Raw genomic sequence first — 56,933 nt, forward strand, 5'->3', positions numbered from 1 at the left:
CCACCGGCACCACCTCCACCGGGGAGCATCACCGGTCGCGGGCGCGCGATCAACTCGACCAGTTACCGAGGCAACCTTCCTGGACGAGGCACTAGGCGTACGTCCGCCTTCGCTCCGGCCGTGCGCGAGCTGATGAACGCTGTCGCGGCTGCGTCCATTAGGCTCGTCGCGATCCGAGCGGGGCGGGTTCCAGCCCGCCGTCCGCCGTAGAGCGCCGGGTACCCGGCGGGAGGGGAAACACAGCATGGACGACCTGAACAACGCCGCAACGGAGCTCTCGCGCTGGGCGGAGGATCTGGAACAGAAGGCGCAGCGCTACCAGGAGCTGCACGCCAAGATGACCGCGGTGAGCGTCACCGATACCTCGGCCGACGGCCGGATCAGCGTCACCGTGGACGCCAACGGCTCGACCACCGCCATCACCCTTGCCGCGGCGGTCCGCGGCATGGATCCCACCGCCGTGGCGACCGAGCTCATGGCCTGCACACACCGAGCCCAGGCGCGCTTGCGCGACCAGGTCACCGGCTTGGTCCATGACACGGTCGGCACCGACGAAGCCGGGGAGGCCATCGTCGGCCAGTACAGCGACCGGTTCCCCGATCTCGACCCGACGTCGTCGGCGCCCGTTCCGCCATCGGCGCCGCCGGCCGCCCCTGCCGCGCCGTGGCCGTCCGAGCCCGACGCTCCCGCGACCCGCAAACCCGACCGCAACCGGGTTGTCGCACCCGAGGAGCCGTCCGACGAGGACATGTTCTACCAGCGCAAATCCTGGTTGCAGTAGCCACCGCAACAACTCGGCACACATTCGATGGAACCGAATGGGGTCGGGGCGCGTCCAATTAGATCGAGAGCTGCGGACTCGACCGAGTTCGCCGGAGGAGGGATTTGCGCGTGACCAGTCTGGTGAATGTGAATCTGGATGCGATCAGGTCGCAGGCCTGCTCGGTGGACGTCGTGTCCGGCGGGGTCGCCGAGGCGCTCGAGGCGGCGAACTATCTCGCCCACGCCGACGACGGCTACGGCCTGCTCGTGAAGCCGTACGCGGTGAGCACCCTGAACACGCTCCACGACGAGATCACCGAGACACTGGCTCAGCTCGACACCCTGACCGCGGAGATGCCGGGCAAACTGCGCACCGCCGCCGACACCTTCGAAACGTGTGACACCACCCGGGCGGGCGATCTCGCAGGCAAGACCGCCGAGATCGAAAGGAACGTCTGACCATGGCCGACGGACCCAACGCAGCGGGCACGTTCCTCAACGAGAACACGATCCTGCCCGGCACGGTGAGCACCTTCGACGACGGCGAAGCACCGCAGAACGACCTGCTCGTAGAAGGCGTCGACTACCGGGACACCTATTACCAGGAAAGCAATTTCCTGTTCAACAATGTGGGCACCCCCGAGGGCGGGGAGGAGCCCGACGCGGGCATCATGAAAGGCACGCTCCTGGGTGACACCTGGGAGAACGGACTCGGCGCCTACCAGGCGGTGACCGGCGACGGATCGATCACGGACAAGGTCGGCGCCATCTCCGCGGCGGCGGGTACCGCGGGTGATCTGGCGTCCGCGGCGTCGATGTTCGGCAAGGCGATCAAGGGCACCTCCACGCTGGCGAAGTTCGATCCGTTCAACTTCCTCGGCGCGCAGCTGATGAGCTGGATGCTCGAACACGTCGAACCGGTGCGCAAATCACTGGAATCGATCACCGGCAGCCCGGATATGGTCAAGGCGTATTCGGATTCGTGGAAAGCGATTGCCGAGAGTCTGACAACGACCGCAGAGGAATGGGCAACCGCACTCGACAGCGGAATCGGTGAATGGGCGGGCGAAGCCGCCGAAGCCTACCGGGCCACCGCGACAGATCTGACGGGCAAGATCGCCGAGAAGGCGGCTGTCGCCGGGGTGCTGTCGGAGTGCAATGCGGCGATGAAGGGCATCGTCGAGACAGTGCGTGAGATCGTGGTCGGGATTCTGAGCAATCTCGCCGGCATGCTCGCCGAGGCGACCGCGATACTGATCGCGTCCGCGGGTACGGCGACCCCCGCCCTGATCGCCCGGGCGCTGTTCGACATCTCGCTGGCCACAACGACGGTCGCACAGCAGCTGGTGGCACTGTCGCAGGCATTGATCGACACGAAGACGCTGGCCGAGAGCGCCGTGAAGATCATCCAGGGCGTCACCGAAGTCGAGACCGCGAAGTAGCGACCGCGCTCGACGCGGAAGCCGGTGCCGACCCGCTCGCGGTGGCAGACTGCGACTATGACGACCAACGATTGGGCCGATGTCGACAGCTATCTCGTCACCACCCTCGTGGGCGAGGAAGGCGTGCCCGCACTCAACGCCAACGCCGACGCGGGCCTGCCCGCCATCGACGTCTCCCCACCCCAGGGCAAACTGCTGAACCTGTTGGCTCGCACCGCGAAAGCGCGCCGGGTACTCGAGATCGGCACCCTCGGCGGGTACAGCACCGAGTGGCTGGCGCGCGCGGTCGGTGACGGCGGCCTCGTCGTCACTCTCGAATTCGAACCACGCCACGCCAAGGTCGCCCGGGAGAACCTGGACCGCGCCGGGGTGGGCGATCGCGTCGAGATCCTGGTCGGCGCGGCCCTGGACACCTTGCCCGGCGTCGCCGAGGACCTGACCGAACCATTCGACCTGGTCTTCATCGACGCCGACAAGGTCAACAACTCCAACTACGTGCAGTGGGCGCTGCGCCTGACCCATCCGGGTTCGGTGATCATCGTCGACAACGTGGTGCGCGCGGGCACGGTCGCCGACGAACAGACCGAGGACCCGAACGCCAGGGCGAGCCGCGACCTGATCGAATTGCTCGCCGCCGAACCGAGTGTCGATGCGACCGTCATCCAGACTGTCGGCTCGAAAGGTTGGGACGGATTCGCCTACGCCGTAGTGAACGGTCCGAATTCCTGACCTTTCACCGTGTTGGGACGGATTCGCCTACGCCGTAGTGAACGGTCCGAATTCCTGACCTTTCACCGTGTTGGGACGGATTCGCCTACGCCGTGGTCAACGGTCCGAATTCCTGACCTTCACCGCCCGGCAACGCGGATGGTCACTGCCGGGCGGGCGGAGTTCATCGCGGGGTTGTTCGCTGCCGCTAGCGTGGGAGTGTTCGATAGAGGAGCCGCCGTCATGGAATTCCGCCATCTCGTCTCGTTCATCGCGCTCGCCGAGGAATTGCATTTCGGGCGTGCGGCGCAACGTCTGCATCTGACCCAGCCGAGCCTGAGCGCCCAGTTGCAGAAACTGGAGAAATCCCTGGAAGTGCGGCTGGTCGCACGCAACTCGCACGAGGTGCGGCTGACACCGGCGGGCCGGGAGTTCGAGCTGCAGGCCCGCCAGATCGTGGCCCAGCTCGACCGGGATCTGCGTGGTGCTCGTGGACTCGGTGGAGCCGGTGGTGCCGAGGCCGCAGCCGGTGAGGGCGAGGGCGGTGGTGAGCGCCACGCCCAGCGCGGGAAGTGTGCGTTTCATGGTGGGTCTATCCTTCTCATCGGGGTCTTGCCGAAATCAGTGAACGGCGACAGCGGCCGCGTCGACGGCCGGTATCGAATTGGGCTGTGGTGCTTGCCAAGTCAGGCGCAGGCCGGTGTCGGGATCGAACAGGTGGATGTCGGCGGGGTCGATGCGGCAGGCGATGTCCTCGCCCACCCGGACACCGGCCGGACGCGCCGCGCGCACGCAGAGCCCGGATTCGAGGTGCACGAGTTCTTCGCTGCCGAGGTTCTCGACCATTCGCACCCGGCCTCGGACATCGGTCGAGGTGTCGTCGATCCGCAGGCGTTCCGGCCGGATTCCGGCGACGACGGTGGTGGCGTCGCCGGAACCCTCGGCGATGTCCAGCCCGGCGTCGATACCGTCGGCCCTCACCTTCATATGGCCGTCGCTCGCGGCGTTTCGCGTCGAGGTTCGACAGCGGCTCGTCCATCAGGAACGCACCGGGATCGCGAACCATGGCCCGCGCCAACGCGACTCGCTGCCGCTGTCCGCCCGACAGCGCGACCGGGCGTCGCTCCAGCAGCGCCGAGATCTCCAGCGTCGCCGACACCTCGGCGACCCGCTGCGGGATCTCCGCCCGCGGCCTGCGCCGGGCCCGCAACGGAAACCCGATATTGCGGGCCACCGAGAGATGCGGATACAGCGCGTAGCTCTGGAACACCATCGCCAGATCCCGCCGCTGCGGCGCCGCGTCCGTGACATCGGTGCCGCCAACCAGAATTCGCCCCGCGGTCGGCTCCGCCAACCCCGCGATCATCCGCAACAGGGTGGATTTGCCACAGCCACTCGGCCCCAGCAACACCATGAACTCACCATCGGCGATATCGAGACTCACCTCGCGCACCGCGTACTCGGCATCGAACTTCTTCGACACCGCTTCGATCTGCAGTCGTGCCATGCGCCCAGTGTCGAGCCCGCTACGGTCCGCGCGCCGGTGCGATAGTGAACGTCGATCGGTCCAATCGTCTCGGCCCTACCGGACGCGGACTGCACCGGTGTTCGCTCAGCCAGCGGGTGAATCCGCGGCGAGGATGGATTCGAGAATCGCGCGCTGCCTGGCGTCCAGTAGGCCTCGGATGAGAGTGCTGGTCTGCCAGTGGAGGTCGGCGGTGGGGGTGTCGAGGGCGGGAAGCGGGCGGGGTCGGGCTTGCTGTGCAGGATCGCGTCGATCCGGACGACGTCCGTGCGCTGTGGCGGGCATGCGGGGGCGCCGGCGTCACACCGCCCGGTCGAGGGTTCAGCGAGGTCCGGCGTGCAGGACGACTTTGCCGTTGCGGCCGGGAGTCTCGGACACCACGGCGGCCTCGGCGGCCTGATCGAGCGGGAAATCGGCCTGTACGTCGAGACGCAGGGTGCCGTCGGCGGCGAGCGTGACGAGTTCGGTGATCAACCGTAGGTAATCGGCGCGATCGATGTCGGAACTGCGCTGCTGGCCCCAGAAACCTTTCACCACAGCCTGTTTGAAGATGACGGCGCCGGTGTCGATGATCAGCGGTTTGCCCGACAGCGCGCCGAAGGAGATCAGTTCACCCCTCGGGGCGAGCAGCGCCATCAGGTCGCCCGCGGCGGGGCCGCTGACCTGGTCGACGGCGCGCACAATCGGTTCGCCGCCGGTGATGCCGGCCCCCGTGGCGAGCCAGCCCACCGATTCGGTGTCGAGCACCGGACCGTAGCCGAGCTGTTCCAGTGCCTGCACCGAGGACTGGCCGCGCACCAGGCTCAGCACCCGCACACCGCGTTCCTTCGCGAACAAGTTGAGCAGGCGACCGACCGCGCCGTTGGCGGCATTCACCACGATCCACTGACCCGACGTCACCCGCAGGTCATCGAGCAACATGAGAGCACTCAGTGGCATGGCGAGCAGTTGGCAGGCGGTCTCGTCGGCCACGGAATCCGGCATCGGCACCGCTTGTCCGGCGCGGGCGACGAAGGATTCCGCCCACGCCTGACGTACGCCGGCGATCGCGACCCGCTGCCCGACCTGGAGTGTGTCGACACCGGGCCCGACCGCCTCGACAACACCGGCGGCCTCGGTTCCGGGGATCGCGGGCAGCGTGGGCCGGTAGCCGTACACGCCGCGGATGATCGCCAGATCGTGGTTGTGGATCGGCGAGAGCGACATCGCGATCCGCACCTCACCCTCCCCGGGCTCGGGGGTCGGCACCTGCTGTGCGGTGAGCACGTCCTTCGGTTCACCGAATTCGTCGATGACAACTGCCTGCATGTCCGCCTCCGTGGTGGTTGCGAGTCCCTGCCGAGCGTGATCGTGCTCCATTGTGGCACCGTGGCCGTCGTGGGTCGCTCAGGTGGCCGGTTGCCGCCGGGAGCGCCCGGCGCATGGTGGGACGCGGCTGTCAATACGCCGCAGGGCTGACCGCGGGTCGCTCTCCGGTACGGCGTGAAGATAGCTCGCACGGTGGACGAATGTGACCGGTCGGCGTGCGTACGCTCGGTGTATGGCAGACGCACTCGGAACACGTTCGCCCGCAGTGCGATCCGGCTCGCGCATCGCCGAGCTCGATATCCTGCGTGGGTTCGCCCTGTTCGGGATTCTGATCACCAACGTGGTCGTGGCAACCACGTTGTGGTCGGTGGTAGGCACTCGCGAGGACCCGGTACTGGGCTTCGGGGGCACCGTCGATCTGCTGGTGCGCGCCACTGTCGATGCACTGTTCGCCGGGCGGTTCTATCTGCTGTTCGCGTTCCTGTTCGGATATTCGTTCACCCTGCAGATCGCGGCGGCCCAGCGTGCGGGGGTTTCGCCGGTGCGCCGGTTGCTCCGACGGTGTGCCGCGCTGATGGTGATCGGGCTCGTGCACGTCTACCTGCTGTGGATCGGCGACATCCTCACGCTGTACGCGTTCCTGTGCCTGACGCTGATCGCGCTGCGCAACATGCGGCCGCGGACCGCGGTGATCACCGGGATAGTGCTGTACGTGACCTGGTCGGCGTGGACCTTTCTGCCGGGCAGCACCGGGGTTCTCGCGTTCGGTGAGTTCGTCGACCTGCCCGCGATATCCGCCGACTACACCGCGGACTTCGCGTCGACGCTCTCCGCGCAGACCGCCCTCGCGCCGGTCTTCCTGCTGCTGATCTGGTTCAGTCAGGGCGTGCCGAGCTTGGCGATGTTCCTGATCGGCATGGCGGCGGGCAAACGAAACCTGTTCGGGAACCCGGAACTGCTGCGCCGCTGGTCCTTTCGCGCACTCGTGCTCGGCTTCGGCCTCGGCCTGCCGATCTCGGCGATGACCTTCGCCGAGTCGATGACCTGGTGGGACGCTCCCACCGCGCTCCACGGCCTCCAATTTCTGGTGAATCCGGCCATGACGTTCGCCTATGTCGCCGCGATCCTGCTGGCAGCACAGTCCGCACGGCTGGGCCGCTGCACGGCCCTGCTCGCCCCCGCCGGGCGCATGGCCGCCACCAACTACATCGGCCAGTCGATCGTGCTGATGCTCGTCTACACCGGCTACGGCCTCGCCCTCGCCGACACCATCGCGCCCCTGGCTGTCATCGCGATCGCGCTGCTCACCTTCGCCGCGCAACTCGCGTTCAGCGCCTGGTGGTTGCGCGGTCATCGTTACGGCCCGGTGGAGTGGTTACTCCGCGCCGCGACCTACCTGACCATCCCGCCATGGCAACGTCGTTCCGAACAGCAGGCTCCGCCCGCCGCATAAGGTGCCGCTTCGGCGCTCTACCGTTTACCGGTGCTCGACGTATCGGATCCGCCCGCAACGAAATCCGTACGCCGGATCACCGAGCTCGACATCCTGCGCGGGTTCGCGCTGTTCGGGATTCTGATCTGCAACGCGGTCGTCGCTGTACGCCGCCCTCGGCCTGATCCTGATCGCGGTTCGCCCGCTCGGTCCGCGGACGGCAGCCCTCGCGGGTGCGACGCTCTTGCTGATCTGGGCGATCGGCAGCGTCCTGCCCGGCCTGACGCCCGGCGCCGGACTTCGGATGCCCGAGGTGGGGGCGGCCTATACCGGCACTGCCGCCGAAACCCTTTCCGCCCAGCTCGCCGTCGCGCCCACCGCGCTGCTACTGGTGTGGTCCGCCGGGGCGGTGCCGAGCCTGGCGATGTTCCTGCTGGGCATGGCCGCGGGCAAGCTGAACGTGCTCGGGCAGTCGAACATGACGCGTACCTGGGCTTTACGGGCTCTCGTAGTGGGACTGTGCGCGGGAATGCCCGTTTCAGCGCTCACTGTCGCGGCGTCGATGGGGTGGTGGACACCGCCGCCATTGCTGATCGGGATCCAGGCGCTGGTGAATCCGCTGATGACCTTCGCTTACCTCGCCGCTGTGGTGCTGGCGGCACGGTCGGTACGGCTGGGTCGCCACTGCGCTGTGTTGGCACACGCGGGAAAGATGGCGGCCTCGAACTACATCGGGCAATCGATCGTGCTGATGGTCGTCTACACCGGCTACGGTTTCGCCTTCGCCGACGATGTGTCGCTGGGCGTCGTGATCGCGGTCGGCCTGGCGACCTTCGCCGCCCAACTCGGGCTCAGCGCCCGGTGGCTGAGCCGCCACCCGTATGGGCCGGTGGAATGGGTCCTACGTGCTGCGACCTACTGGACCGTCCCTGCCTGGCGTAAGCCGTCAGTCGGCGTTTTGTGAAAGGCGGTGGAATTCGGCCCGCCAGCGGTTCAGGCCCGAGGCGTCGTGGCGAGGGACGGATTCCACGCGGACCTGGGCCAGGTCGGGGGCGGTGAACGAGTCGATGTCGCCGCGGGTGAGGGGCCATGGTGGGCCGACGGTGGCGGGGGTCTTGCTGATGTCGGCGATGACGAGCAGGGTCGCGCCCGGCGCGAGCAGGTCTCGGATGCTGGTGATGGCGGGGGTGCGGACGTCCGGCGGCAGGGATTGGACCGTGATCGACTCGATGACCAGGTCGAAGGCGTGGCGCCAGGCCGGCGGTGGGTTGAGTAGGTCGGCGACCTTGTAGGTGACGGGGGAATGCGGGAAGCGGGCCCGCGCGCCGCGGATCGCGGTGGGGGAGACGTCGAAGGCGGTGGTTCGGATGCCTTGGGAGGCAACGAATTCGGCGTCGGTGCCGTAGCCGCAGCCGATCACCAGGCCCCGCGTTCCCTGCGGTAGCGAGGCAGTGCGGAGCCAGTCGACCAGCAGTGGATTGGGTACGTCTCGATCCCACGGAACCACCGAGGTCCCCGCTGCGGCCTCGGCATAGAGCGGTTCGAACCATCCGGTCGGATCGTTCGCGGCCAGAGCCTGCGCGGCGAGGCGACGATCGGCGGACGGCTGCGCGTCGGTCATAGGTCCAGTCTTCACCACCGGCGACCGCCGTGTCGCCCGATATTCGGCGACTCGCCCAACGGCCGGTGATGCTGAATGGTGCTCGAGGTCAAGCCCGACGGGCAGCGCGCGCGGCGAAACCGTCGCAGAGCGCTTCGAGGCCGAGAAACAGGAGGTCCTCGGAGGTGAGGTCGCTCACCCCCGCGCCCTCGAGGTCGGCCAGCGCAGGCGGCACGGGGAAGGAGGGTTTGCCCTCGAGGAGATCGCGCAGCCCGTTGGTGTCGTCGGTGACGGTGCGCTTCTCGGCCAGTAGCGCGCCGCCGACCACCGGCAAGCTGGCACCGGAGATGTAGTTCCAGACCGAAAACCCCATCGTGGTGGCCTCGCGGGCCGTCACGTCGAGTTCACGCAGGCCCTCGACCAACCACGCCAGGCTCGTCAGGCCCTGCGGGCCGAAGCTGTAGCGGGGGACCGCGAAGGTGAGCAGCACCCAGGGATGCTGCTGGTAGAGCTCCCAATCGATCTCCGCGGCGATGCGCACCCGGTCGCGCCACGTCCACCCGCGACCGACCGGATCGGGGTAGGGGTGGCGGGCGGCGATCTCGTCGGTCATGGCCGCGATGAGTTCGTCCTTGTTCGCCACGTGCCGATACAGCGACATGGTGCCCACATCGAGGCGGTCGGCGATGCGGCGCATCGACACCGCGTCGAGTCCGTCGGCGTCGGCGAGGGTGATCGCGGCATCGACGATCGCGGTGCGGGTGAGCTTCGCCTCAGTCATCCCATGACTCGCTTTCGTAATACAACCTTCATGCGTACACTGTACCCAGCTCCCGCGTACGGTGTACGCACACCGTGGAAGGATATTCGGAGAATGACGAAGCTGGAACCGGCGGTGCCCACCGCAGTCGCCGGTGGACGCCGCGCATGGCTCGGCTTAGGCGTGCTGCTGCTGCCGGTGCTGTTGGTGTCGATGGATATCTCGGTGCTCTTCCTTGCCATGCCGACCCTCACGGCCGACCTGGACCCCACCGCGTCGCAACAACTCTGGATCCTCGACATCTACGGGTTCATGCTGGCGGGTCTGCTCATCACGATGGGCAACCTCGGCGACCGCATCGGCCGACGCAATATCCTGCTCGTCGGCGCCGCCATCTTCGGTGTCGCGTCGGTGCTGGCCGCGTTCGCGCCCACCGCGCCGATCCTCATCGCGGCCCGCGTCTTGATGGGCATCGGCGGTGCGACGCTGCTGCCGTCGAGCCTGGCGCTGATCTCCACGCTGTTCCCCAACGCACGGGAACGGGCCACCGCGATCGGCATCTGGACCGCGTTCTTCGCCGGTGGTTCGGCGGTCGGCCCGATCATCGGCGGGGTGCTGCTGCACCACTTCTGGTGGGGCTCGGTGTTCCTGATCAACATTCCGGTGCTGGCGATTCTGCTGATCTTCGGGCCGATCCTGCTGCCCGAACATCGTTCCGCGGCCCTCGGCCCGATCGATCTGCCCAGCGTCGCGCTGTCGATCGGCGGGATCCTGCCGTTGATCTACGGGATCAAACACATCGCCGCCGAAGGACTGGACGCGGTGTCGCTGGTGATCGCGGTGATCGGCGTCGGACTGCTGGTGCTGTTCGTGCGCAGGCAGCGTCATCTCGCGGAACCGCTGCTCGACCTGTCGTTGTTCACGCGGCCGCTGTTCCGGGTGGCGATCGGGGCGAGCATGGCCGGCATGATGTCGCTCGCCGCGATGAGCTACCTGACCAGCATCTATCTGCAGTCGGTCACCGGTCGTGACCCGTTGGCCGCCGCACTGCTCGGCATTCCGATGGCGATCGCGGTGTTCGTGTGCTCGATGAGCGGCGCGCGGCTCGGGCTGCGGCTGGGCGTGCGGGCGACGTTCACACTCGCGCTGATGCTGTCGGCGATCGGCAACCTGATGCTGCTCGGCGTCGGTGTCGACGGCGGTCTCGGTTGGTATGTGGCGGGCTCGGTGATCGCCGGTATCGGCTATGGCTTCTCGTTCACGCTGGTGTCGGATGTCGCGGTGTCGGCGGTGCCCGCCGAGCGGGCGGGGTCGGCGGTGGGGATCTCCGAGACGAGTTTCGAACTCGGCAATGCGCTCGGTCTCGCGCTGCTCGGCTCGGTGGCCGCGTTGGTGTTCCGCTCCGGTGGCGACTTCGGCGAGACCCTGGGCGACACCCTGCTGCAGTCATCCGGTGACGACGGGCTGATCCACGCGGCTCGCGAATCCTTCGTCAGCGGAATGCACCTCGCGACCGCGGGCGGCGCACTTCTGCTGATCGCGATGGCTGTGCTGGCCTGGCGCTCGGCCCGCACCAGCCACTGAGTGACATCCGCCAGGTGTGCGCTACGACACCTGGCGGTCGACTCGGTCCTGACCGCGGATCGACGCCGACTGCCGCTGATCGAGAGCGACCCGTCGCGGGCGGCCATTCGGCGGATCGTGGATCGTCCGGCCGGGTGCGACCGTCCGGCGGCGTGATGGCCGCCACGGTGTGCGGTGGTGGTCGCCCTCACCGGGCGGACGTCCAGGTCGGTTGCATAGGATCGTCGGATGCGAAACGAGGGTGCGACGGGACTGGCGACATTGCTCGCCCTGGCCGATTCGCGCCTGCCCATCGGTGGGCACGTGCATTCCGGTGGTGTCGAGGAAGCCGTGTCGTCGGGGTTGCTGCGCGACAACGCGAGCGTCGAGTTGTACCTGCGGCGCCGGGTCGCCACCTCGGGACTGGTGACTGCGTCCCTCGCCGCCGCGGTGTGTGGCGCGACGCTGACTCCCGAACGCGCCGAGCTCGAAGCCGACGCACGCACACCGTCACCCGCCGCGCGAACGGCTTCGCGCGCGCAAGGCCGCGGTCTGCTGCGCCTGGCCAAACAGCTGTGGCCGCACCATGATTGGACCGCGGTGGGGCCGCGTCCTCACCTGTCGACGGTGTTCGGCATGGTCGGTGCCGCCTGTGGCGTGAGCACCGAACAGCTGGCGGGTGTCGTCGTCTATACGACACTCACCGGCGCTGCCACCGCCGCGCAACGCCTGCTCGCCCTCGATCCCGCCGCCATCGCCGCGAGCACCATGCGCCTGGCACCGCTGTGCGACCGGATCGCCACCGAGGCGGCCACCGGGCTCGCCGCGTTGTCCGATCCGCTGCAGGACGCGCTCGCCGAACGTCACCTCCATCGCGACATGCCGTTGTTCGCGTCCTGACCACTGAATCCGATAAGAAGGAGCCCCCATGCCTCCCCATCTGATCGATGGCGAACCGCACAATCACAGCCACGACCGGCCCAAGCGCGACCGCGCCGCCGGTGAGGCCCTGCGCATCGGCATCGGCGGCCCGGTCGGTTCCGGTAAGACCGCGCTGGTCGCCGCCCTGTGCAGGCAACTGCGCGACGAACTGTCCCTGGCGGTGCTGACCAACGACATCTACACCACCGAGGACGCCGACTTCCTGCGCCGCCACGCCGTGCTGCCCGACGAGCGGATCACCGCCGTGCAGACCGGTGGCTGCCCGCACACCGCCATCCGCGACGACATCACCGCCAACCTCGACGCCATCGACGACCTCGTCGCGGCCAACCCGCCGCTGGACCTGATCCTGGTGGAATCCGGCGGCGACAACCTCACGGCCACTTTCTCTTCCGGCCTGATCGACGTGCAGATCTTCGTCGTCGACGTGGCCGGTGGCGACAAGGTGCCGCGCAAGGGCGGCCCCGGCGTCACGTTCTCCGACCTGCTCGTGGTGAACAAGACCGACCTCGCCCCGCTGGTCGGCGCCGACCTGGGCGTGATGGAGCGCGACGCCGCCAAGGTCCGCGACGGCCGCCCCACCGCCCTGGTCTCCCTGACCGACGACCCGGCCGCCACCCCCGTGCTGGCCTGGGTGCGAGAGCAGCTGCGGGTCGCCGCCGAACAGGACGCGGCCACCGGCGTTGCGCACTGAACTGAGCATCGTCGCCGTACCGGGCAGACTGCCCCGCATCGACGCGGTCGGCGGTCTGGCCGGGCGGCACACCGGCATCGACACCGTGCACCTGATCGGTACCGCGGCCACCCCGCTGGGTGGGGACGAACTCGACATCACCATCGTGGTGCGCCCCGGTGCGCGGCTGGTGGTTCGTTCGGTGGCGGCGACGATCGCCCTCCCTGGTGCGGCCACCGTGTTGTCGAACGCGCACTGGCGCTTCGAAGTCGGCGAAGGCGCCGAACTCGACTTCGATCCGGAACCGACGATCGTGGCCGGTGGCGCACACCATCACACGGTGACCACGGTGCGGGTGGCACCCGATGCGCGGTTGCGGCTGCGTGAACGGGTGCAAGTGGGCCGCAGCGGCGAGGACGGCGGCGGGTGGCGCGGTGATCTGCTGGCCGATGTCGGCGAGGTGCCGTTGCTGCGGCACCGGCTCGAACTCGGCGCGGGTGCGTCGACCGATGATCGGCTCACCGCACCGCGTGCGCTCGACAGCGAACTGGTCTATCCGGATGACCGTCCGGCCTGGTCGGGCAGTGTGGATGAGGTTCGGCTCCCGCTGGCCGCGGGCGGTTCACTCGCCACCCGAACAACCAGCCGACTGCGCGCGATCGCGATCGCCAACGCCTAGGCGCGGAAATGGCGGTGGGAGCCGAGCCGATGGCCCGACTCCCACCGCTGGGAATTCGATCAAGCGTTGACGAGCTCGGCTTCCGTATCGACGGTCTCGGGGGTCCCCGCACGCGGTGGTGCGAGGAAACCGCTTGCCGCACCAACCGCCGCACCGATGCCGGCGCCGACAACTGTGATGGGGATCGACACGGCCATGTACGCGGCCATGCCACCCAGGATCGGGCCCGCGACCAACCCGACCGGAAACAACGGGATTCCGGCGACGAGCCCGGCCAACGCACCGCCCGTGCTGGCCATCATCGCGAACGGGATCGCCACGGTGGAACCGACCGCCGCGCCCCTGGCCGCCGAACCGAGCGTCTCGGCGGCGATCCGGTCGGAGCGGCTGCGCTCCAGCCCCACCGAATCGAGGAAGGTCGCCAGATTGGCCTCGGTATTGGCCGCGGTGTCGTTGATCTGGATCGAGGTGTCGACCGGCACGAAGTCCGGCACCGGAACCTGCTGGTCACCGAAGCGGAACTGCCCCGGCGGTGGCAGGATCGGCGGCACCGGCGCGACCGCGGTCGGTGCGTGCAGCGGACCCACCGGAGACAGGTAATCCATTTCCGGCCCCGTCCGCGACCACTGCAGCGAGCTGCGTGTATTCGCGGGCATCGGCTGGCCCACATAGGGGGTGGCGTTGGGTGCCACCGCGTCGAACTCAGGTCCGGCCTGATGCTCGGGCTGGGTCACCGCCGCCTGCGCGGGCTCGGCATTCGCGGTGCCCGTGCCGATCAGGGCCATGACCAGGGGTACCGCTCCGGCTGCGACGACCGAACCTACCTTCTGTCGCTGCAAGTTCGGCGCCCTGTGTTTCCCCGTCGCCATAGATCACCTTTCATCCTGGGGATTGGTCACACATATGACCTCCGACATTCGCCACCGGTGCTCGACTCGGATGGGTACGAAACGTCGGCAACCCGCAATGTCGGTATGCCGAAAGGTAACTGGAACGACGAAGGCCGGGTGGTTCGATGGAACCACCCGGCCAGTGCGCGAGCTGGGTCAGCCGATCTTGCGCTGTCCTTCGGTGAGCGGTTCGGCGGTCGCCGGCGGCGCACCCATGTCGGCCGCGAGTTCATTGGCCTCCGCCTGATCGGCGTTGACCTCCTCGATCGCGAGCCGTGCGAAGATCCACTGTTCGGTCGCCGCCATCTGACCGCGGTTGCGGCCGAGGAACGACACGAACCAGCCGATCACGGTGACGATCCGGCTGCGGTAACCGACCAGGTAGTAGAGGTGCAGCGCCAGCCAGGCGAGCCAGGCCAGGAACCCGCTGAACTCGAGCTTGCCGATCTGGCAGACCGCGTCGAACCGCGAGATCGTGGCCATCGAGCCCTTGTTGAAGTACTTGAACGGCGCGCGCTCCTCGGGGGTCTGACCCTTGAGCCCGGCCTTGATGGCCTTGGCCGCGTAGGTCGAACCCTGGATGGCGCCCTGCGCCTGCCCCGGCACGCCGGGCACCGACATGAGGTCGCCGACCACGAACACGTTCGGATGACCCTTGACGGTGAGGTCGGGCTCCACGATCACGCGCCCCGCCCGGTCAACCTCGGTGCCCTCGGAGCGTTCGGCGATCATCTTGCCCAGCGGGCTGGCCTGCACGCCCGCCGACCACACCTTGCAGACGGCCTCGATCCGGCGGGTGGTGCCGTCGGCGTCCTTGACGATGACGCCGTGCGCGTCGACATCGGTCACCATGGCGTTGAGCTGGATCTCCACGCCCATCTTCTCGAGCCGCTTGGCCGCCTTGGCACCCAGCTTGGGCCCCATCGGGCCGAGCACCGCGCCTGCGCCTTCGAGCAGGATGACGCGCGCGTCGCGGGGATCGATGGTGCGGAAGGTGCCGTCGAGGGTGCGGTCGGCGAGTTCGGCGATCTGCCCGGCCAGCTCCACCCCGGTCGGGCCCGCGCCGACGACGATGAACGTCATCAGCCGGTCGCGCTCTTCCTGGGTGGTCGCCAGCTCCGCCTGTTCGAACGAGCCGAGAATGCGTGCGCGCAACTCGAGCGCGTCGTCGATGGTCTTCATGCCGGGCGCGTACGTGGCGAAGTGATCGTTGCCGAAGTACGACTGCTGGGCACCGGTGGCGACGATCAGGCTGTCGTAGCCGGTCACGGTGTCGCGGTTGAGTAGTCGCGACGTGACCTTCTTGTTCGCCAGGTCCACGTCGATGACGTCACCGAGCAGCACCTGCGCGTTCTTCTGCTTGCGCAGCACCAGCCGCGTGGCCGGGGCGATCTCGCCGGTCGAGAGGATGCCGGTGGCCACCTGGTAGAGCAGCGGCTGGAACAGGTGGGTCGACGTCTTGGAGATGAGCGTGACGTCGACATCGGCTTTGCGCAGATGCCGGGTACCGAACAAACCGCCGAACCCGGAACCGATCACCACTACGTGGTGCCGCTTCCCGACAGACTCAGTGCTCATCGTCGCGCTCCTCGACAGACTGGGGTGGGCCCCGCGGTGGTAATGACAGGGTTAACCGTAGTCGGCTCCGGTTGTGACGTCGCAACAAGAACCCGATCGCGGCGTGTGCTGCGTCGTCTCATCGAACGACAAGATCGACAATACGGGCTGCGCCGAATCAGCGACCTGCGAGAAGCAGCTCGGCCACCCGGGTGTCGGTCTCGGCGCCGTCGGTGTAGCCGCCTGCCCCGCCGAGCGCGTTCATGATCGACAGCGTGTACCGCTCGTCGGTGCCCGCGACACCGACGGAGTTCACCACCCAGCCGTCGGCCTCGGCCGACCAGCCGTTCTTCAGGCCCGGCCGCATCGACGAGCCCGCGCCCCACACACCCCAGTGCTGGTTGGAGTCGACCGAGCGCATCCGGTCGAGCAGGTAGGCGAGATCGTCGGGGTGCATGGTGTCGAGGATGGTGTTCATCAGCCGGTCCAGGTCGGCGGCGGTGCACTTCTGGAACGACCAGTCCGGGAACAGCGCGGTCGTGGTGGGCTGCGGGATCAGGCTGACCATGCCGTAGGCGCGGAACGCGTTGTTGTAGGCCATCCGGTCGAAGCCGATGTACTTGTGCCACAGCACGTCGGCGGCGTGGTCGTTGGAGGTGGCCAGCATCGCTTCGATGTTGAAGCGGTCGTCGGGGGACAGGCCGATGGCGCCGACGCGGGCCCGGTTGAGCAGGTCGGCGGCGATGGCCAGCTTGATCGTGGACGCGGTCCAGACCTGGTTCTCGGCGTGTTCGTTGGCGTAGACGCCGCCGGTCTTGCGGTCACGCAGCACGTAGCCGACGGTGCCGGGCCGACCGGCGAGATAGGCGTCGGCCCGCGCTATCCGAGAGCTCATATCGGCGTCGAACCCCGGCAACGACACCTGGGTCAACGCGGGCGGCGCGGCATGGGCCGGACCGACGAGAACAGGGAGGCCCGGAGTGAGGACGGCGGCGGCGGCGAGCAGGCAGGCAGTTGCTGCGACTCGGGAGACGACACGAGTGGAGGGGGAACGGTCACGCACGATGGACCACACTCGCACACCAGGCGCCGCAATGCACTAATTCACCGCAAATCCGGCGTCCGGCGCGACAGGCCTGTTGTGGCGCACGCTTGTCGTCGCTCAGGGGTGTTGCGGCGCAGCGGAATTGCCCTCAATGATGCGCGGCGTGCGGTGTGGCGATGGGGCAGCCGTTGAGGCGATGGCAGTGCTCGAACGCTTCGCCGTGCCGGTCCAGCGGCCACGAATGCAGTACCTGATCAGGCCCGTAGCGCCGGGAATTGATCAGCTCCCAGCGCGCGCCCACTCGGCGGACGATGAAGCCGCCACCGGGCACCAGGGGAAACACCTGCGCGATCATGAAACGAAACCAGCCTTTCGCCCGCGGCCGTACTGTCCCACCCGAACCGCAACGATCCCACGGTCGGCGTCGAGGGTGCCGCAGGCATGGCCGGGACGCGTTGCGGTGTGGCGTAATTCACTAGCCCGGTCCAGTGACGGTGGCGGGGTCGCGCGATTGCGGGTCGGTCGCTGGGCGTATAAACAACGGATGTCGTTGCATCTCCATCGCGCCGAACGCGCCGACGCGCTGGCCGACGGACTCGGGCGTTTGCTGGGGGCAGTGCCTGCCGATCCTTTCGTCACCGAAGTGGTCGCGGTTCCGGCCAAAGGGGTGGAGCGCTGGTTGGCGCAACGGTTGTCGCGTGTACTCGGTGTGGTGGGTACTCGGGGCGCCGACGGACTTCGCGAAGGCGGCGTCGCGGATTCCGGCTCCGGTGTCAGCCGCGGCCCGGTCGGTGACGGGGTAGCGGCGAATATCGCCTTTCCCGCGCCTGCGGCGCTGGTAGCCGAGGTGCTGGCCGGTGCGAGTGGGGTCGCGCCCGCCGACGATCCGTGGGCCGGTCAGCGATTGGTGTGGACGCTGTTGCGGGTGATCGACGAGGTCGCCGACCAGCCGTGGGCAGCGGTTCTGGCGCGACATCTCGGCCTGCCCGGGGCGGATCACCGGGTCGGCAGGCGCTACGCCACCGCCGCCCACCTCGCCGCCCTGTTCGACTCCTACGCCGCCCAACGTCCGCAGGTGCTGCTCGACTGGGCGGCGGGCGCGGACACCGACGGCGCGGGTGGAACTGTGCCCGACGATCTCGCGTGGCAACCGCGGTTGTGGCGCGCGCTGCGCACCGCCGTCGATGCCCCGAGCCCGGCCGAACGACTCGCGCACGCCTGCGCACGCCTGCGCGCCGACCCCGCCTCGATCGACCTGCCCGAGCGGGTCTCGCTGTTCGGGCTGACCCGACTCCCCGCCGACCAACTGGCCGTCATCACCGCCCTCGCCGCCCACCGCGATGTCCACCTCTGGATGGCGCACCCGAGCCCGGCCATGTGGACCGCGCTCAGTGCTGCTGGGGCGGTCGCCGACGGCGGACTCGGAGTCGGTGCAACGGTTCGTCCGCGCGCGGACGATCACACCGTCGACCTGGTTTCGCACCCCCTGCTCTCGGGGCTGGCCCGTGATGTGCGCGAGTTGGAGCAGCGCCTGATTCCGGTGCTGGACAGCGATATTCACCTTCACGATGAGATCGCCACGCACTCGCTACTCGACGTCGTCCAGGCCGCCGTGCGTGCGGACCGAGTGCCGGAAACGGGCGCGGTGCCGGACGGGAGTGTCGAAGTCCACGCATGTCACGGCCCGGCGCGGCAGGTGGAGGTGCTGCGGGATCTGCTGCTGCGGACGTTCGCGGCGGATCCGGCACTCGAGCCGCGCGACGTGCTGATCATGTGCCCCGATGTGGAGGCGTTCGCGCCGTTGGTGCGGGCGGCGTTCGGGCAGCGCGGCACCGGCGTCGACCTCCCGGTCGAGGGTGAACACCCGGCGCACCGGTTGCGGGTGCGGCTCGCCGATCGCGGGCGGGCGGTGACCAACCCGATGCTGGCCGTGGTGATCGAGCTACTCGACCTGGCCGACGGTCGCGTCACGGTGACGCAGGTACTCGACCTGGCGGCGAGCGAAACCGTACGCCGCCGTTGCGGGTTCGACGACGACGACATCGAACGGCTGCGCGAGTGGGCGGCCGAGTCGGGCGCGCGGTGGGGAATCGGGCAGCGTCAACGCGAGGCGTTCGGCCTGGCCGATTTCGCCCAGAACACGCTCAACGCCGCGGTGGACCGCATCCTGCTCGGCGTCACCGCCGACGAATCCGGCGACGACTGGCTCGACCTGGCGCTGCCACTCGACGATGTCGACTCCAACGACGTCGACCTCGCGGGCCGCTTCGCCGAGTTCATCGACCGACTGGCGGTCTGCCTGCGTGACCTGCGCGGCCCGCGGCCCGCCGCCGAATGGACCACGGTGCTGCTGCGCGCCGTCGACCTGCTCACCGATGTGCCCGTCGCGCATTCGTGGATCCGCACCGAAGCGCGCCGCGAGATCGTCGCCGCCACCGAACACGCGGGCGCCACCGGGCTGCGGCTGGCCGACGTGGCGGTCCTGCTCACCAGTCGACTGACAGGCGGCCCCGGCCGGGCGAACTTCCGCACCGGCGAACTCACCGTGTGCACCCTCGTTCCGATGCGTTCGGTGCCGCACCGCGTGGTGGTGCTGCTCGGCCTCGACGACGATGTCTTCCCGCGTCCCGGCAGTATCGACGGCGACGACCTGCTGGCCCGCGACCCGCTGGTCGGCGAACGTGATGCGCGCAGCGAAGACCGCCAACTCCTCCTGGATGCCATCATGGCGGCTGGGGACACCCTGCTGGTCCTGCACACCGGTGCCGACCCGGTCACCGGCGCCGCCCGCCCGCCCGCCGTCCCGGTGGCCGAACTCCTCGACGTGCTCGCCACTCAGGTGGGGCAGGCGGCCATGGACGCCGTCCACATCCGTCACCCGCTGCAGGCCTTCGACCGCCGCAACTTCGCCCCCGAGAACCCACGCAGCTTCGACACCGTCGCCCTGGCCGGTGCGCGGGCCGCCGCCCGTCCGTCACAGCCGCGGCCACCGCTGCTCACCGCGCCGCTGCCGCCCGCTCCGGCCGCCGATGTCGCACTGGCGGAACTGATCTCGTTCGCCGAACATCCGGTGCGCGCGTTCCTCTGGCAGCGGCTCGGCCTGCGGGTGCCCGAAGAATCCGAGGATATCGCCGATCAGCTTCCGATCGAACTCGACGGCCTGGCGAAGTGGGACCTCGGCGAACGCATGCTGACCGCCCGCCTCACCGGTGCCGACCCGGCGGGGCTGCGGGCCGCCGAATGGCGTCGGGGAACGTTGCCCCCCTTCAGTTTCGGGGCCAAGGTGCTCGACGAAGTGGAGGGCACGGTCGACACCATCGTCCGCACCGCACTGCCCGACTACGAGGCACCGCCGCGCGCCGTCGACATCGCCGTCGACCTCGGCAACGGCCGCACCCTCGCGGGCACCGTGCCCGAGGTCCGTGGCGAGACACTGGTGCGCACCACCTACTCGCGCCTGGCACCGAAACACCGGCTCGCGTCCTGGGTTTCGCTGCTCGCCCTTGCCGCCACCGAAGACCGATCGTGGCAGGCGATCAGTACCGGACGGGGCCAATTCCGGAGCAGACCGGTGGCCAGATCGGTGATCACCGCACCCGAAGCGCCTGCCGCACTGGCGATCCTGCGTGACCTGGTCCGGTTGCGCGAGGAAGGACTGTGCGAACCGCTGCCCTGCGCGCCCGCCGCCACCGCCGCCTACGCCGAGCGCCGGTTCCGTGGTGACAGCGTCGCCGACGCCCTGCTCGCCGCCGAACACGCCTTCGACGGCGGTCCGAACGGTCCGGACAAGTTCGGCGACCACACCGACCGCTACCTGCGCTATGTGTGGGGCCGCGCACTCCGATTCGCCGGTCTCGCCACCGAACCCAGCCGACCCGGCGAGCCGGAGAGCACTCACTTCGGTGCCCTCGCGCGCCGCTGGTGGGCGCCGCTGCTCGCCGCCGAAAGTCAGGGACAACCGTGACGGGGACCGTATCGGCGCCCACCGCCTTCGACGCCACCGGCCCGCTGCCTCAGGGCACCACCGTGCTCGAGGCCAGCGCGGGCACCGGCAAAACGCACGCCATCGTCGGGCTCGCGGTCCGCTACGTCGCCGAGGCGGGCATCGCGATCACCGAACTGCTCCTCGTCACGTTCAGCCGCGCCGCCACCCAGGAACTGCGCGAACGCACCAGAGACCGGTTCGTCACGGTGGCGACCGCACTGGCCGAACCCGATACGGCACGGCACCACCAGGACGAACTCGTCCGGGCGATGGCCGACACCGACCCCGCGACCGTGCGGCTGCGCAGGCACCGATTGCTCACCGCCCTGGCCGATTTCGACGCGGGCACCATCGCCACCACCCACTCGTTCTGTCAGCGGATGCTCGACGAACTCGGTCTCGCCGGTGAACACGACCCGGGTGCCCGGCTGGTCGAATCGGTGGACGACCTCGTCGCCACCGTCGCCGACGACCTGTATCTGGCCCGCTACGCCCGCGACCGCGCCCCCTTCACAGTGCGCGATGCGCACACCCTGGCGCTGGCGGCGGTCCACGATCGGCACGCCGACCTCGCGCCGCGCACCGACGGTGCGGCGGGGGAGCGCGTGGCCTACGCGAGCGCCGTGCGCGTCGAGACCGAACGCCGCAAACGCCGTGCGGGACTGCGTGATTTCGACGATCTGCTGGTGCTGCTGCACGATGTGCTGGCCGACCCGGAACACGGGCCGCGCGCCTGCGCCCGGATCAGGCAGCGGTACCGGGTGGCGCTGGTCGACGAGTTCCAGGACACCGATCCGCTGCAGTGGGACATCCTGCGCCTGGCCTTCCACCAGCACGCCACCCTCGTGCTGGTCGGCGATCCGAAGCAGGCCATCTACGCCTTCCGTGGCGCCGAGGTGCTCAGCTACCTCGATGCCGTGGCACTGGCGGATCGACGCAGCGAGCTCACCCGCAACTGGCGCAGCGACGCCGGACTGCTGCGCGCCATCGACCACCTGTGTGGCGGTGCGGAATTGGGGCACCCCGAGATCAGCGTGTATCCGGTGACGCCGACACGGCCGACGACCCGCCTGCACGGTGAACCGGACGCGATCAGCCCACTGCGACTACGGGTGCTGCCCCGGACCGGGGCCGGGGCGCGCAATCGGTCGGGGTTCCCGTCGGTGGGCAGGCAGCGGGCCAAGGTCGCCGATGATCTGGCCGCCGATATCGTCACCCTGCTCGAATCCGGCACCGCCATCGACGCCAAACCCGTACGCGGCGGGGATCATTCGCTGCGCGAGGTCGGCGACGGCCGAGTGCGCAGGCCGATCGGGCCCGGCGATATCGCGGTGCTGGTGCGCACTCGATCCCAGATCGATGTGGTGCGTGCGGCATTGGACCGGGTCGGAGTCGCCTCCGTCCTGGCCGGCGGCACCAGCGTCTTCGCGACCGTCGCCGCGACCGATTGGCTGTGGGTGTTGCGGGCCCTGGAGCAACCGCATCGCGGTGACCGGGTGCGGCTGGCCGCGTGCACACCGATCCTCGGCGTGACCGCCGCCGAGATCGACTCGGGCGGTGCGGATCTCGTCGGCCGGGTCTCCACCCAGTTGCGCGACGCCGCGCGATTGTTCGCGCGCGCCGGATTCGCCGCCGTGTTCGACAAGCTCGCCACCGAAACCGACCTCGCGCCGCGCCTGCTCGCGGTGGACAACGGCGAACGCGAACTCACCGACCTGCGCCACCTCGCACAACTACTCGACGAGGTCGCGGTGGCCGATGGCCTCGGCCTGACCGCGCTCACCCGCTGGCTCGCTGACCGTGTTCGCGACCCGGAGGCAGGCAGTATCAGTGGTCGCAGCCGCAGGCTCGATCGGGACGCGGCGGCAGTGCAGATCGCCACCGTGCACGCCAGCAAGGGCCTCGAATTCCCCATCGTCTACCTGCCTTTCACCTGGGACAGCGCCAAGAATCCGTACCCGGCGACGCTGCTGTTCCACGACGACAACGGCACCAGGGTCCTCGATATCGGCGGCAAGGAGGCCCCCGGTTACGGCGAGCGCCAATTGCGTTGTGAGGCCGAGGAATCAGGGGAGGAACTGCGGCTGCTGTATGTGGCGCTGACCCGGGCGATGTGCCAGGTCGTCGCATGGTGGGCGCCCGCGGTGACCACCGGCGCCGCGCCGCTGCACCGGATGATGCTGGGCCGACGGCCGGGTTCGGCGCAGGTACCGCGCCGGGCGGAGATTCCCGCCGATACCGCTGCGGCGCAACGGATTTCCGAGTGGGCCGCCGCGGCCTCGGACGTGATCTCGGTGACCATGGTCGATCGCCCAGAGGATGTGGCGCCCCGGCGAGTGCGCACCGAGCTGCCGACCGGTGAGCTTGCGGCCGCGGGGTTCACCCGCTCCCTCGACCAGCAGTGGCGGCGCACCTCGTACTCGGCGCTCACCGCGGGTGCGCACGACGCCCCAGGAGTGAGCGACTCCGAACCAGAGGACGGACCGGGCCATGACGACGAGCCCGCCGAGGCGCCGGTCGACGCCATGACCGGCAGCACGGCCGCCCCGTCGCTGATGAACGACCTGCCCTATGGTGCCGAGTTCGGCACGCTGGTCCACGGCGTCCTCGAAACGGTCGATACCTCGGTGTCAGACCTCGCTGCCGAGGTTCACCAGCGGTGCGTCGAGGCGGTCGAGCACACGATGGCCGAGCTCGATGTCGACCTGCTGTCGTCAGCGCTGCTCGAAGTCCTGCGCACCCCAGCCGATTTCGGCTCCCTCTCCGTGATCGCCACCCGGGACCGGCTCAACGAACTGGAATTCGAGCTGCCACTCGGCGGTGGCGATACGCCCGGTGCGCGCTCGGCCGGAATGCACGCCATCGCCGCGCTGCTGCGCACCCACCTGCCGGCCGACGACGATCTCGCCGGGTACGCCGATCATGTTGCCGCACTGCCCGATACGGTGCTGCGCGGCTACCTGACCGGCAGCATCGACGCGGTTCTGCGGGTACCCGATGAAACAGGCGAACTCCGCTATCTCATCGTCGACTACAAGACCAACCGGCTCGGCACGGGGGACCTCACCGTCGAGCACTATCGTCGCGACCACATGGTCGCGGAGATGATCCGCTCGCACTATCCGCTGCAAGCGCTGCTGTATGCCGTCGCGCTGCACCGCTATCTGCGCTGGCGGCTGCCCGGTTACCACCCCGCCCGCCATCTCGGCGGTGCCAGATACCTGTTCGTGCGGGGCATGATCGGCACGGCGACCCCATCGGGGCACGGTGTATTCGATTGGCATCCTTCCGCGGAACTCGTTGTCGCGCTGTCGGACCTACTCGCCGGGGAACGATGAGCAGGGCGGCCGAAGCCGGTGCACCAGGGTGTTCGGCTCCTGATTATCGCCGGTCGACGCCCCGGCGAGTGGTGCGGACTACGGGGAGGCACCGATCATGACGTCCATTCAGGTGGCACAGCGGGGGACCGGGCTGCTGCGGGTGTTCAACGAGGCAGGCGTGCTGTCCGCGGCGGACGTGCACGTCGCGGTGCGGTTGGGTCGGATGGGCCGCGAGGACAGCGAGGACGTGCTGTTCGCGGCGGCCCTGGCCGTGCGCGCGGTGCGCTCCGGATCGGTGTGCCTCGAGCTGGCCCGGATGCGCGAGATCGGCATCGACGCCGACGAAACACGCGACGGCACAACGGGAATCGACCCGGCGAGCCTGCCGTGGCCGGAAACGGATCGGGTGCTCGCGGCCCTGCGCCGTAGTCCGCTGATCTGCGGCGGGCAGTCCGGTCCGCTGCGCCCGTTGCGGATCGTCGAAGCCGACGCCGAGGGTGGCGCGCTGCTCTACCTCGATCGGTACTACCAGCAGGAGCAAACCCTGCGGCGAGTACTCACCGAACGCAGTACCGACCACCCGGCCATCGAGACCGAACTCGTTCGCGCACAACTGGATCGGCTCTTCGCCGATCCCGTCGGCGACGGCCCCGACCGGCAACGCCTGGCCGCCGCCCTCGCCGCGACCCACTGGACCACCGTCGTCGCCGGTGGTCCGGGCACCGGCAAAACCCACACCATCGCCCGCATCCTGGCGCTGCTCACCGCCCACCGCGCCGCCTCGCCGAAGTTGCCCGCCCTGCGTATCGCCCTCGCCGCCCCCACGGGCAAGGCAGCGGCCCGTCTGCAGGAAGCGGTGCGTGAACAAGCCGCCGTCCTCGGCCTGCCCGAACTCACCGCCTCGACCCTGCACCGCCTCCTCGGCTGGCAACGTGGCCGCACGACCCGATTCCGCCACCACGAACACAATCGGCTGCCCTACGACGTCGTCGTGGTCGACGAGACCTCGATGGTGTCGCTGACGATGATGAGCCACCTCTTCTCCGCCCTGCGCCCCGACACCCGCCTGGTCCTCGTCGGCGACCCCGACCAGCTCGCCTCGGTCGATGCGGGTGCGGTCCTGGCCGACCTCGTCGCCGGGCCGGTCAGCGGCGCGCCGAACCCGGCTCTTCGTGAGGTGCTCGACCTCGGTGGGTCGGGGGTGGGGTCCGAGACATCCACTGGGTTGTCGGCGAATCCGGCAGCGGCGCAGTCGCACTCGTTGACCGCACTCGAACAGCGGCGGTTGCAGGGTGGGATCGTCCGGTTGACCAGGGGCAGGCGGTTCGGCGGGCACATCGCCGACCTGGCGGTCGCGGTCCGCGCGGGCGATGCCGACGCGGCGCTGGCTATTCTGCGGGCGGGCGGCGACGATGTGTCGCTGTGCACCCCCGACGACATCCGTGCGGTGCGGGCGGACGTGACGACCGCCGCGCTCGCCGTCACGGCCGCCGCCGAAGCGGGCGACGCGATCGGCGCACTGACCGCGCTGGAATCGCACCGCTTGCTCTGCGCGCACCGCCAGGGCCCCTTCGGCGTCGAACGCTGGGACCGGATGGCCGCCGAGTGGGCCGCGGCCGGTGGCGCGGGACCCGAAGGGCCGCAATCGGTCTGGTACCCCGGCCAGCCGCTGCTGGTCACCGCCAACGACCACGAGGCCCGGATCTACAACGGTGACACCGGCGTCATCATCCGTCGTCCCGACGGCTCCCTGCGCGCGGCCCTGCAGCGCGGTAGCGAGCCCTATCTGGTCCATCCGACGCAATTCCCGGCCGTAGTCACGGTTTTCGCGATGACCATCCACCGCAGTCAGGGCAGCCAGTACGACACGGTCTCGGTCGTCCTCCCCGAACCCGAATCCACTCTGCTCACCAGGGAACTGCTCTACACGGCCATCACCCGGGCCCGCACCCACGTTCGCGTCATCGGCACCGAGGACTCCATCCGCGCCGCGATCGGCCGCCGCGTCCTCCGAGCCAGCGGCCTTTCCAGAACCGTTGCGCCACAGGGCTAGTGAGATGTGACGCGAGCGACGCGCATCACCTCGGGGCCCGTGGTGGCCGCCCTCGTCGAGGGGCCGCGGGCCGTTGCCGCGTGGAGCAGTGGCGTATCGAGAACCGCCGGTCCGCAGGGGTAGTCGTCGGTGTCGCGACCGGGTCGAGTAGGCCGGGATCGAGAAAGTGGTTACTGGATCGTCGGCGTGGAGCTAGCCGTTGTGACATCGCGGGCCGCGGTCGCCCGTGGTGGAGCGACCGCGACCGCGAGGGTCAGCGCGCTGAGCTGCGCGACCAGTTCCAGGACCACCAGTGGTCGTCGTCCACGTCGTCGAGGATCGGGGTTGCTATTTCGGTGCGGAGGTTCCCGGGCAGGGGGTCGAGGGCGGGGAGGATGTCGGGGGAGAGGTTGTTCAGGTAGTCCGCGTCCAAGCGGCCGCTGGTGTGCCAACGGTCGATATTGCGCTCGGCGACAAGATGCTCCGGGTTGAGCAGCGCCAGGGCGATGAGCGTGCCGAGCGCGGTGCCGATCGCGGCGCGCGGCACCCAGCTCCAGCGCAGTCGCGCGACGGCGACCAGCACGAGGACGTAGACGAGGCCGACCCAGAGCTCACACGTCGTCACCAGCAGGCGCAGCACGGTGAACCCGTAGGCCTGCTGGTAGGTCCACATCCGGCCGAGCGCGGAGCACACGATGACCAGCGCCAGCACGCTCACCGCGCTCAGCAGGACGCGCAGCGACCGGCGATCGGCGGCGGTCTCCTGCACCGACCAGTGCAGTACCGCCAGGATGACGGCCAGCGTCAGGATGCTCACCGCCGAGAGCTGCCAGAAGCCACTGCGCGCGTACTCGGCGTAGGTCAGACCGGCAGTTCGCTGCACGTAGTCGTCGCCGCCGAACAGGGCAACGAACTGAGCGCCGACGAACACCGCGAACAGCACGGTCAGCGCCGCGACCGGCAGCATCCACTCGCTGCGCGACCACAGCCGTTGCGGCCGCGCCGAATCCGCCGCGCGCGCAGGCGGGCCCGCGAGCAGATACAGAGCCCCCAGCACACCTACCGTGACGGCCACGAACAAGAAGGTCCACCGCCACGCCGCAGGACCGTCCACGGTCGGAACAAGCCCGTTCAACAGCCCCGCGAATGTCGCATCCGCTCCGCCGAGCAGCGGCACGAACACCACCAGCAACGCCGCCGTCACCGCGACGGAAACTCCGTATCGGCGCAGAGTCGAGGTCCCCACCGACCGCGAGTCCCGCAACCCCGAGAACGCCCACGGCACAGCCCCGAACGATGCCAGCGGCACCGCGAACATGTCGTGCGCGATTCCCCGCATACTCCGTCGTCCCAACACCGCCAACGACCCGGCGACACACGCCGCGATCACGCAGAGAACGAACAACCACTCCGCGGCCCGGACCGTCCCGACCCCCAGCAGCACAATCGCGGCTGCCGCCCACCAGACCCGATCACCGATCGAAATGGCGTGGGAGGCAACCTCATTCGACGGCGCTCCGCGGTCGGTGACAGGCGCCTTTGCGGCAACCTCGCCGAGGCCGACTACAGCCGAATCGGCAGTCTTCGCAGCACTTCTCGCGGCCCGCGCACCGTTGTCAGCCGCGTCGCCCTGGATCGCGACCCGGTCGCTCGTCGTATCCGCCGATCGATCGGTGGACCCATGTGCTTCGCTCGGCGCGGTATTCGCAGGCGCGGTGTTTGCAGGCGCGGTGTTCGCAGGCGCGGCATCGTCGTCCAGGTCAGTGTCTGGCGTGCGGCCCGACTCGGAACGTCCAGTGACTGCCGCGTCTTCGTCGGTGTTCGGCGCTGCGAGATCGTCGGGCAGTGAACGCGACAGTGGTTCAGCAGGTTTCGCGCCGGTGCTGTCGGCCGCGGTCTGCGCTGTCGTGGGTGGAGTGGTCGCAGGTGATGTTCCGGCCGAGGCGGATTCCGATGAGCCGTCCACGGATGTACCGCGGGACCGGGCGCGGTAGTCGACCACACAGAGAGCTCCGGTGATCGCAATACCCGTGATGAGCCAGCCGATGCCGGGTCGGTCCACCGGGATCACCGTGGCACCGACGATGCCGACCGAAACGGCGGCGGGAAGGACCCCGGGTGGGTGGGCTACGCGCTGCCAGCGTTTGGGGACCGGCGGTAGGGGAGGCGGCATCGAAGGTAGTGGCATGGAACTCGTGGACCGCTGGGAACCCGTCGACGGCGCGCTCGGCCACGGTGTGGCCTGCCAGCCCGGCGTCCATGGCCGGACAGCGCTGCTCTCACGACTCGCGGCGAGCAATGTCGTCAACGGTACCGAGCCGGGTGTGGCGGGCGAAGTATCCGGGTGGCCGCCCGCCGCCGAGGTCTTGGTGAGCACGGCTGTCGACTGAGTTTCGGAGCTCGTCGCACCGCCGCCCACCTGTGGGTCACCCGCGACCGCGGTAGTGCCGCCGGAGTCGGGCACGCTGTTCGCGGCCACCACGCTCGCTGGGTCGGCAGCGGGCGTCTCGGGACCGGATCCCGGTGTGCCGCCACTCGTCACGGGATTGTCCGTGACGGCGCCGACGCCGACCGAAGCGGTCGTGTCGGCACCGGGCTGATCGGTGGGGGTCTGCGCAGCGGTGTTCTTGCTCTCAGCAGCGCCTCGGGCCGGCGTCGGCGCCTCGGGTATCGGCTTGTCGGACATAGTTTTCCCCTCCTGGAGGTGTGCGGATGCGTCCCGGGACCGAAGTGCCGGGAGGGTGATCTGGATGTAGGGGTCAGTCCGTGGGCAGGACGACGCGGATGCGGGAGCCGGGGTCGGCGACGGCGATGGTGCCGCCGTGGAGATCGATCACCCAGCGGGCGATGGCGAGGCCGAGGCCGGTACCGCCGCCGTCGGTGCGACCACCGCGGCTGAAGCGGTCGAAGACGGTGGCGCGCTCGGCTTCCGGGATGCCGGGGCCGTCGTCCTGGATCTCGAGGACGGTCCCCTCGGGGCCGGTCGACGCCGAGACTCTGACCTCACCGCCGGACGGACCGTGCCTGGCAGCGTTGTCGAGGAGGTTGAACAGCACCTGGTGCAGGCGGGCCCGGTCGGCGAACACGCATCCATCGGCGGGTTCGACCGAAGTCGTGAACCGGACACCGCGGCCCAGCGCGGCGGTCATCACCTCGGCCTCGGCGATCACCTCCGCCAACAGCGGTGTGAGTGGGAAGTTTTCGCGATCCAGGGTGAACGCGCCCGCTTCGATGCTGGACAGGTCGAGGAGTTCGGAGACGAGTAGGCCGAGGCGTTCGGTCTGGGCCAGCGCGGTGCGCAGCGTCGCCGGATCGGGCTCGCTCACCCCGTCGACCAGGTTCTCCAGGACCGCGTGCAGTGCGGTCACCGGCGTGCGCAACTCGTGGGACACATTGGCGATGAGGTCACGACGTTGCCGGTCGGCGGCGGCCAGGTCGGCGGCCATCTGGTTGAACGCGGTCGCGAGCTGCCCCACCTCGTCGCGCGAGGACGCCCGCACGCGAAAGCTGTAATCGCCCTGGGCCATTCGCCGGGCCGCGGCGGTCATCTCTCGCAGCGGTCGGGTGATGCCGTGTGCGAGGAACTGCGAGGTGAGCAGCGCGATCCCGATGGCGGCCACCGTGGTGCGCGGCGGTAGCCAGCCGATCTTCAGCCGGAAGTACCCGAATGCGACACCGCCCGAACACAACATCAGCACGGCCAGTTTGAGTTTGATCGACCGCAGCCGATCCAATGGCCGCGGCAACACCTCGGCGATGCGGTCCATCAACGCCGCGGTGCGATCCGGGGCCGTCACCGTGCGTCCAAGGCATACCCGACACCGTGCACGGTGCGGATGAGATCGGCACCGAGCTTGCGCCGCAATGCTTTCACGTGCGAATCCACCGCGCGCGTGCCCGCCGCGTCGGACCAGTCCCAGATGTCCTCCAGCAGCCGTTCCCTGGCCAGCACCGCCCGCGGACGTTGCGCGAGCCGGCTCAGCAAATCGAATTCCAATGGGGTGAGCCGTGCTTCGATGTCGCCGCGCCACACCCGCCGCTCGGCGAGATCTATCCGCAGATCACCGACGACGATGCTGTTGTCGCCGCGCTCGGCGGCTCGGTCCACCCGCCGCAACAGGGCGTGCACGCGGGCGGCGAGCACCCGCATCGAGAACGGCTTGGTGAGATAGTCGTCGGCGCCCACACCGAGGCCGATGAGCTGGTCGGTCTCGTCGGTGCGCGCGGTGAGCATGAGGACGGGCACGTGGCGCTCGGCTTGAATCCGACGGCACACCTCCAGCCCGTCGAACCCCGGCAGCATGACGTCGAGGACCACCAGATCGGGTTCCCCCGCCAGGGCCGCCGCCACCGCGGCGGGCCCGTCGTGTGCGAGGTCGACGGTGAACCCTTCGGCACGCAACCTGGCAGCCACGGACTCGGCGATCGTCACCTCGTCATCGACCACCAGGATCCGGCGCGCCGCCTGTCCTGGCCCGCCCCCACTGTTTTCCATGGTGCGACCCTAGCGAGCCGGTGTGGAGGGTTGCGTCGCCAAATGTGGAGATTCTGTGTGGAGGAGGATCCGGCGGCGCTACAGGTTGGGGAACAGACCGGGTAGTTCCATCGCGTAGGCGAGATCGTCGCGGGTGCCGAGGGTGACCAGCAGCACGCGAATCATCGTCCCCCTGGCCTCGGACGCCAGCGCCGGATCGGGATCGCTACCCGGCTCGCTGCCCTCGGTGAGCCGGTAGACGACGTACTCGCACACGTGCAGTGCCGCGTCCAGGTCCAGCGGAGCGGGGACCGGACGCCCGAGCTCGCCGAAGGTCTTGCGCACCAGATCGCGAATGTCGTCGAGCGCGCGTTCGCGATAGCCGGAGACGACCGACCCGGGATCGTGCAGCTCGGCGAACAAGGGCCGCAGCATCGGGCCGTGCCCGCGTGCCCAGTCCATGTACGCGTCGATCAGCCGAATACCCAGCTGTACCGGTTCGTCGGTACCTGCGAGTGCCTCGCGGATGCCGCCGACGAGACCGTCGTTGGACGCGTCGAGTACCGCGTGCAGCGGCTCGGACGCATTGCCGAAATAGCGGTAGAAAGTGGGTCTGGCCAGCCCGGCCTCTTCGATGATCTGGGCGACGCTCAACCCGCGCGAGCCGTTGCGCGCGAACACCGCGGCGGTCGCCTCGATGATCCTGGCGCGGACCTCGTCGGCCTGCTCCCGGGTTTGCGGCGGGCGACCGCGACGCACCGCCGTCGATTCCTCGGTCATCGCACCTCCCTCACAGCTGGTCATCGCGCACTGAAAGCTTGACACGAACCAGGGCGCTGGCATTAATCTAACACTAGTGTTCAGTAAATAATCTGAACGTGCGCGACCCGTTCCGCGCGATCCATCTGTTGAGGAGAAGGGCCGACAATGACGACAGCCCCCGAGCTGACCGCCGAACCAACCGCGCTGCCCGCCGCGCTGGTCAAGCCCCTGTTCGAGCGCGGAGTCGCCGGTGGCGCGCCGTCGGTCGCCGTCTTCGCGCCGGCCACCGGCCACAAGATCGGCGACCTGCCGCAGTCCTCGGTCGCCGATATCGAGCGCGCCTTCGCCGTCGCCCGGCACGCGCAGCGCGACTGGGCCAAGGTGAGCGTCAAGGAGCGCGCCGAGATCGTGCGCCGGTTCCACGACATCGTGCTCGCCGAGCAGGACACCATCCTCGACATCGTGCAGACCGAGACCGGCAAGTCCCGCCCGCACGCCTTCGACGAGATCGCCGACGTGGCGCTGAACGCGCGCTACTACGCCACCGTCGCCCCCAAACTGCTCGCCGACCGCAAGCCGCGCGGCGTGCTGCCGGTGCTCACCTCCGTCGAGGTGCGCAATCGGCCCAAGGGCGTCGTCGCGGTCATCTCGCCGTGGAACTACCCCCTCGCGCTGGCGGCCTCCGATGCGCTGCCCGCCCTGATCGCGGGCAACGCGGTCATCGCGCGCCCCGACAACCAGACCGCGCTCACCGCGCTGTGGGCCATCGACGCCGCCGAGCGTGCCGGACTGCCGCGCGGCCTGTGGCAGGCGGTCCTTGGTCGTGGCCGTGACATCGGTGGCGAGGTGATCGCGCGCGCCGACTACGTCGACTACACCGGTTCCAGCGCCACCGGTCGCACCATCGCCCAGCAGGCCGGTGAGCGCCTGATCGGGTACTCACTCGAACTCGGTGGCAAGAACCCGCTGCTCGTGCTGGCCGACGCCGATGTCTCCAAGGCGGCGAAACTGGCTGTGCGCGCGTGCTTCTCGTCGGCAGGTCAGCTGTGCGAGTCGATGGAGCGCATCTACGTCGACGCCTCGGTCTACGACCAGTTCGTCGCCGAATTCGTGGGCAATGTCAAGAACATGTCGCTCGGCGGCGAGCTCGACTACAGCCGCGACATGGGCTCGCTGACGTTCCCTCGTCAGCTCGAGACCGTCTCCACGCACGTCGATGACGCTGTCGCCAAGGGCGCGAAGGTGCTCGCCGGCGGCCGTGCCCGCCCGGATCTCGGCCCGTACTTCTACGAGCCCACCGTGCTCGCCGATGTGGCGCCGGGCATGACGGTCTTCCGGGAGGAGACCTTCGGCCCGGTCGTCTCGGTGTACAAGGTCGACTCCGACGACGCCGCCGTCGAGGCCGCCAACGACACCGCCTACGGCCTCAACGCCAGTGTGTGGAGCCGGGACGTGAACCGGGGCAAGGACGTCGCCGCGCGGATCAACGCCGGTTCGGTGAACGTCAACGAGGGCTTCAGCGCCGCCTGGGGCAGCGTCGACGCGCCGTCGGGTGGTCTCGGTATCTCCGGTCAGGGCCGTCGGCACGGGCCGGAAGGCCTGCTGAAGTACATCGACACCCAGACCATCGCGGTCCAGCGACTGCTGCCGATCGCGCCGCTGCCCGGCATGTCCGAGCAGATGTGGGCCAAGACGATGACGTTGGTTTTCGGTGTCATGAAGACGCTGCGCCAGAAGTAGCGGAATACGAGCAGGGGTAGGTAGCAGAGATGAAGCTGGAAACGGTCGCAGGCAAGCGGGTCCTGATCACCGGCGCGGCCATGGGGCTCGGCAAGTTGTTCGCCGAGAAGGCCGTCGCCGAAGGCGCCGACGCGGTGGTGCTGTGGGATATCAACGAGCTGACGCTGCGTGAGACCGCGGCGCAGCTGACCGCCGCGGGCGGCAAGGTGCACCACTACGTGGTGGATGTGTCGTCGCCGGACTCGATCCGCGAGGCGGGCGAGGCGGTGCGCAAGGAGGTCGGTGGCATCGACATCCTGGTCAACAACGCGGGCATCGTGCGCGGTAACACCTACTTCTGGGAAACCGAGAACCGGTCCGACATCGACAAGACGATGGCGATCAACTCGTTGGCCCCGATGTACGTCACCCTGGAGTTCCTGCCCGGCATGGTCGCCGGTGCGGGCCAGGCGCGTGTGCTGAACATCGCCTCCTCGGCCGGTCTGGTCGCCAACCCGCGCATGGCCGTGTACGCGGGGTCGAAGTGGGCGGCGCTGGGCTGGTCGGATTCGGTGCGCATCGAGCTCGAGCAGGCGGGCCACGACCACGTGAAGGTCACCACGGTCTGTCCCACCTACATCAACACCGGCATGTTCGAAGGCGCGAAGGGCATTCTGTTCACGCCGATGCTCGAGCAGCACGATGTCGTCGACACCTCGTGGTCGGAGATGAAGAAGGGCGGTGCCCTGGTGGTGATGCCGTGGACCTCGCGGATGAACCGGGCGCTGACCGGTCTGCTGCCGATCAAGATTCGCGACCTGTATCTGAACGCGGCGGGTGTGTACCACTCGATGGATCAGTTCACCGGACGCAAGTAGGCATTCGGTGCGGGGTGCCCCCGTCGACCGGTCGTGGATGCGATCGTTCGGCGGGGGCATCGTCGTGTCGGTCGGCGGTCTGCGCACGTCTGCGTCGACTGCCATGTCGACATCCTGGTCAGGTCTCGACCGTTGGTTCAGCGGGGTAGTGGCGGCGCGATCAGCGAGGTTTCCGGGTGCCGACGACCACGGTGGCGTAGTACTCCCGGGACTCTGCCACGCGGGGTACGAGACCCTGCGCGGTGAGCACCGAGCACGCGGTATCGACCTGCCCGGCCCCGGTTTCCACCAGCACTGTCCCGCCCGGCGCCAGCCATGCGGCCGCGCCCTCGGCGACCCGCCGGAACACGTCGAGCCCGTCCACCCCGCCGTCCAGCGCCGCGAGCGGCTCGTGCTCGCGCGCCTCCGGCGGCAGGTCGGCCACCCGGGCACTCGGCACATACGGTGTGTTCGCGAGCAGGATGTCGATGCGCCCGCGCAGGTCGCCCGGCAGCGCGTCGAACAGATCACCGGCGAACACCGGTGCGCTCATCGGCGCGAGATTCTCGCGCGCGCAGGCGACGGCGACGGGGTCGATATCAGCGGCGACGAGTTCGACGTCGCACCCCCGTGCGGTGAGCTCGGTCGCCGCGCTCAGCCCGAGTGCCCCACAGCCACAACACAGGTCGACCACGCAGGCTCGCGTCGTGCCCGGCGCGACACTGTCGACCGCCTGATCCACCAGAAACGCGGTGCGCTGACGCGGCACGAAAACTCCCGGTCGCACCCCGACGCGCAGCCCACGGAATTCCACCCAGCCGAGCAGATATTCGAGCGGAGTCCCCGAGACCCGCTGCTCGACCAACGCATCCAGTCGCCGCGGATCGCCGAGCGCCGCCTCGATCAACAGCGTGGCCTCGTCCTCGGCGAACACACATCCCGCATGCCGCAACGTCACGACCACCTCGGGGAAACTCGAACCGCTCATGCGCCGATTGTTCCTGACCGGGCAAGCGAATTATCACCGCCCGCCGTGATCGCGGCGCACCGACTCAGCGTGAACTGTCCAGTTCGAAGGTGCGGGTCGCATCGAGGTAGATCCCGCGCTGGGCCTGGCGCGCGGGCGGGGGCAACTGGGAAACCAGCTGTTCGAGCGAGGTCATCGCCCCCACCACGGTCGTTCCCGCCACGATGAAGTCGGCTACCGCGCGCCGAATGTGATTCGGGGAGGTCACCACCACCGCGCTGGTCGCACCGAGATCGCGCAGCAGCCGAGTGCTGAACAGCGCGTTCTGCACCGTCGACCCGGCCCGATCCTCCACATGGATCCGATCGCCCGGCAGCCCGCGCGCGACCAGCCAGCGCCGCATCGCCTCGGCCTCGGAGATGCCGTTCTGCGGGTTGCCGCCGGTCACGATCACCGGGGAGAACGGCGCGGCGACCGCCTGCAACCACGCCGCGGTGAGCCGGTTCTCCAGCTCCGGTCGCAGCGCGCCGTCGGGCAACAGGCCGTAGCCGAGAACAACGATGCCGGTCTGCGGACCGACCAGCGCGGGCAGCGGATTGGGCAGGGTGGCGGCGGCCGCGGTCACCGCGTGCAGTACATGATTGGTGCCCGCGGCCATGCCCGCGTCGATCCCGCCGAGCCGGGCCAGCGCGTCACCGACGGCGGCGGTGTCGCCCGCGTAATGCGACCAGATCGCCTGTAGCGCGAGCGCATCGGCGTCATGCGGGTCGGCGGCGATGAGGGCACGGAGGTCGGCTCGTCCCGCGGCATCGTCACCGTCGGTGAAATGCCGCTGCGCCGAGTTGTACAGCGCGGCAACGTCGGCCTCCGCGGCGGCGGGGCCGACCGCGGTGCCCGCAAGTGCGGCAGCGGTGACGACAGCGGCGGCCACCTGTTTCCAACGCCTCGAGATCTTCACGACAGTCGCAACCCTTCCCGCGAACGGTTCGGTACGTGCTGGCATAGCTGATGACAGAGCAGGCAACACCCTACGACCGGTGGTCGGGGCCGCGGCGGACCTCGACCAGCTTGCGCGCGTCGCGGCCCGGCGGCAGGCCGTTGGCCCGGCGGCGGATAAGGTGACTCACCGTGGATACCGCTTCGCTGACCGGCAAGGAACTCGCCGCCGCCATCAACGCCGACTCGAAGGAGCGCGCGGCCGCGCTCACCGCCGCGGGCACCGCGCCGACGCTGGCGCTGATCGTCGCCAACGACGACCCGGCGAGCGCCTGGTACGTGAACTCGCTGCGCAAGGCCGCCGATCGGCTCGGAATCGCCTGCGAGCGCATCGATCTCGGTGCCGACGCGAGCGTCGAGACGATCCGCGCCGAACTGAGCGCGCGCAGCGCCGACCCGGCCACCGACGCGATCATGCTGCAGACCCCGCTGCCCGCAGGCGTGAACCTCGACGACGTGAGTTCGGCGATCGCCGCGACCAAGGACGTCGACGGCGTCAGCCCGCTGTCGCTGGGCCTGCTCGCCTCCGGCCTCGACGGTTTCGTCCCCGCCACCTCTGAGGCTGTCGTCGAGTTGCTGAAGCATCACGGCATCGCGCTGCAGGGCCGCCTCGTCACCGTGGTCGGCCGCTCCAACATCGTCGGCAAGCCACTGGCCCAGCTGCTGCTCGCGGAGAACGCGACCGTCACCGTCGCGCACTCACGCACCGCGGACCTGGCCGCGGTCACCACCCCCGCCGATATCGTGGTCGCCGCGGCGGGCCGGATCGGTCTGGTCACCGGCAAGCACATCGGCGACGGCGCCGTGGTGATCGACGTGGGCACCAATGAAGCCGAAGACGGCGGCATCGTCGGCGATGTCGACGCGGCGTCGGTCACCGGCAAGGCGACGGCGCTGAGCCCCGTCCCCGGTGGTGTCGGCCCGGTCACCACCGCGCTGCTCATGCGCCACGTGGTTGTCGCGGCCGAAAACGCCCGCGCCTGAACGCTTTCGCGATCAAGCTGCGGGATCGTCCGGCCGCTGATGAGGCCGATGCCGTTCGTCTCGATGCGACCGCGCACGGAATTCGGCTCGGCCACCGACTGCGGTCGACCACCGGTCGCTTGCAGGTCGGCGCGGAGGACCTTGTCGGTGCCGAGGCCGCGGTAGTGGAGAGCGGGCCCTAGTTTCGGGTCTAGCGCGGTGCCGCCCCGAACGAGGTGATCAGCGTCTTGTTGCCGACCGTGGCGGTCTCCACCAGCTGCGGTGTGTAGGTGCTCGGCGCCGAATCCGGCCGGAACGCGGTGATCTTGACGAGGTACTGATCGGCGAAGGCACCCGGGGTGATCTCCACACAGTGTGTGGTTCCCACCGGAGTGGAGTCGATTCCGGCCTGGATGGCGGCCGCGGAGGGTGCCACGGCACCGGCGGCGACGAGGGTTCGGGCCTGATCGCCGGACCGCGCGACGTAATAGGCGTGTTGGAAGGCCAGGATCGCCGCGATGCCGGACTCGGTGCCGCCGGAGCCGTTGCCCCGCACCATGGCGCCGATCTGTTCGGTGGGGCACTCGGCCGTCACCGGGCTCGCCGAACTCGGCGCCAGCGGAGTGCTCGCCGCCGTGGATGCCGGTGCGGGCCCGCGCAGTTGGACGTAGGTGCCGCCGAGCAGGATGGCACCGGCCACCGAGGCGACCAGCGGTGCGACCCAGCGGGGCACGCGCCGTCGTTTGGAGCGGTCGATCATTCGCGCGAAGACTTCGTCATCACCGTTGTAATCGGGTGCGGGACGCGAGGGCTCACTGTCCACACCACGGGAGTCGGTTGACGAATGTGGCGAAAAGCTGTCCGCGTCGCGGTACTCGGACGCGGGGCGCGGTGGGAACGTGTCCGTATCGCCGTAGTTCGCCGCGGGGCGCGGTGGGAACGTGTCCGTATCGCCGTAGTTCGCCGCGGGGCGCGGTGGGAACGTGTCCGTATCGCCGTAGTTCGTCGCGGGGCGCGGTGGGAAGCTGTCCGCACCGCCATAGTTCGCTGCCGGGCGCGGTGGGAAGGTGTCCGCACCGCGGTCCTCGGGTGCGCGACGCGAATGCTGGGTCACCGCAGTGTCGTTGCCTGTAGGCCACTCGAAGGGCGCCCAGGTGGGGGCGGGGGAGGTGATGATCGGAAGTTCGTCGGTGTCGGGCCCGTTGTCGTCGATCGAGAACGCGGTGTCCGGAATGCTGTGGCGCGCACCGGGATCGAATTTTCCGCCGACCACGGGTAGCCGATCGGTGACGGTGGCGTCCGCCGGAACAACCCTGCCGTACCCGGTGTCTCCTACTCCGGCGACCGGAACGACCGGAATACCGGCCGGTGTCGTCGGACCACCTTCGATGCGATGACGTGCACCGCTGACCGGCTGCTCGCTCAGCCGGCGAGGCCGTGGCGCGCTGAGGTCGCGGGACCGCCGAATCGGGGTGACAGCCGCGAGCGGAGCACCGGCCGATCCCGGGTCATGCTGTCGAGCCCCGATCGGTCTGTGCGCATCCGGTCGATCCATCGCCCCACCTTCATCAGGCTCGTCGCCGTCAGGGTATGTCCCGCAACGATTTCGTTACGGGCACGATACTGCCCTGACGGCGCGTTCGCCGAATGCCACGAGGGAAAATGTTTACCAGTGGATATAGACCTGATCGCCGATGCCGACATTCTCGAAGTACCAGGCGGCGTCGTCGGGTGCGAGGTTGATGCAGCCGTGGCTCACATTGGCGTTGCCCTGCGAGTCCACCGACCAGGGGGCCGAGTGCACCATCACGCCACCCCAGGTGAGGCGCACGGCGTATTCACCGTCGATGATGTAGCCCTCCGGATCGTCGAGCGGGATGCCGATGGTCCGCGAGTCGAACACCACCGAGCGGTCCTTCTCCAGAACGCTGAATGTGCCGGTGGGCGTTTCGAAACCGGGCTTGCCCATCGACGCGGGCATCACCCGCACGACCTGTCCGCCCTGGCTCACGGTGAAGGTGTGCGTCGACAGGTTCGCCTCGGCGTATGTGCCACCGCCGTATTGGGTGCGCTGGCCTCCGATCAAGTCCGCGGACGCGGCTCCCGACCAGGATGCGGCCAGTATTGCCGCCATGATCGCGACGAACAGGAATCGAACTGCGTTCCTCATAAACGCCACCCCTTCACTCACTCGTAGGCGGAATCCAAGTCTAGGCCGCCATGATCAACTCGACCTATCGAAGTGGTAACAGCCAACGGGTGTACCGGTGTGTCGTCTTGCGTCAGCGCAGGTCGGGACCCCGAAAAAACGTTCTCACTTCGAGATCGGGGACCGGCAGCAGTTGCCGCGCGGGGCGGTAACTCAGCCGCGGACCGCGTGCAGCACGTCACCGTGCAGGGCGTCGGCGCGCGCGGCGATGGTGTCGACGCGCAGCAGGGCGGCGGCGAACGGGTCACCGAGGTCGGCGGGCAGGGAGCCGGCGTTGATCTCGATATTGAGCTGCGAGCTCATCGCCGCGGCGCGGGCGGCGTCGGCGGCGGCGCCGATATCGGTGACCACGTTCGGATTGCCGATCGGCAGCAGTTCGGCGGCCAGCGAGAGGATTTCGTCGGCCTGGTCGACCACGGCGGCGGGCACGCGGGCGGCTTCGACCAGCGCCGCGTTGATCGCCGCGGTGCGGGCGGCGACCTCGGCGTCGGTGTCCTTCGTCAGCTTGTAGGCGGCACCGACGGCAGTGAACGCGGCCGCGTCGGCATCGGCGAGTTCGAGTGACCTGGCCAGCGCGGCATCGGCGGCCACGATGATCTGGTCGATCACCGGCCGGTTCTCCGCGTCCTTGGCGCGGGTGGTGTAGCGCGCCACCATCGCCACCAGCGCGGCGGCCTGCGCGGCGTGCAGCGCGGCCACGGCCCCGCCACCGGGGGCGGGCACCTTCGCGGCCAGCTCCGACAGATAGTGCTCCAAGGTCACCGAACCGAAGGAGGGGGCGATCTGCTGCGGCGACACGGTGGGCTGCGACACGACGGGGTGGCCTTTCGATGCGGCGAGAATTGCGTGGAATCTTGCCTCAACGCTACCGCGTGCCCGCCCACGCAACCCGCGCGACCAGCACCTGTGCCGACAGACCGACCGGTCGGGGTGTGTGCATTGCCCGGGGCTATGTTGAGTGCATGCGGATCGGATTGAGCATCAACTATTCGGGCGGTTTCAAGGAGACGGCGGCCGAGGTCGCCGACCTGGAGCGCGCCGGCCTCGACATCGTCTTCGTGCCGGAGGCGTACTCGTTCGACGCGGTGAGCGCGCTGGGCTTCCTGGCCGCCCGCACCGAGCGGGTGCAGCTGGCCTCGGGCATCCTGCAGCTCTACACCCGGACCCCCAGCCTCACCGCGATGACCGCGGCGGGCCTCGACTTCGTCTCCGACGGTCGCTTCATCCTCGGCATCGGCGCCTCCGGCCCTCAGGTCATCGAGGGCTTCCACGGCGTGCCCTACGACGCTCCGATCGGGCGCACCCGCGAACTGGTGGAGATCTGCCGCAAGGTGTGGCGTCGCGAGAAGCTCAACTACCAGGGCAAGTACTACCAGATCCCGCTGCCCGCCGACCGCGGCACCGGCCTTGGTAAAGAGCTCAAGCTGATCAATCACCCGGTGCGCGAAGACATTCCGGTGCTGCTGGCCGCGCTCGGACCGAAGAACGTCGAGCTGGCCGCCGAGGTCGCCAACGGCTGGCAGCCGATCTTCTTCCTGCCGGAGAAGGCGAAGGATGTGTGGGGCGACGCGCTCGCCGCGGGCAAGGCCAAGCGTGATCCCGCGCTGGGTGAGCTCGACATCTTCGCCGGTCCCGCACTGGCGATCGGTGAGAACGTGACCCCGCTGCTCGAGTTCGTCAAGCCGCACTTGGCGCTCTACATCGGCGGCATGGGCGCCAAGGGCAAGAACTTCTATCACACCCTCGCCACCAAGTACGGCTACGGCGAGGCCGCCGACCGCATCCAGGAGCTGTACCTGGCCGGTGACAAGCAGGCCGCCACCCAGGCGGTGCCCGACGAGCTGGTGCGCGACGTGTCGCTGATCGGCCCGGAGAGCTTCGTGAAGGAGCGCGTCGCCGCGATGGCCGAGGCGGGCGTCACCACGCTCAACGTCACGCCGATCGCCGAGGACGCCGCCGGTCGCGTCAAGCTGATCGAGCAGCTGCGCACCCTCTGCTGACACCGACCGACGGCAAACGCGCCGCCGTCCGGGGAGGTTTCCCGGCCGGCGGCGCGTTTCGCTGTGTCAGGACGTGAACGACGCCAAGGCGGCAGCCAGGGTGGTGTGCATGGCGAACACCTGGTCCAGGCTCGTCATCTTCAGCTGACGGCTGGTGGCAGGCCCGTCGGCGACGACGGCGATCGAGGTGGTCTCGCCTGCCCGCTGATGCGCGGCCACCAGCGTCGCCATGCCCGCCGACGCCAGGAACCCGACCGCGGTCAGGTCGATCACCAGCGCCGCCGGTTTCTCGGCCAGGATGGCCTCGATGGTGGCCTCGAGCGCGGGTGCGGTCGCCAGGTCGACCTCGCCGGTCACCGTCAGCACCGTGACGCCGTCGTGTACCGCCGTCGTGGTGGTCATCGTGTCCGTGAGTGGATACGCGTCTCCGGAAGAGTTGGTCACTGTTCAACAACACCCGACTTCGCCCGAATACGCAAGCCACAGCCGGTACCGCCGCTCGATCGCCATGTCGGCGCCGGTGCGCCGGACGGTCGACCACTCTCGGTCGGGATCGGCGCGGCCCTGCGGTCGGCGTCGCGCTGACCGATCCGCACGGCGCCACCCGCTGGCGATTCGCGCGGTAACAGCGAGCGAAGTTCTCCGTTCTTGTCGGCGTCGAGGCCGGACAGGCGAACGTGGCGAGCTTCGAAGGACGGGTGCGCAGGGTAGGGGGTGGTGTTATTCCTATCTGGTCGTACTGTGAGGGCGTGAACATCGATGTGACGCCTTTACCGGGAATCGGCGTGTGCAAGGACTTTCCGCTGGCGGAGGCGCGTCGCCGGATCGGCGTGATCGAGCACCGCGACGGCTCGGTCGACCTGGTCGTCTCGCGCGCGGGTGATTACGACTCGACGACCTCGATTCCCTTGTCGGACACCGAGATCGGCGTGCTGGCCGGATTACTCGGCGCGCCGCAGGTGGTGCAGAAGACGCGCGAGACCCACAGCGCGGGCGAGCTGTCGACCAGGCAGTTCGCGATCGACCGTGGCAGTCCCTTCGACGGTCGCCCGTTGCGCGACACCGAGATGCGCACCCGCACCAAGGCTTCGGTCGTCGCGGTGGTCCGTGCGGGCGAGGTGACCCCGTCGCCGGGCACCGATTTCACCTTCATTCCCGGCGATCTGGTCGTTGTGGTCGGCACGGATGAGGGCCTCGACGCGGCGGGGCGGCTGCTGGACATCGGCTGACAAATCCATGCTGATAGTAAAGAGCAGGTAAGGTATCCCTAGCTGAGGTTAGGTGATCCCATGAATGTAGAAGTGACATCCCTGCCGGGAATCGGTGTCCGCAAACAATTTTCGCTGTCGAAGGTGGACCGCCGCATCGGCATCGTCGACCACCGCGACGGTGGTACCGACCTGATTTTCACCAAGGTCGGCGACCCTGATTCGACCGTCCAGATTCCACTGTCCGCTGTCGAGGCCCGCACGCTGGCGAGTCTGCTCGGCGCACCGCAGTTGGTCGCGCAACTGCGCGAGGAACATCGCGAACTCGACGGAGTGAGCACGCGGTCGATGCCGGTGCCACCGAATTCGCCGTACGCGTCACGGCGGTTGGGCGATACCGAGATGCGGACCAAGACCCGCGCCTCGATCGTGGCGGTCCTGCGCGCGGGGCAGGTCCTGGCATCGCCGGGACCGGAGTTCGTGTTCGCCAGTGGCGATATGGTCGTCGTGGTCGGCACGAATGCCGGGCTCGACGCCGCCGCTTCGATTCTGTCCGACGGCTGAGCCGGTGCAGATCAGTGGAACCGCGCTGGCTTTGATCCAGCTGGGGGCTGTGTTCTTCGGGTTGGGTGTGCTCGGGCGGATCGCGGGACGCATCGGTCTCTCGCCGATCCCGCTCTACCTGCTCGGTGGTTTGGTCTTCGGTACCGGCGGGCTGATCGAGCTGCACGAGGTGGAGGACTTCATCCACATCGCCAGTGAGATCGGCGTCGTGCTGCTGCTGTTGTTGCTCGGGTTGGAATACACCGCCGGTGAATTGGTCACGGGCATGCGTAAATCGTGGCCGGCGGGTCTGCTCGACCTGGTGCTCAACGCGACACCCGGGGTGATCGTGGCGCTGATGCTCGGCCTCGGGCCGACCGGGGCGATCGCGATGGCCGGTGTCACCTACATCTCCTCCTCCGGCATCGTCGCCAAGGTGCTCAACGACCTGGGCCGGCTGGGTAACCGGGAGACGCCGACGATCCTGTCGATCCTGGTGTTCGAGGACCTGGCGATGGCGGTGTATCTGCCGGTGCTCACCGCGGTGCTGGCCGGTGTCGGGTTCGTGGCCGGGATGACCACCGTGGGTATCGCGCTGGTCGCGGTGACCCTGGTGCTCGTCGTCGCGCTGCGGTATGGCAAGTACGTCTCGGCGATCGTGGCCAGTGAGGATCGGGAGATCTTCCTGCTCAAGCTGCTCGGTTCGGCACTGCTGGTGGCGGGCATCGCCTCGGCGGTGCAGGTGTCGGCGGCGGTCGGCGCCTTCCTGCTCGGTATCGCGATCTCGGATTCGACCGCGCACGATGCCACCAAGATCCTCGAACCGCTGCGCGATCTGTTCGCGGCGATGTTCTTCGTGCTGTTCGGTTTGAGCACCGATCCGACGACCATCCCGCCGGTCCTCGGGTGGGCGATCCTGCTGGCCGTGGTCACCACCGCCACCAAGATCGCCACGGGCTGGTGGGCGGCCAAACGTGCGGGGGCGTCACAGCTGGGCCGAGCCCGCGCCGGTACGGCCCTGATCGCGCGCGGCGAGTTCTCGATCGTCATCGCGGGTCTCGCGGTGGCCGCGGGTGCGGTGCCCGACGAATTCGCGGCGCTGGCCACCACCTACGTGCTCCTGATGGCCATCATCGGCCCGATCGGGGCGCGCATCGTGGAACCGGTCATGCGCCTGGTGGCCGGTCGCAAGCAGCGTGTGAAGGTCGACCCGCTCGCCGAATGACGACCCTTGTCGAGGCCCCCGCGATCCTTCGGTCCGGGGGCCTTCGGCGTTCTCACGGTTCGATCAATCCGGCGCGAATGGCGTACCTGGTCAGGTCGAGCCGGTCGCGCAGGCCCAGTTTCTGCAGGATGTTGGCGCGATGCCGGTCGACGGTCTTGGCACTGATCACCAGCTCGGCGGCGATCTCACGCGCTGAGTACCCCTCGGCGATCAGCTTGAGCACTTCCTCCTCGCGCGGGGTGAGGATCGTTTCCGGTAGCGCGGAGCCCTGCCGGGCGAGTTGCAGGTAGTCGCGCACGAGAGCGGTGACCGCGCCCGGGTAGAGGAACGATTCACCGCGCATCGTCGCCCGGCACGCCTCGATGAGGTCGCGATCGGCCACCGACTTCAGCACGTAGCCGGAGGCGCCCGCCTTCAGCGACTCGAAGAAGTACTGCTCGTTGTCGTACATCGACAGCATCAGGATGCGCACCGGATGGTTGTTCCTGGTGATCTCGCGGGCGGCCTGGATGCCGGTCATCCGCGGCATGGCGATGTCGAGGATCACCAGGTCGATGCTGTCGTCGGCGAGGGCGGTCACCGCGTCGAGCCCGTTGGCGGCCTCGGCGACCACGAGCAGGTCCGGTTCGTTGTCCAGGATCATCCGCAATCCGCTGCGCACCAGCGCGTGGTCGTCGGCCAGCAGAATCCGGGTCGGCGCGCTCATGCCGGAACTCCTTCGCGCGCGGTGACCGGGACGATCAGGTCGACTGCGGTGCCTCCCGAGTCCGGGGACGTGATGGTCAGCGTCGCGTCGATCAACATGGCGCGCTCGCGCATTCCGCGGATTCCCGCCCCGTCCTCGACCACGCCGCCGCGACCGTTGTCGGTGACCCGCAGCATCACGGTGTCGGCTCGGGAGGTGATCAGCAAGGTCACCTCGTCGGCGTCGGCGTGCCGCAACACGTTCGTCAGGCTCTCCTGGGCGACCCGGTAGCAGACGAGTTCGATGTCGGGGTCGAGGCGGCTGATCGCCGGGTCGACCTCGCGGCGCACGGAAATACCTGCCGAACGGGTGAATTCGTGGCACAGCGCGGTGATCGCGCTGTGCAGGCCGAGGTCCTCGAGCACATCGGGCCGCAGCCGTGCGGCGATCCCGCGGACCTCGTCGAGACAGCCACGCACCGTCTCCTGCGCGGCCTCTACCTCCTCGCGCAGATCGGTGGGCGCCCGATCGACGACTCGTTTGAGCCGCAACAGTGCCACCGTCAGGCTCTGGCCGATCTCGTCGTGCAGTTCGCGGGCGATGCGCCGCCGCTCGCCCTCCTGCGCGGCCAGCGCGGTACCGCCGGCCACCGAACGTTCGGCTTCGAGCCGGTCGAGCATCGCGTTGAAGGTCTCGATCAGCTGGTGGAAATCCCCGCTGGCGCCGTGATCGAGGCGGACCGCGCGCCGGGGCGGATCGACGCGGCGCATGGAGGCGACCAGCTCGTCGAGCGGAGCCAGCGAGGTGCGCAATGCCACCGCGTTCGCCGTGAGGATCACCGCGAGTCCGATCACCAGCACCGGCACCTCGGTCAGGCGCAGCCGGGCCGACACCGTGGCCGGGGAGAAGGCCAGGATCAGCGTGCCGAGGGTGAAGATCACGCCGTTGAGCAAGCAGATCCGCCAGAACAACGCCGTCACCGGTGTTCGGATTCGCCGCGAGCGTCCTGCTCGCAGCGCTGCGAGACGGTTCATGACACCAGCATGCTGGCGCCCTTGTGTTCTGTCCATGGTGTCCGGCACCCATCCCGCACCCGTTTACCGGCCCAGCCCGGCCCACGAAATGGGTGTCACGGCCGATAGTGCCCGCCACCTGCGCGAACCAGACTCGGATCAGACGCTTTCGACGAGCCGAGGAAGGACCGCCGGCCATGGATATCGACCGGACGACGATCCCGGGAGCAGGTGTGCTGTACAGCTTCCGCACTCGCCACGGCACCCGATTCGCCCTGCTGACGGAATCGACGGGCGCGCGTCGCCTGCTCGCCTACGCCGGTGGCGGCGATGAACCCACGGTCGACATCGAACTGGAGCCCGACGAAGCCGACCAGGTCGCCGAGCTGATGCATTCGCGGCCCTTCGTGGACCGGCTGGCTCGCCTCGAACAACGCCTTGACCTGCTGACCGGACGAAAGGCCCACCCGTGAGCACAGTCGAATCCCCCCGGAGCCATGCCATGCGTGCACGCGATATCGCGATGAACCTGCCGACCGTCCGCACCAGCGACCCCGTCGCCCGCGCGGTCCGGCTGATGGTGGTCAACCGGTTGCCCGGTCTGATCGTCGTCGACGAGATGGACCGGCCGGTGGCGGTCCTGCCGGGAACCCAGGTGCTGCGCCTGGCGATTCCCGCCTCCTATCACGACGACCCCACGCTGGTCCGCACGATCGACGAGGTGCACGCCGACCTGTTCTGGCAGGAACCCGGCAGTCTCACCGTCGGCGACTGTCTGCCCGACGGCGCGAGCAAGCCGGTCACCGTCACCCCCGACGCGACCCTGCTGGAAATCGCGATCCTGATGGCGCGCAAGCACAGTCCGCTCATCGCCGTGGTCGACCGCTCGCGCACATTGCGCGGCGCGATCACCCTGGAACGGTTGCTGACCAGCCTCGCTGTCGTCGGCCCCGGCGACTGAACGCCACACCGCGCATGGCCGCAACTCTTGCCGTCATCATCTTCGTGGTCGCCTTCTTCTTCATCGCCACGGAGAAAGCCGACAAGGTCAAAACCGTCCTGATCGCCGCGGGGGCAATGGCCTTGCTCGGCCTGATTCCTGGCGATGAAGTCTTCTATTCCGCCCACGAGGGCATCGACTGGAATGTCATCTTCCTGTTGCTCGGGATGATGATCATCGTCGGTGTCATCAAGCAGACCGGGTTGTTCGACTACCTGGCGATCTGGTCGGCCAAGCGGTCTCGGGGCAATCCGTACCGCCTGATGGTGATGCTCATGCTGATCACCGCGGTCGCCTCACCGTTCCTCGACAACGTCACCATCATCATGCTGGTGGCACCGGTGACATTGGTGGTGTGCCGCAGGCTCGGTATCGCCGCGCAACCGTTCATCATCGCCGAGGTTCTCGCGTCCAATATCGGTGGTGCCGCCACGCTGATCGGCGACCCGCCCAACATCATCATCGCCAGCCGGGCCGGGTTGAGCTTCAACGACTTCCTCGTGCACATGGCACCGATCGTGGTGATCACCTTCGTGTTGTTCGTCGCGCTGACCCGGGTGTTGTTCCGCTCGGCGCTGCGCACCGATCCCACCTCGGTCGACGCGGTGATGTCGCTGCAGGAACGCCGCGCGATCCGCGATCCGAAACTGCTGGTGCGCTCGATGATCGTGCTGACCGGTGTGGTGATCGGCTTCTGCCTGCACAGCGTGCTGCATGTCGCGCCGTCGGTGATCGCGCTGGTCGGCGCGGGCATCATGGTGCTGGTTTCCGGTCTCGATATCGGCGACATCCTGCAGGAGGTGGAGTGGCCGACGCTGGTGTTCTTCATGGGCTTGTTCGTGATGGTCGCGGGCCTGGTACACACCGGGGTGATCGCCACGATCGGGGACGCCGCGACCGGGTGGGTCGGCGACAACTACTTCCTCGCCGCGACCGCGCTGGTCTTCGGTTCGGCGATCCTGGGCGCGTTCGTCGACAACATCCCCTACACCGCGACCATGGCGCCGGTGGTCGAAGACCTCGTCGCGGGCGCACCGGATCCGGCTACCGGGCAGTCACTGTGGTGGGCATTCGCTTTGGGCGCCGACTTCGGTGGCAACGGCACGGCGGTGGCGGCCAGTGCCAATGTGGTCGCCCTCGGGATCGCCGCCCGCGCGGGGCAGCGGATCACCTTCTGGCAGTTCACGAAGTACGGCATGCTGGTCACGCTGCTCAGCAGTGTCATCGCCTGGATCTACGTCTGGATCCGCTACTTCTGAGTCCCGCGACGGTTCTCATTCGACGTGCCCGGTGACGATGCGATGGATGAGGCGGGCGGCGCTGCGGGCGGTGCGGTTGTCGATGTCGAGGCGGGGGTTGAGTTCGGCGACATCGACAATCGCGAGTTTGCCACTGGCGGTGACGCGGTCGCAGGCGGACTGGATCGTGGCCAACGCAACACCGTATGCCGCGGGGGCACTCACGCCGGGAGCGACGGACGCGGGGAGGACGTCGAGGTCGATGGTCAGATACAGCAGGTCGATCCCGACCAGGAAGTCGTCGACGAAGGTGGCGACCCGGTTCGGCTCGCAGTCGTCGTCGAGCAGATAGCGCACCCCGAAGCTGTCCGCGGTGTCGAACAGGATCCTGGTGTTGCTCGGCTGGCTGATCCCGATCACCGCGTACCGGACGTCGGTGTCGGTCTCGACTATCTGCCGGAACGGGGTGCCGGAGCTGGGCGCGGGATCGGGACGCAGGTCGAAATGCGCGTCGAGATTGAGGATTCCGACGGTGCTGCCCGGAGTGCGGCGGGCAGCACCGGCCAGCCCGAGGTAGGTGCCGTAGGCGACCTCGTGACCGCCGCCGAGCACGACCGGGAACGCGCCGTCGTCCAGTAGTGCGGACACCGTCTCGCCCAGTCGGCGCTGACCGTCCTCCAACCGGTCGTCGGTGACGGCGATCGTGCCCGCGTCGAAGGCTCGCAGTTCCGTGGCGAGCGCCATCGGTGCCAGCGCGCGCCGCAGCGCGTCCGGCCCCTGCGCTGCTCCGAGGCGGCCCTTGTTCCGGCGCACCCCTTCCTCGCAGGCGAAACCGACGAACACGCATGCCCCGGGGTCGTTTCCCGGCTCGTACGGCGTGACGATCTGATGCCAGCGCAGATGCTCGGGCGTCGTGCCGTCCACGCGACCGGTCCAGGCGGAATCGGAACTCACTGCGCCACACCTCGATTCGACACCACGAGCAGGCCGTCACGCCACACCTGACTGACTATGGGAACGCCGGGGCGGTAGGCGAGATGCAGGTGCGACGGGGCGTCCAGCGCGATGGCATCGGCCCGGAAACCGGGGGAGAGGGCACCGATATCGGTGCGCCGCAACGCCTTCGCGCCACCCGCCGTCGCGGCCCAGACCGCTTCATCGGGCGTCATGTGCATCTCCCGGACGGCCAGCGCGATACAGAAGGGCAAGTTCGTCGTGTAGCTGGTGCCCGGATTGCAGTCCGCGCCGAGCGCGACGGTGACCCCCGCGTCCAGCAGCGCCCTGGCATCGGGATAGCTGTTGCGCGTACAGAAGTCGGCGCCGGGCAGCAGCGTGGCCACCGTCTCGCTGTCGGCGAGTGCGGCGATATCGGCACCGTTCACATGCGACACATGATCCACCGACGCGGCACCGAGCTCGACGGCCAGCCGCACGCCCGGTCCCTGATGCAGCTGATTGCCGTGTACCCGCGGCACCAGCCCGTGCGCGATCCCGGCAGTGAGCACGGCATGCGCCTGATCGCGGTCGAAAGCGCCCTGCTCGCAGAACACATCGATCCACCGGGCGTACGGCGCGCACCGCGGAATCATCTCCTCGCACACCATCGTCACGTATTCGTCGGCACGACCGGCATATTCGGGTGGCGGTACATGGGCGGCGAGCAGGGTCACCTCGTCGGTGAAGCGGGCCGCGATCTGTACGCTGCGCAGTTCGTCCGCGACGGTCTGCCCGTAGCCGCTCTTGCATTCGACCGTGGTGCTGCCCGCCCGCAGCGACTCGTCCAGCAGCCCGCGCACGGTCGCCGCGAGCTGCTCGTCGCTGGCGGCCCGGGTCGCCTCGATGGTGGTGCGGATGCCACCCGCCGCGTAGGGGCGACCCGCCATCCGGGCCGCGAACTCCTCGGCGCGATCACCCGCGAAAACCAGGTGCGAATGCGATTCGACGAATCCCGGCAGCACCGCGCGTCCGGCGAGATCGAATCCGGTGTCGGCGGCGGGTGCGTCGGCACTGTCACCGACCCACGCCACCCGCCCGTCGTCGATGACGAGCGCGGCCTCGCGCCGGATCCCCAGCGGGCCGTCGCCCAGCGCCGGGTCGTTGGTGACGAGGGTGCCGATATCGCTCAGCACGGTGGTTGGCACGGGTGAGTCCTCCTAGCTGCGGGTATCGAGCATGGCGGTGCGCGCGGGGTAGATCATGTGCACGGGCGGATTGCTGGTGCGTCGCGCGATCGGTCCTCGGATGTGCCGGTGCGTGTCATTACGGCCTCTTTCTGCGGTGACGCCGTGGAGCGCGGCCGGGCGAATGTGCGCCAGGTCACGTAGGATAGGTATAGACCTGTATAGACAAGAACGTCAAGCGGCGGCAGTGAAGGGAGAAGCATCGTGAGCATCGACTCGGATCGGTCCGTACCGGTCGTCGTCGGCACGGGTCCGGTATCGCCACCGGACGTGGTGCGGGTGGCCAGGGATGGTGCCGAGGTGGTGGTCTCGGATGAGGCTGTTGCCGCCATCGCGGCGAGTCGTGCGCTGATCGAGGCGCTGGCCGCGGATCCGAACCCGGTGTATGGCGTGTCGACCGGGTTCGGTGCGCTCGCCGTCCGGCATATTCCGCAGGAGTCGCGTAAGCAATTGCAGCGCAGTCTGATCCGTTCGCATGCGGCCGGTTCGGGTGCCGAGGTGGAGCGGGAGGTGGTGCGCGCGTTGATGGTGCTGCGCCTGTCTACGCTGGCCACCGGCCGGACCGGCGTGCGCCCGGTGGTCGCGCAGACCTATGCCGCGATGCTGTCGGCGGGCATCACTCCGGTGGTCTACGAGTACGGCAGTCTCGGCTGCTCCGGGGATCTCGCGCCGCTGGCGCATGTCGCGCTGGCCGCGATCGGGGAGGGCACCGTGCGGGATGCGAACGGTGTCCTCGGGCCTGCCGCCGCAGCCATGGCCGTCGCCGGGATCGCCCCCGTCGAACTCGAGGAGAAGGAAGGCCTCGCGCTGATCAACGGCACCGACGGCATGCTCGGCATGCTGGTGCTGGCCTGCCACGACCTGCGCGCCCTGCTGCGGCTGGCCGATGTGACCGCGTCGATGAGCGTGGAGGGTCTGCTCGGCACCGACAAGGTCTTCGCCGCCGACCTGCAGGCGTTGCGCCCGCAACCGGGCCAGGCGATCGCGGCCGCCAATATGGTGCGCCTGCTGGCTGATTCGCCGATCGTCGCCAGTCACGCCACCCCGGACTGCGCTGTCGTGCAAGACGCCTACTCGTTGCGCTGCGCACCCCAGGTCGCCGGCGCGGCCCGCGACACCCTCGACCACGCCGAACGCGTCGCCGCCTACGAATTGGCCAGTGCCGTCGACAATCCCGTCGTCACCCTCGACGGCCGCGTCGAATCCAACGGCAACTTCCACGGCGCCCCCGTCGCCTATGTCCTGGACTTCCTCGCCATCGTGATCGCCGACGTCGCCTCGATGAGCGAACGCCGCACCGATCGCTTCCTCGACAAGGCCCGCAACCACGGCCTGCCCCCGTTCCTGGCCGACGATCCCGGTGTCGACAGCGGCCACATGATCGCCCAGTACACCCAGGCCGCCATCGTCTCCGACCTCACACGGCTGGCCGCGCCTGCCTCGGTCGATTCGATCCCGTCCTCGGCCATGCAGGAAGACCACGTCTCGATGGGCTGGTCCGCCGCCCGCAAACTCCGCCGAGCCCTCGACGGCCTCACCCGAGTCCTGGCCATCGAAGCCCTCACCGCGGCCCGCGGCCTCGACCTGCGCGCACCGCTCGTCCCGGCACCCGCCACCGCGGCCGTGCTCGCGACGCTGCGCGCCGAGGTGCCTGGCCCCGGCCCGGATCGCTACCTTGCCCCCGAGATCGAAGCGGCGGTGCGGTTGGCCGGCTCCGGTGCGCTGCTGGCCGCCGCTGAGGCCGTGACCGGTCCCCTCGGCTGATTGCCGGAGCGTGCTGACCCCGTGCGGGCCGATGCGCATCGCGCCGATCGCCGCGCGGCGACCGGCAGCGCGGACGTGAGATCGCTACGCGTGCAGCTGTTCTGCCGGTTGGACCGCGGTGAGTCCGCGCAGCGACTCCGGCACCGGGCTCTGATGCAGGACGCCGAGACGTTGGGTGGCGCGGGTCAGCGCGACGTAGAGTTCGGCGGCGCCGCGAGGTCCATCGGCGAGAATTCGCTGCGGATCCACGACGAGTACCGCGTCGAACTCGAGGCCCTTGGTCTCCGACGCGGGCACCGTGCCCGGCACGCCCGGCGGACCGATCACAATGCTCGTCCCCTCGCGGCCCGCCTCGTCCCGGACGAATTCCTCGATCGCAGCGGGCAGTTCGTCGGCAGTGAGCAGACGGGACCAGGGTGCGACACCGCAGGAGCGGACCGAATCCGGGGGCCGCACATCCGGCGCGAACTCGGCGAGCACGTCGGCGGCCACGGCCATGATCTCCGCCGGGGTGCGGTAGTTCACCGTCAGGGAACGGTAGATCCAGCGGCCGGGGACGTAGGGCTCCATCATCGTGGCCCATGAGGTCGCGCCCGCCGCGGACCGCCGCTGCGCGAGATCGCCCACGATGGTGAACGAGCGGCTCGGGCAGCGGCGCATCAGCACCCGCCAGTCCATCTCCGACAGTTCCTGGGCTTCGTCGACCACCACGTGCCCGTAGGTCCAATCACGGTCCGCCGCAGCACGTTCGGCGAGTTCGCGGGTGTCGCGCTCGAGGAAGCGTTCGGCCAGGTCTTCGCCGTAGAGCATGTCCTGGGCCAGCAGATGGTCCTCGTCGTCCATCAGGTCCTCGCGGCTGATCAGGGTGTCGAGCACACCCGCCGCGTACTCGGCCTCGGCCTTGCGTTCTCGCTCGGCGGAGTCGTCGGCGGCCTTGTCGCGGCCGAGCAGGTCGGCCAGTTCATCGAGCAGCGGTACGTCCGACACCGTCCACGCACCACCGTCGGCCCGCCACAGCGCCTCGTCCACGCCCGCCGCCCGAAGCCGATCGTGGGACGAATACAGCTGGGACAGCACGGTTTCCGGCTGCAGAATCGGCCAGCACTGATCCAGCGCCGCGGTGAACTCGGCATTGTCGGCGAGCTCGCGGACCAGGTCGGCGCGCAGTTGTTCCCACGCCTCGGTGTCGTCACGAGTCAGCCAGCCCTCACCGATCCGGGCGATCGCGCGTTCGGTGAGGACATAGGTGATGATCTCGGCGAACACCGCGCGCGCCTCGTTGTGCGGCCGGCCGCTCTCCCGCGCCTCCTGCCTGGCCCACTCCGCGGTCGCGGCGTCGATCCGCACCGTCACGTCGGTCAGCGCGATCGTCAGGGGCTCCTCGGGCAGGCGCTGTCGATCCGCGATCGTCGCTGCCAGGACATCCAGGATCCGCAGCGAGCCCTTGAGCCGGGCTGCTTCGGGGATGTCCTCCGCGGTCGCGTGCAGCCCGGGGACGAGATCGGCGGTGGTGGCGAACACGACATTGGTCTCGCCGAGCGAGGGCAGCACATGGGCGATGTGATCGAGGAAGGCCGGGTTGGGGCCGACCACCAGCACGCCCTGCCGCTCCATCCGCCTGCGCTGGGTGTAGAGCAGGTACGCGACGCGGTGCAGCGCCACCACGGTCTTCCCGGTGCCGGGACCGCCCTCGATCACGGTCACGCCGGGGTGCTCCAGACGGATGATCTCGTCCTGTTCGGCCTGGATCGTCGCGACGATGTCACGCATCCCGTCCCCGCGGGGCGCGTCGACCGCGGCGAGCAGCGCGGCGTCGGTCCCGCCCTCGCTGCCGTCCGGGCGGCCGAGCACCTCGTCGGTGAAATCGACCACCTGACGTCCCCGGGTATGGAACTGGCGACGCCTGCGCATGCCCTCCGGGTTGGCCGCGGTGGCGACATAGAACGCGCGCGCCGCGGGTGCCCGCCAGTCCAGGAGCAGCTGTTCCAAGTCGTTCGACTCGTCGAACAACCCGATCCGGCCGATATAGGACCGCTCGCCCGACGCCGCGTCGAGCCGGCCGAAACACAGTCCGTTGTCGGCCACGTCGAGGCGCTGTACCTCTTTGCCCAGCGCCCGCACCTCGTTGTCGCGCTCCATCGGGGAGTCGCCCTTGGAGCGCAGGGCCGCGCCGTAGCGGCCCTTCACCCGTGCCCGCTCGGCATCGAGCCGCGCGTATAACCCGGCGACATAGCCTTGCTCGGACCGGCGTTCCTCTTCGTACCCGTGCGCTGACATAGGCCCCTAACTGTACTTTTCCGCTGCGACCGGATGATTGTGCAGCACCAACGGGGCCTTGCCGCAAGTCCCCACATGCGCTATATATTGAAAGTGGAAAGAGCCCCGGCTATGCCGGGGCTCTTGTCATTTCCGGGCCGGTCAGCCTTCTCGCATCGGAATGCGTACCCCACGCTCGCGCGCTACCTCGGCCGCGTGTTCGTAACCCGCGTCGACGTGGCGCATCACACCGCTGCCCGGGTCGTTGGTCAGCACGCGCTCCAGCTTCCGGGCGGCCAGCTCGGTGCCGTCGGCGATACACACCTGACCCGCGTGGATCGAACGTCCCATCCCGACTCCGCCACCGTGATGGATCGACACCCAGCTCGCCCCGGACGCGGTGTTGAGCAGTGCGTTGAGCAGGGGCCAGTCCGCGATCGCGTCGGAACCGTCGGCCATCGCCTCGGTTTCGCGGTAGGGCGAGGCCACCGAGCCGGCGTCGAGGTGGTCGCGGCCGATGGCCAGGGGAGCGGACAGCTCGCCCGAGGCGACCATCTCGTTGAATTTCAGGCCGGCGCGGTGGCGTTCGCCGTAGCCGAGCCAGCAGATCCGGGCCGGCAGACCCTCGAACCTCACTTTCTCGCCCGCCATGGTGATCCAGCGGCGCAGGTGTTCGTTGTCGGGGAACAGTTCCAGGATCGCGCGGTCGGTGGCGGCGATGTCGGCCGGGTCGCCCGAGAGCGCGGCCCAGCGGAACGGACCGAGGCCCTCTTCGAAGAGCGGGCGGATGTAGGCGGGAACGAAACCGGGAAACGCGAAAGCCCGGTCGTAGCCGCCCTTTCGGGCTTCGTCGCGGATCGAGTTCCCGTAGTCGAACACCTCGGCCCCGGCGTCCATGAATCCGACCATCGCCGCGACATGGGCGGCCATCGACGCCTGCGCCTCGGTGGTGAACCAGGCCGGGTCCTTCTCGGCGAGGGTGTGGCAGTCTTCGAGTGCGACCCCGATCGGCAAGTAGCACAACGGATCATGGGCTGAGGTCTGGTCGGTGACGATATCCATCGGCGCACCCATGGCCAGCAGCTCGGGGAACACCTCGGCGGCGTTGCCGACCAGGCCGACCGAGAGCGGCTTGCGCTCGTCCCGCGCGGTGATGGCGAGATCCAGTGCCTCCCGCAAGGTTTCGGCCTTCGTGTCGAGGTAGCCGTGGGCGATCCGCCGATCGATCCGCGCGGGATCGCAGTCCACGCATAATGCGACACCGTCGTTCATCGTCACCGCGAGTGGCTGCGCACCGCCCATCCCGCCGACGCCCGCCGTGAGCGTGATCGTGCCGGCGAGAGAACCACCGAACCGCTTGCGCGCCACCGCGCCGAAGGTCTCATAGGTGCCCTGCAGGATGCCCTGGCTGCCGATGTAGATCCACGACCCGGCCGTCATCTGCCCGTACATCATCAGCCCCAGCTGCTCGAGCTTGCGGAACTCTTCCCAATTGGCCCAGTCGCCGACGAGATTCGAATTCGCCAGCAGCACCCGCGGTGCCCACTCGTTGGTGCGGAACACTCCGACCGGCTTGCCCGACTGCACCAGCAAGGTCTCATCCGAGGCGAGGGTCCGCAGCGTTCGCACGATCGCGTCGAACGCTGCCCAACTGCGCACCGCCCGCCCGGTGCCGCCGTAGACGACCAGGTCATCGGGGCGTTCGGCGACCTCGGGGTCGAGGTTGTTCATCAGCATCCGCAGCGCGCCCTCCTGCTGCCAGCCGAGAGTCCGCAGCTCGGTGCCGCGTGGAGCGGACACGGGACGTGGGCCGGAGACAGGCTGTGTCACGTCGTTCATGCAGCCAGTATAGTCCTGTATATACAAGCGATACCGAGATTCGGGCGCGACGTATTCGCTGGGCGAGGCAAGGAGATATTCGGTGGTGGCGATCGAGGTAATCGATGCGGAGCTCGCCGCGTTGTACGGCGAGCTCGGCAACGAATTCGCGGCGTATGAGCGGGTGAAGCAGCTGATCATGGCGCAGATCAAGTCGCGACGGTGGAACGCGGGGGAGCAGATCCCGTCGGAGAACCAGTTCGTCGCCGCCCTCGGCCTGTCCCGGATGACGATCAATCGCGCACTGCGTGACCTCACCGCCGACGGTGCGCTCACCCGGGTGATGGGCGTCGGCACGTTCGTCGCGGCGAGCAAGGCCACCTCGCCGCTGTTCGAGGTCCGCAATATCGCCGACGAGATCACCGGGCGCGGACACCGGCATCGCACCGAAGTGGTGTTCGTGCGCTCGGAGGTGCCGGGCGAGGAGGAACTCGCCAGTGCGATGGGCGGCAAGGTATTCCACTCCCTGCTGGTGCACTTCGAGGACGGTGTGCCGATCCAGCTCGAGGACCGCTACGTCAATCCGGCGCAGGCACCCGACTACCTGACCCAGGACTTCACCGCCGTCACCCCGAACAGCTACCTCAGCGAGGTCGCGCCGCTGCTGCGCGGCGAGCATGTCGTCGAGGCGGTGCGGGCGGCTCGCGAGGAGTGCGCGCTGCTCGGCATCGACGCCGACGAGCCGTGCCTGCTGATCCGGCGCCGCACCTGGTCGTCGGGTGGGCTGGTCAGCGTGGCACGGCTCGTGCATCCCGGTTCGCGAAATCGTTTGG

At 68.8% G+C, this 56,933-nt stretch carries 48 protein-coding genes and 3 pseudogenes (1 of these 51 running past the window's edge); 26 read left to right on the forward strand and 25 right to left on the reverse strand.

Annotation, left to right across the window (positions count from 1 at the left end):
• The first annotated feature begins 244 nt into the window (after positions 1–244).
• The 5 genes and pseudogenes from ACFXKN_RS19830 to ACFXKN_RS19850 all read left to right on the forward strand — a co-directional run.
• A complete protein-coding gene (locus tag ACFXKN_RS19830; RefSeq protein WP_378966582.1) occupies positions 245–781 on the forward strand; it encodes a YbaB/EbfC family nucleoid-associated protein in 537 nt (178 codons plus the stop codon).
• A gap of 110 nt (positions 782–891) precedes the next feature.
• A complete protein-coding gene (locus ACFXKN_RS19835) occupies positions 892–1,221 on the forward strand; it encodes a type VII secretion target (RefSeq protein WP_378966562.1) in 330 nt (109 codons plus the stop codon).
• Positions 1,222–1,223: 2 nt separating this feature from the next.
• Positions 1,224–2,204 carry a hypothetical protein gene (locus ACFXKN_RS19840; RefSeq protein WP_378966551.1) on the forward strand — a complete coding sequence of 327 codons (981 nt, stop codon included), beginning with the start codon at positions 1,224–1,226 and terminating at the stop codon, positions 2,202–2,204.
• Positions 2,205–2,261: 57 nt separating this feature from the next.
• Complete coding sequence (locus tag ACFXKN_RS19845) at positions 2,262–2,933, forward strand: O-methyltransferase (RefSeq protein ID WP_378966546.1); 672 nt, start codon at positions 2,262–2,264, stop codon at positions 2,931–2,933.
• A gap of 222 nt (positions 2,934–3,155) precedes the next feature.
• Positions 3,156–3,404: pseudogene (locus ACFXKN_RS19850) on the forward strand (LysR family transcriptional regulator); the annotation flags it as partial.
• 129 nt (positions 3,405–3,533) lie between these two features.
• Here the strand turns inward: ACFXKN_RS19850 and ACFXKN_RS19855 are convergent.
• From ACFXKN_RS19855 to ACFXKN_RS19865, 3 genes and pseudogenes are all read right to left on the reverse strand, one after another.
• A complete protein-coding gene (locus ACFXKN_RS19855) occupies positions 3,534–3,899 on the reverse strand; it encodes a TOBE domain-containing protein (RefSeq protein WP_378966532.1) in 366 nt (121 codons plus the stop codon).
• Between the two features lie 97 nt (positions 3,900–3,996).
• A pseudogene (locus tag ACFXKN_RS19860) lies at positions 3,997–4,419 on the reverse strand (ABC transporter ATP-binding protein); the annotation flags it as partial.
• A 339-nt stretch (positions 4,420–4,758) separates the two neighbouring features.
• Positions 4,759–5,745 carry a zinc-binding dehydrogenase gene (locus ACFXKN_RS19865; protein WP_379433561.1) on the reverse strand — a complete coding sequence of 329 codons (987 nt, stop codon included), beginning with the start codon at positions 5,743–5,745 and terminating at the stop codon, positions 4,759–4,761.
• Between the two features lie 232 nt (positions 5,746–5,977).
• Here ACFXKN_RS19865 and ACFXKN_RS19870 point away from each other — a divergent pair, with 232 nt between their 5' ends.
• Both ACFXKN_RS19870 and ACFXKN_RS19875 read left to right on the forward strand, forming a co-directional pair.
• Positions 5,978–7,198 carry a DUF418 domain-containing protein gene (locus ACFXKN_RS19870; RefSeq protein WP_378966510.1) on the forward strand — a complete coding sequence of 407 codons (1,221 nt, stop codon included), beginning with the start codon at positions 5,978–5,980 and terminating at the stop codon, positions 7,196–7,198.
• Positions 7,199–7,421: 223 nt separating this feature from the next.
• Positions 7,422–8,141, forward strand: a complete 720-nt coding sequence (locus tag ACFXKN_RS19875) for a DUF418 domain-containing protein (protein WP_378966500.1) — start codon at positions 7,422–7,424, stop codon at positions 8,139–8,141.
• Here the strand turns inward: ACFXKN_RS19875 and ACFXKN_RS19880 are convergent.
• Both ACFXKN_RS19880 and ACFXKN_RS19885 read right to left on the reverse strand, forming a co-directional pair.
• Entirely contained in the window at positions 8,124–8,798 is a 675-nt protein-coding gene (locus ACFXKN_RS19880) for a class I SAM-dependent methyltransferase (protein WP_379433562.1), read from the reverse strand. The genes ACFXKN_RS19875 and ACFXKN_RS19880 overlap by 18 nt on opposite strands.
• Positions 8,799–8,886: 88 nt before the next feature.
• Positions 8,887–9,558 (reverse strand): TetR/AcrR family transcriptional regulator, encoded by a 672-nt coding sequence (locus ACFXKN_RS19885; protein ID WP_379433563.1) that lies wholly within the window; start codon positions 9,556–9,558, stop codon positions 8,887–8,889.
• 93 nt (positions 9,559–9,651) lie between these two features.
• Between ACFXKN_RS19885 and ACFXKN_RS19890 the strand changes: the two genes are divergently transcribed.
• The 4 genes from ACFXKN_RS19890 to ACFXKN_RS19905 all read left to right on the forward strand — a co-directional run bounded on the left by ACFXKN_RS19890 (position 9,652) and on the right by ACFXKN_RS19905 (position 13,394).
• On the forward strand, positions 9,652–11,121 hold the full coding sequence (locus ACFXKN_RS19890) for an MFS transporter (protein ID WP_378966480.1): 1,470 nt from the start codon (positions 9,652–9,654) through the stop codon (positions 11,119–11,121).
• Between the two features lie 228 nt (positions 11,122–11,349).
• Positions 11,350–12,000, forward strand: a complete 651-nt coding sequence (locus tag ACFXKN_RS19895; RefSeq protein ID WP_378966469.1) for an urease accessory protein UreF — start codon at positions 11,350–11,352, stop codon at positions 11,998–12,000.
• Positions 12,001–12,028: 28 nt separating this feature from the next.
• Complete coding sequence (gene ureG, locus ACFXKN_RS19900) at positions 12,029–12,736, forward strand: urease accessory protein UreG (RefSeq protein WP_378966464.1); 708 nt, start codon at positions 12,029–12,031, stop codon at positions 12,734–12,736.
• Positions 12,726–13,394 (forward strand): urease accessory protein UreD, encoded by a 669-nt coding sequence (locus tag ACFXKN_RS19905; protein WP_378966454.1) that lies wholly within the window; start codon positions 12,726–12,728, stop codon positions 13,392–13,394. The genes ureG and ACFXKN_RS19905 overlap by 11 nt, the downstream gene beginning before the upstream one ends.
• A 59-nt stretch (positions 13,395–13,453) precedes the next feature.
• On the opposite strand, the gene ACFXKN_RS19910 is transcribed toward ACFXKN_RS19905, so the two are convergent.
• The 4 genes from ACFXKN_RS19910 to ACFXKN_RS19925 all read right to left on the reverse strand — a co-directional run bounded on the left by ACFXKN_RS19910 (position 13,454) and on the right by ACFXKN_RS19925 (position 17,241).
• On the reverse strand, positions 13,454–14,233 hold the full coding sequence (locus ACFXKN_RS19910) for a hypothetical protein (RefSeq protein WP_378966436.1): 780 nt from the start codon (positions 14,231–14,233) through the stop codon (positions 13,454–13,456).
• 207 nt (positions 14,234–14,440) lie between these two features.
• Positions 14,441–15,862, reverse strand: a complete 1,422-nt coding sequence (locus ACFXKN_RS19915) for an NAD(P)/FAD-dependent oxidoreductase (protein WP_378966430.1) — start codon at positions 15,860–15,862, stop codon at positions 14,441–14,443.
• A gap of 157 nt (positions 15,863–16,019) precedes the next feature.
• The gene (locus ACFXKN_RS19920) at positions 16,020–16,916 is read right to left on the reverse strand and encodes a tat pathway signal sequence (RefSeq protein WP_378966648.1); all 897 of its coding nucleotides are present in this window, start codon (positions 16,914–16,916) and stop codon (positions 16,020–16,022) included.
• A 118-nt stretch (positions 16,917–17,034) separates the two neighbouring features.
• Positions 17,035–17,241: a hypothetical protein gene (locus ACFXKN_RS19925; RefSeq protein WP_378966427.1), complete on the reverse strand. Its 207-nt coding sequence runs from the start codon at positions 17,239–17,241 to the stop codon at positions 17,035–17,037.
• Positions 17,242–17,430: 189 nt separating this feature from the next.
• Between ACFXKN_RS19925 and recC the strand changes: the two genes are divergently transcribed.
• From recC to recD, 3 genes are all read left to right on the forward strand, one after another.
• On the forward strand, positions 17,431–20,850 hold the full coding sequence (gene recC, locus ACFXKN_RS19930; RefSeq protein ID WP_378966419.1) for an exodeoxyribonuclease V subunit gamma: 3,420 nt from the start codon (positions 17,431–17,433) through the stop codon (positions 20,848–20,850).
• Entirely contained in the window at positions 20,847–24,209 is a 3,363-nt protein-coding gene (locus ACFXKN_RS19935; protein ID WP_378966410.1) for a UvrD-helicase domain-containing protein, read from the forward strand. The genes recC and ACFXKN_RS19935 overlap by 4 nt, the downstream gene beginning before the upstream one ends.
• Before the next feature lie 97 nt (positions 24,210–24,306).
• A complete protein-coding gene (recD, locus tag ACFXKN_RS19940; protein ID WP_378966399.1) occupies positions 24,307–26,244 on the forward strand; it encodes an exodeoxyribonuclease V subunit alpha in 1,938 nt (645 codons plus the stop codon).
• Between the two features lie 253 nt (positions 26,245–26,497).
• Here the strand turns inward: recD and ACFXKN_RS19945 are convergent, their stop codons facing one another.
• The 4 genes from ACFXKN_RS19945 to ACFXKN_RS19960 all read right to left on the reverse strand — a co-directional run bounded on the left by ACFXKN_RS19945 (position 26,498) and on the right by ACFXKN_RS19960 (position 31,477).
• Entirely contained in the window at positions 26,498–28,909 is a 2,412-nt protein-coding gene (locus ACFXKN_RS19945; RefSeq protein WP_378966390.1) for a DUF4153 domain-containing protein, read from the reverse strand.
• Positions 28,910–28,982: 73 nt separating this feature from the next.
• Entirely contained in the window at positions 28,983–29,990 is a 1,008-nt protein-coding gene (locus tag ACFXKN_RS19950; RefSeq protein ID WP_378966643.1) for an ATP-binding protein, read from the reverse strand.
• A 26-nt stretch (positions 29,991–30,016) separates the two neighbouring features.
• Positions 30,017–30,718 (reverse strand): response regulator, encoded by a 702-nt coding sequence (locus ACFXKN_RS19955; protein ID WP_378966383.1) that lies wholly within the window; start codon positions 30,716–30,718, stop codon positions 30,017–30,019.
• A 78-nt stretch (positions 30,719–30,796) separates the two neighbouring features.
• Positions 30,797–31,477, reverse strand: a complete 681-nt coding sequence (locus tag ACFXKN_RS19960; RefSeq protein WP_378966378.1) for a TetR/AcrR family transcriptional regulator — start codon at positions 31,475–31,477, stop codon at positions 30,797–30,799.
• Between the two features lie 147 nt (positions 31,478–31,624).
• Between ACFXKN_RS19960 and ACFXKN_RS19965 the strand changes: the two genes are divergently transcribed.
• Complete coding sequence (locus ACFXKN_RS19965; RefSeq protein ID WP_378966369.1) at positions 31,625–33,199, forward strand: succinic semialdehyde dehydrogenase; 1,575 nt, start codon at positions 31,625–31,627, stop codon at positions 33,197–33,199.
• A 29-nt stretch (positions 33,200–33,228) separates the two neighbouring features.
• Positions 33,229–34,056: an SDR family NAD(P)-dependent oxidoreductase gene (locus ACFXKN_RS19970; RefSeq protein WP_378966364.1), complete on the forward strand. Its 828-nt coding sequence runs from the start codon at positions 33,229–33,231 to the stop codon at positions 34,054–34,056.
• A gap of 160 nt (positions 34,057–34,216) precedes the next feature.
• Here the strand turns inward: ACFXKN_RS19970 and ACFXKN_RS19975 are convergent, their stop codons facing one another.
• Positions 34,217–35,023, reverse strand: a complete 807-nt coding sequence (locus tag ACFXKN_RS19975) for a putative protein N(5)-glutamine methyltransferase (RefSeq protein ID WP_378966355.1) — start codon at positions 35,021–35,023, stop codon at positions 34,217–34,219.
• Between the two features lie 64 nt (positions 35,024–35,087).
• Positions 35,088–35,960, reverse strand: coding sequence for a YdcF family protein (locus tag ACFXKN_RS19980; protein WP_378966348.1), 873 nt, complete (start codon positions 35,958–35,960; stop codon positions 35,088–35,090).
• 170 nt (positions 35,961–36,130) lie between these two features.
• Here ACFXKN_RS19980 and ACFXKN_RS19985 point away from each other — a divergent pair, with 170 nt between their 5' ends.
• Complete coding sequence (locus ACFXKN_RS19985) at positions 36,131–36,982, forward strand: bifunctional 5,10-methylenetetrahydrofolate dehydrogenase/5,10-methenyltetrahydrofolate cyclohydrolase (RefSeq protein ID WP_378966343.1); 852 nt, start codon at positions 36,131–36,133, stop codon at positions 36,980–36,982.
• A gap of 190 nt (positions 36,983–37,172) precedes the next feature.
• On the opposite strand, the gene ACFXKN_RS19990 is transcribed toward ACFXKN_RS19985, so the two are convergent.
• The 3 genes and pseudogenes from ACFXKN_RS19990 to ACFXKN_RS20000 all read right to left on the reverse strand — a co-directional run bounded on the left by ACFXKN_RS19990 (position 37,173) and on the right by ACFXKN_RS20000 (position 39,983).
• Complete coding sequence (locus ACFXKN_RS19990) at positions 37,173–38,516, reverse strand: hypothetical protein (protein ID WP_379433564.1); 1,344 nt, start codon at positions 38,514–38,516, stop codon at positions 37,173–37,175.
• 111 nt (positions 38,517–38,627) lie between these two features.
• Positions 38,628–38,999 (reverse strand): annotated as a pseudogene (locus ACFXKN_RS19995) (L,D-transpeptidase); the annotation flags it as partial.
• A gap of 324 nt (positions 39,000–39,323) precedes the next feature.
• Positions 39,324–39,983 carry a cyclodeaminase/cyclohydrolase family protein gene (locus ACFXKN_RS20000; protein WP_379433565.1) on the reverse strand — a complete coding sequence of 220 codons (660 nt, stop codon included), beginning with the start codon at positions 39,981–39,983 and terminating at the stop codon, positions 39,324–39,326.
• A gap of 149 nt (positions 39,984–40,132) precedes the next feature.
• Here ACFXKN_RS20000 and ACFXKN_RS20005 point away from each other — a divergent pair, with 149 nt between their 5' ends.
• Positions 40,133–41,170, forward strand: a complete 1,038-nt coding sequence (locus ACFXKN_RS20005) for an LLM class F420-dependent oxidoreductase (protein WP_378966318.1) — start codon at positions 40,133–40,135, stop codon at positions 41,168–41,170.
• Positions 41,171–41,236: 66 nt separating this feature from the next.
• On the opposite strand, the gene ACFXKN_RS20010 is transcribed toward ACFXKN_RS20005, so the two are convergent.
• Positions 41,237–41,572 (reverse strand): STAS domain-containing protein, encoded by a 336-nt coding sequence (locus tag ACFXKN_RS20010; RefSeq protein ID WP_378966313.1) that lies wholly within the window; start codon positions 41,570–41,572, stop codon positions 41,237–41,239.
• A gap of 347 nt (positions 41,573–41,919) precedes the next feature.
• Here ACFXKN_RS20010 and ACFXKN_RS20015 point away from each other — a divergent pair, with 347 nt between their 5' ends.
• From ACFXKN_RS20015 to ACFXKN_RS20025, 3 genes are read left to right on the forward strand one after another with little or no spacing between them, the layout of a single operon-like run.
• Positions 41,920–42,399: a cation:proton antiporter regulatory subunit gene (locus ACFXKN_RS20015; protein ID WP_378966308.1), complete on the forward strand. Its 480-nt coding sequence runs from the start codon at positions 41,920–41,922 to the stop codon at positions 42,397–42,399.
• Between the two features lie 60 nt (positions 42,400–42,459).
• Complete coding sequence (locus ACFXKN_RS20020; protein ID WP_378966304.1) at positions 42,460–42,942, forward strand: cation:proton antiporter regulatory subunit; 483 nt, start codon at positions 42,460–42,462, stop codon at positions 42,940–42,942.
• Between the two features lie 10 nt (positions 42,943–42,952).
• A complete protein-coding gene (locus ACFXKN_RS20025) occupies positions 42,953–44,146 on the forward strand; it encodes a cation:proton antiporter (RefSeq protein ID WP_378966637.1) in 1,194 nt (397 codons plus the stop codon).
• Between the two features lie 52 nt (positions 44,147–44,198).
• On the opposite strand, the gene ACFXKN_RS20030 is transcribed toward ACFXKN_RS20025, so the two are convergent.
• Both ACFXKN_RS20030 and ACFXKN_RS20035 read right to left on the reverse strand, forming a co-directional pair.
• Positions 44,199–44,852: a response regulator transcription factor gene (locus ACFXKN_RS20030; protein WP_301901138.1), complete on the reverse strand. Its 654-nt coding sequence runs from the start codon at positions 44,850–44,852 to the stop codon at positions 44,199–44,201.
• Complete coding sequence (locus tag ACFXKN_RS20035; protein WP_378966292.1) at positions 44,849–45,865, reverse strand: histidine kinase; 1,017 nt, start codon at positions 45,863–45,865, stop codon at positions 44,849–44,851. The genes ACFXKN_RS20030 and ACFXKN_RS20035 overlap by 4 nt, the downstream gene beginning before the upstream one ends.
• A 176-nt stretch (positions 45,866–46,041) precedes the next feature.
• On the opposite strand from ACFXKN_RS20035, the gene ACFXKN_RS20040 reads away from it, so the two are divergent.
• Genes ACFXKN_RS20040 through ACFXKN_RS20050 form a run of 3 tightly spaced genes read left to right on the forward strand, consistent with a single transcriptional unit; the run spans position 46,042 to position 48,103 of the window.
• Positions 46,042–46,317 carry a hypothetical protein gene (locus tag ACFXKN_RS20040; RefSeq protein WP_378966276.1) on the forward strand — a complete coding sequence of 92 codons (276 nt, stop codon included), beginning with the start codon at positions 46,042–46,044 and terminating at the stop codon, positions 46,315–46,317.
• A gap of 29 nt (positions 46,318–46,346) precedes the next feature.
• A complete protein-coding gene (locus ACFXKN_RS20045) occupies positions 46,347–46,805 on the forward strand; it encodes a CBS domain-containing protein (protein WP_378966269.1) in 459 nt (152 codons plus the stop codon).
• A 14-nt stretch (positions 46,806–46,819) separates the two neighbouring features.
• Complete coding sequence (locus ACFXKN_RS20050) at positions 46,820–48,103, forward strand: ArsB/NhaD family transporter (protein ID WP_378966262.1); 1,284 nt, start codon at positions 46,820–46,822, stop codon at positions 48,101–48,103.
• A 15-nt stretch (positions 48,104–48,118) separates the two neighbouring features.
• Here the strand turns inward: ACFXKN_RS20050 and hutG are convergent, their stop codons facing one another.
• Positions 48,119–49,036 carry a formimidoylglutamase gene (hutG, locus tag ACFXKN_RS20055; protein WP_378966257.1) on the reverse strand — a complete coding sequence of 306 codons (918 nt, stop codon included), beginning with the start codon at positions 49,034–49,036 and terminating at the stop codon, positions 48,119–48,121.
• Positions 49,033–50,223 carry an imidazolonepropionase gene (hutI, locus tag ACFXKN_RS20060; protein WP_378966248.1) on the reverse strand — a complete coding sequence of 397 codons (1,191 nt, stop codon included), beginning with the start codon at positions 50,221–50,223 and terminating at the stop codon, positions 49,033–49,035. Before hutI ends, hutG begins: the two co-directional genes overlap by 4 nt.
• Before the next feature lie 243 nt (positions 50,224–50,466).
• Between hutI and hutH the strand changes: the two genes are divergently transcribed.
• Positions 50,467–52,026: a histidine ammonia-lyase gene (gene hutH, locus ACFXKN_RS20065; protein ID WP_379433566.1), complete on the forward strand. Its 1,560-nt coding sequence runs from the start codon at positions 50,467–50,469 to the stop codon at positions 52,024–52,026.
• 84 nt (positions 52,027–52,110) lie between these two features.
• Here hutH and helR read toward each other — a convergent pair whose 3' ends face one another.
• Positions 52,111–54,303 (reverse strand): RNA polymerase recycling motor ATPase HelR, encoded by a 2,193-nt coding sequence (helR, locus tag ACFXKN_RS20070; protein WP_379433567.1) that lies wholly within the window; start codon positions 54,301–54,303, stop codon positions 52,111–52,113.
• A 141-nt stretch (positions 54,304–54,444) separates the two neighbouring features.
• On the reverse strand, positions 54,445–56,121 hold the full coding sequence (hutU, locus tag ACFXKN_RS20075; protein WP_379433568.1) for a urocanate hydratase: 1,677 nt from the start codon (positions 56,119–56,121) through the stop codon (positions 54,445–54,447).
• Between the two features lie 85 nt (positions 56,122–56,206).
• Here hutU and hutC point away from each other — a divergent pair, with 85 nt between their 5' ends.
• Positions 56,207–56,933 carry the 5' portion of a histidine utilization repressor gene (gene hutC, locus ACFXKN_RS20080; protein WP_378966207.1) on the forward strand. 29 nt of this gene lie beyond the right edge of the window, so the window shows 727 of its 756 coding nt (coding positions 1–727); it begins with the start codon at positions 56,207–56,209; the stop codon falls past the right edge of the window.

The organism is Nocardia sp. NPDC059195 (assembly GCF_042754695.1).
In the GTDB taxonomy this organism is placed as follows: domain Bacteria; phylum Actinomycetota; class Actinomycetes; order Mycobacteriales; family Mycobacteriaceae; genus Nocardia.

Excerpts from the sequence above, each read along its gene's own strand:
- ACFXKN_RS19830 (WP_378966582.1), top strand. The coding sequence starts at position 245 with ATGGACGACCTGAACAACGCCGCAACGGAGCTCTCGCGCTGGGCGGAG.
- ACFXKN_RS19840 (WP_378966551.1), top strand. The coding sequence starts at position 1,224 with ATGGCCGACGGACCCAACGCAGCGGGCACGTTCCTCAACGAGAACACG.
- ACFXKN_RS19845 (WP_378966546.1), top strand. The coding sequence starts at position 2,262 with ATGACGACCAACGATTGGGCCGATGTCGACAGCTATCTCGTCACCACC.
- ACFXKN_RS19855 (WP_378966532.1), bottom strand. The coding sequence starts at position 3,899 with ATGAAGGTGAGGGCCGACGGTATCGACGCCGGGCTGGACATCGCCGAG.
- ACFXKN_RS19865 (WP_379433561.1), bottom strand. The coding sequence starts at position 5,745 with ATGCAGGCAGTTGTCATCGACGAATTCGGTGAACCGAAGGACGTGCTC.
- ACFXKN_RS19870 (WP_378966510.1), top strand. The coding sequence starts at position 5,978 with ATGGCAGACGCACTCGGAACACGTTCGCCCGCAGTGCGATCCGGCTCG.
- ACFXKN_RS19880 (WP_379433562.1), bottom strand. The coding sequence starts at position 8,798 with ATGACCGACGCGCAGCCGTCCGCCGATCGTCGCCTCGCCGCGCAGGCT.
- ACFXKN_RS19885 (WP_379433563.1), bottom strand. The coding sequence starts at position 9,558 with ATGACTGAGGCGAAGCTCACCCGCACCGCGATCGTCGATGCCGCGATC.
- ACFXKN_RS19890 (WP_378966480.1), top strand. The coding sequence starts at position 9,652 with ATGACGAAGCTGGAACCGGCGGTGCCCACCGCAGTCGCCGGTGGACGC.
- ACFXKN_RS19895 (WP_378966469.1), top strand. The coding sequence starts at position 11,350 with ATGCGAAACGAGGGTGCGACGGGACTGGCGACATTGCTCGCCCTGGCC.
- ureG (WP_378966464.1), top strand. The coding sequence starts at position 12,029 with ATGCCTCCCCATCTGATCGATGGCGAACCGCACAATCACAGCCACGAC.
- ACFXKN_RS19915 (WP_378966430.1), bottom strand. The coding sequence starts at position 15,862 with ATGAGCACTGAGTCTGTCGGGAAGCGGCACCACGTAGTGGTGATCGGT.
- ACFXKN_RS19925 (WP_378966427.1), bottom strand. The coding sequence starts at position 17,241 with ATGATCGCGCAGGTGTTTCCCCTGGTGCCCGGTGGCGGCTTCATCGTC.
- recC (WP_378966419.1), top strand. The coding sequence starts at position 17,431 with ATGTCGTTGCATCTCCATCGCGCCGAACGCGCCGACGCGCTGGCCGAC.
- recD (WP_378966399.1), top strand. The coding sequence starts at position 24,307 with ATGACGTCCATTCAGGTGGCACAGCGGGGGACCGGGCTGCTGCGGGTG.
- ACFXKN_RS19945 (WP_378966390.1), bottom strand. The coding sequence starts at position 28,909 with ATGTCCGACAAGCCGATACCCGAGGCGCCGACGCCGGCCCGAGGCGCT.
- ACFXKN_RS19950 (WP_378966643.1), bottom strand. The coding sequence starts at position 29,990 with ATGGACCGCATCGCCGAGGTGTTGCCGCGGCCATTGGATCGGCTGCGG.
- ACFXKN_RS19955 (WP_378966383.1), bottom strand. The coding sequence starts at position 30,718 with ATGGAAAACAGTGGGGGCGGGCCAGGACAGGCGGCGCGCCGGATCCTG.
- ACFXKN_RS19960 (WP_378966378.1), bottom strand. The coding sequence starts at position 31,477 with ATGACCGAGGAATCGACGGCGGTGCGTCGCGGTCGCCCGCCGCAAACC.
- ACFXKN_RS19965 (WP_378966369.1), top strand. The coding sequence starts at position 31,625 with ATGACGACAGCCCCCGAGCTGACCGCCGAACCAACCGCGCTGCCCGCC.
- ACFXKN_RS19970 (WP_378966364.1), top strand. The coding sequence starts at position 33,229 with ATGAAGCTGGAAACGGTCGCAGGCAAGCGGGTCCTGATCACCGGCGCG.
- ACFXKN_RS19975 (WP_378966355.1), bottom strand. The coding sequence starts at position 35,023 with ATGAGCGGTTCGAGTTTCCCCGAGGTGGTCGTGACGTTGCGGCATGCG.
- ACFXKN_RS19990 (WP_379433564.1), bottom strand. The coding sequence starts at position 38,516 with ATGGATCGACCGGATGCGCACAGACCGATCGGGGCTCGACAGCATGAC.
- ACFXKN_RS20005 (WP_378966318.1), top strand. The coding sequence starts at position 40,133 with ATGCGGATCGGATTGAGCATCAACTATTCGGGCGGTTTCAAGGAGACG.
- ACFXKN_RS20010 (WP_378966313.1), bottom strand. The coding sequence starts at position 41,572 with ATGACCACCACGACGGCGGTACACGACGGCGTCACGGTGCTGACGGTG.
- ACFXKN_RS20020 (WP_378966304.1), top strand. The coding sequence starts at position 42,460 with ATGAATGTAGAAGTGACATCCCTGCCGGGAATCGGTGTCCGCAAACAA.
- ACFXKN_RS20030 (WP_301901138.1), bottom strand. The coding sequence starts at position 44,852 with ATGAGCGCGCCGACCCGGATTCTGCTGGCCGACGACCACGCGCTGGTG.
- ACFXKN_RS20035 (WP_378966292.1), bottom strand. The coding sequence starts at position 45,865 with ATGAACCGTCTCGCAGCGCTGCGAGCAGGACGCTCGCGGCGAATCCGA.
- ACFXKN_RS20040 (WP_378966276.1), top strand. The coding sequence starts at position 46,042 with ATGGATATCGACCGGACGACGATCCCGGGAGCAGGTGTGCTGTACAGC.
- ACFXKN_RS20045 (WP_378966269.1), top strand. The coding sequence starts at position 46,347 with ATGCGTGCACGCGATATCGCGATGAACCTGCCGACCGTCCGCACCAGC.
- ACFXKN_RS20050 (WP_378966262.1), top strand. The coding sequence starts at position 46,820 with ATGGCCGCAACTCTTGCCGTCATCATCTTCGTGGTCGCCTTCTTCTTC.
- helR (WP_379433567.1), bottom strand. The coding sequence starts at position 54,303 with ATGTCAGCGCACGGGTACGAAGAGGAACGCCGGTCCGAGCAAGGCTAT.
- hutU (WP_379433568.1), bottom strand. The coding sequence starts at position 56,121 with ATGAACGACGTGACACAGCCTGTCTCCGGCCCACGTCCCGTGTCCGCT.